At 62.0% G+C, this 51940-nt stretch carries 44 protein-coding genes and 1 pseudogene (1 of these 45 running past the window's edge); 26 read left to right on the top strand and 19 right to left on the bottom strand.

Going from position 1 to position 51940, the window contains the following annotated elements; genetic code table 11:
* Window positions 1–492, top strand: the 3' portion of a protein-coding gene (locus RGM2987_RS20380; protein ID WP_042731607.1) for a GlxA family transcriptional regulator. Its footprint begins 612 nt before the window's first position; the window shows 492 of its 1104 coding nt (coding positions 613–1104); its start codon lies off the left edge, out of view; its stop codon occupies window positions 490–492.
* 145 nt (window positions 493–637) lie between these two features.
* Here RGM2987_RS20380 and RGM2987_RS20385 read toward each other — a convergent pair whose 3' ends face one another.
* From RGM2987_RS20385 to RGM2987_RS20410, 6 genes are all read right to left on the bottom strand, one after another.
* On the bottom strand, window positions 638–901 hold the full coding sequence (locus RGM2987_RS20385) for a hypothetical protein (protein ID WP_245144628.1): 264 nt from the start codon (window positions 899–901) through the stop codon (window positions 638–640).
* Window positions 902–1273: 372 nt separating this feature from the next.
* The gene (locus RGM2987_RS20390) at window positions 1274–2437 is read right to left on the bottom strand and encodes a gamma-butyrobetaine dioxygenase (protein WP_245144629.1); all 1164 of its coding nucleotides are present in this window, start codon (window positions 2435–2437) and stop codon (window positions 1274–1276) included.
* A 17-nt stretch (window positions 2438–2454) separates the two neighbouring features.
* Window positions 2455–2931, bottom strand: coding sequence for a thioesterase family protein (locus tag RGM2987_RS20395; RefSeq protein ID WP_245144630.1), 477 nt, complete (start codon window positions 2929–2931; stop codon window positions 2455–2457).
* Window positions 2932–3108: 177 nt separating this feature from the next.
* Complete coding sequence (locus RGM2987_RS20400; protein WP_245144631.1) at window positions 3109–4074, bottom strand: L-carnitine dehydrogenase; 966 nt, start codon at window positions 4072–4074, stop codon at window positions 3109–3111.
* Window positions 4075–4253: 179 nt separating this feature from the next.
* Complete coding sequence (locus tag RGM2987_RS20405) at window positions 4254–5141, bottom strand: 3-keto-5-aminohexanoate cleavage protein (RefSeq protein ID WP_245144632.1); 888 nt, start codon at window positions 5139–5141, stop codon at window positions 4254–4256.
* A 71-nt stretch (window positions 5142–5212) separates the two neighbouring features.
* Window positions 5213–6157: a choline ABC transporter substrate-binding protein gene (locus tag RGM2987_RS20410; RefSeq protein ID WP_245144633.1), complete on the bottom strand. Its 945-nt coding sequence runs from the start codon at window positions 6155–6157 to the stop codon at window positions 5213–5215.
* A gap of 169 nt (window positions 6158–6326) precedes the next feature.
* Here RGM2987_RS20410 and RGM2987_RS20415 point away from each other — a divergent pair, with 169 nt between their 5' ends.
* The gene (locus RGM2987_RS20415) at window positions 6327–7286 is read left to right on the top strand and encodes a GlxA family transcriptional regulator (protein WP_245144634.1); all 960 of its coding nucleotides are present in this window, start codon (window positions 6327–6329) and stop codon (window positions 7284–7286) included.
* Window positions 7287–7661: 375 nt separating this feature from the next.
* On the opposite strand, the gene RGM2987_RS20420 is transcribed toward RGM2987_RS20415, so the two are convergent.
* Together RGM2987_RS20420 and RGM2987_RS20425 are read right to left on the bottom strand one after the other, a co-directional pair.
* The gene (locus RGM2987_RS20420; RefSeq protein WP_245144635.1) at window positions 7662–8078 is read right to left on the bottom strand and encodes a DUF3010 family protein; all 417 of its coding nucleotides are present in this window, start codon (window positions 8076–8078) and stop codon (window positions 7662–7664) included.
* Between the two features lie 57 nt (window positions 8079–8135).
* The gene (locus RGM2987_RS20425) at window positions 8136–8537 is read right to left on the bottom strand and encodes a lysozyme inhibitor LprI family protein (protein ID WP_245144636.1); all 402 of its coding nucleotides are present in this window, start codon (window positions 8535–8537) and stop codon (window positions 8136–8138) included.
* Between the two features lie 235 nt (window positions 8538–8772).
* On the opposite strand from RGM2987_RS20425, the gene RGM2987_RS20430 reads away from it, so the two are divergent.
* The 10 genes and pseudogenes from RGM2987_RS20430 (at window position 8773) to RGM2987_RS20475 (ending at window position 24405) form a co-directional block, all read left to right on the top strand.
* On the top strand, window positions 8773–9750 hold the full coding sequence (locus tag RGM2987_RS20430; protein ID WP_005792153.1) for a dipeptidase: 978 nt from the start codon (window positions 8773–8775) through the stop codon (window positions 9748–9750).
* A 79-nt stretch (window positions 9751–9829) separates the two neighbouring features.
* On the top strand, window positions 9830–10360 hold the full coding sequence (locus RGM2987_RS20435; RefSeq protein ID WP_024776567.1) for a DUF5943 domain-containing protein: 531 nt from the start codon (window positions 9830–9832) through the stop codon (window positions 10358–10360).
* Between the two features lie 15 nt (window positions 10361–10375).
* Entirely contained in the window at window positions 10376–12436 is a 2061-nt protein-coding gene (gene dgcA, locus RGM2987_RS20440) for a dimethylglycine demethylation protein DgcA (protein ID WP_215006280.1), read from the top strand.
* A gap of 18 nt (window positions 12437–12454) precedes the next feature.
* Window positions 12455–12544, top strand: a pseudogene (locus RGM2987_RS20445) (DUF4381 domain-containing protein); the annotation flags it as partial.
* Between the two features lie 55 nt (window positions 12545–12599).
* Window positions 12600–14549, top strand: a complete 1950-nt coding sequence (gene dgcB / locus RGM2987_RS20450; protein WP_245144637.1) for a dimethylglycine demethylation protein DgcB — start codon at window positions 12600–12602, stop codon at window positions 14547–14549.
* Window positions 14549–15769 carry an electron transfer flavoprotein subunit alpha/FixB family protein gene (locus RGM2987_RS20455; protein ID WP_245144638.1) on the top strand — a complete coding sequence of 407 codons (1221 nt, stop codon included), beginning with the start codon at window positions 14549–14551 and terminating at the stop codon, window positions 15767–15769. The genes dgcB and RGM2987_RS20455 overlap by 1 nt, the downstream gene beginning before the upstream one ends.
* 15 nt (window positions 15770–15784) lie before the next feature.
* Entirely contained in the window at window positions 15785–16555 is a 771-nt protein-coding gene (locus tag RGM2987_RS20460) for an electron transfer flavoprotein subunit beta (RefSeq protein ID WP_245144639.1), read from the top strand.
* Between the two features lie 1101 nt (window positions 16556–17656).
* Window positions 17657–21109 carry a GMC oxidoreductase gene (locus RGM2987_RS20465; RefSeq protein WP_245144640.1) on the top strand — a complete coding sequence of 1151 codons (3453 nt, stop codon included), beginning with the start codon at window positions 17657–17659 and terminating at the stop codon, window positions 21107–21109.
* A 156-nt stretch (window positions 21110–21265) separates the two neighbouring features.
* The gene (locus RGM2987_RS20470) at window positions 21266–23134 is read left to right on the top strand and encodes a hypothetical protein (protein ID WP_245144641.1); all 1869 of its coding nucleotides are present in this window, start codon (window positions 21266–21268) and stop codon (window positions 23132–23134) included.
* Between the two features lie 26 nt (window positions 23135–23160).
* On the top strand, window positions 23161–24405 hold the full coding sequence (locus tag RGM2987_RS20475; protein ID WP_245144642.1) for a metallophosphoesterase: 1245 nt from the start codon (window positions 23161–23163) through the stop codon (window positions 24403–24405).
* Between the two features lie 162 nt (window positions 24406–24567).
* On the opposite strand, the gene gbcA is transcribed toward RGM2987_RS20475, so the two are convergent.
* Window positions 24568–25863, bottom strand: a complete 1296-nt coding sequence (gene gbcA, locus RGM2987_RS20480) for a glycine-betaine demethylase subunit GbcA (protein ID WP_245144643.1) — start codon at window positions 25861–25863, stop codon at window positions 24568–24570.
* A 283-nt stretch (window positions 25864–26146) separates the two neighbouring features.
* On the opposite strand from gbcA, the gene gbcB reads away from it, so the two are divergent.
* Window positions 26147–27247: a glycine-betaine demethylase subunit GbcB gene (gbcB, locus tag RGM2987_RS20485; RefSeq protein ID WP_245144644.1), complete on the top strand. Its 1101-nt coding sequence runs from the start codon at window positions 26147–26149 to the stop codon at window positions 27245–27247.
* Window positions 27248–27466: 219 nt separating this feature from the next.
* Here gbcB and RGM2987_RS20490 read toward each other — a convergent pair whose 3' ends face one another.
* Window positions 27467–28507: a low specificity L-threonine aldolase gene (locus RGM2987_RS20490; protein WP_245144645.1), complete on the bottom strand. Its 1041-nt coding sequence runs from the start codon at window positions 28505–28507 to the stop codon at window positions 27467–27469.
* A gap of 194 nt (window positions 28508–28701) precedes the next feature.
* On the opposite strand from RGM2987_RS20490, the gene RGM2987_RS20495 reads away from it, so the two are divergent.
* From RGM2987_RS20495 to fdhA, 8 genes are all read left to right on the top strand, one after another.
* A complete protein-coding gene (locus tag RGM2987_RS20495) occupies window positions 28702–29406 on the top strand; it encodes a TraX family protein (protein ID WP_245144646.1) in 705 nt (234 codons plus the stop codon).
* A gap of 313 nt (window positions 29407–29719) precedes the next feature.
* Window positions 29720–30973, top strand: coding sequence for a serine hydroxymethyltransferase (locus tag RGM2987_RS20500; protein ID WP_245144647.1), 1254 nt, complete (start codon window positions 29720–29722; stop codon window positions 30971–30973).
* A gap of 22 nt (window positions 30974–30995) precedes the next feature.
* On the top strand, window positions 30996–32246 hold the full coding sequence (locus tag RGM2987_RS20505) for a sarcosine oxidase subunit beta family protein (protein WP_024779446.1): 1251 nt from the start codon (window positions 30996–30998) through the stop codon (window positions 32244–32246).
* Window positions 32247–32401: 155 nt separating this feature from the next.
* Entirely contained in the window at window positions 32402–32731 is a 330-nt protein-coding gene (locus tag RGM2987_RS20510; RefSeq protein WP_245144648.1) for a sarcosine oxidase subunit delta, read from the top strand.
* Complete coding sequence (locus tag RGM2987_RS20515; protein ID WP_245144649.1) at window positions 32728–35745, top strand: sarcosine oxidase subunit alpha; 3018 nt, start codon at window positions 32728–32730, stop codon at window positions 35743–35745. Before RGM2987_RS20510 ends, RGM2987_RS20515 begins: the two co-directional genes overlap by 4 nt.
* A 190-nt stretch (window positions 35746–35935) precedes the next feature.
* Window positions 35936–36568 carry a sarcosine oxidase subunit gamma family protein gene (soxG, locus tag RGM2987_RS20520; RefSeq protein WP_245144650.1) on the top strand — a complete coding sequence of 211 codons (633 nt, stop codon included), beginning with the start codon at window positions 35936–35938 and terminating at the stop codon, window positions 36566–36568.
* Window positions 36569–36762: 194 nt separating this feature from the next.
* Window positions 36763–37620, top strand: a complete 858-nt coding sequence (gene purU / locus RGM2987_RS20525; protein WP_245144651.1) for a formyltetrahydrofolate deformylase — start codon at window positions 36763–36765, stop codon at window positions 37618–37620.
* Between the two features lie 218 nt (window positions 37621–37838).
* Window positions 37839–39038, top strand: coding sequence for a formaldehyde dehydrogenase, glutathione-independent (gene fdhA, locus RGM2987_RS20530; protein ID WP_245144652.1), 1200 nt, complete (start codon window positions 37839–37841; stop codon window positions 39036–39038).
* A gap of 103 nt (window positions 39039–39141) precedes the next feature.
* On the opposite strand, the gene RGM2987_RS20535 is transcribed toward fdhA, so the two are convergent.
* From RGM2987_RS20535 to RGM2987_RS20545, 3 genes are all read right to left on the bottom strand, one after another.
* On the bottom strand, window positions 39142–40116 hold the full coding sequence (locus RGM2987_RS20535; protein WP_245144653.1) for an RHS repeat-associated core domain-containing protein: 975 nt from the start codon (window positions 40114–40116) through the stop codon (window positions 39142–39144).
* A 25-nt stretch (window positions 40117–40141) separates the two neighbouring features.
* The gene (locus tag RGM2987_RS20540) at window positions 40142–40354 is read right to left on the bottom strand and encodes a cold shock domain-containing protein (RefSeq protein WP_245144654.1); all 213 of its coding nucleotides are present in this window, start codon (window positions 40352–40354) and stop codon (window positions 40142–40144) included.
* A 371-nt stretch (window positions 40355–40725) separates the two neighbouring features.
* Entirely contained in the window at window positions 40726–41301 is a 576-nt protein-coding gene (locus RGM2987_RS20545) for a hypothetical protein (RefSeq protein ID WP_245144655.1), read from the bottom strand.
* A gap of 169 nt (window positions 41302–41470) precedes the next feature.
* Between RGM2987_RS20545 and RGM2987_RS20550 the strand changes: the two genes are divergently transcribed.
* Window positions 41471–42049: a DUF2780 domain-containing protein gene (locus RGM2987_RS20550; RefSeq protein ID WP_245144656.1), complete on the top strand. Its 579-nt coding sequence runs from the start codon at window positions 41471–41473 to the stop codon at window positions 42047–42049.
* Window positions 42050–42085: 36 nt separating this feature from the next.
* On the opposite strand, the gene RGM2987_RS20555 is transcribed toward RGM2987_RS20550, so the two are convergent.
* Window positions 42086–42469: a DUF3757 domain-containing protein gene (locus RGM2987_RS20555; protein ID WP_245144657.1), complete on the bottom strand. Its 384-nt coding sequence runs from the start codon at window positions 42467–42469 to the stop codon at window positions 42086–42088.
* A 181-nt stretch (window positions 42470–42650) separates the two neighbouring features.
* Complete coding sequence (locus tag RGM2987_RS20560; RefSeq protein WP_245144658.1) at window positions 42651–43544, bottom strand: acyltransferase; 894 nt, start codon at window positions 43542–43544, stop codon at window positions 42651–42653.
* Window positions 43545–43835: 291 nt separating this feature from the next.
* Here RGM2987_RS20560 and RGM2987_RS20565 point away from each other — a divergent pair, with 291 nt between their 5' ends.
* From RGM2987_RS20565 to creD, 4 genes are all read left to right on the top strand, one after another.
* Window positions 43836–44342 carry an ATP-dependent zinc protease gene (locus RGM2987_RS20565; RefSeq protein WP_245144659.1) on the top strand — a complete coding sequence of 169 codons (507 nt, stop codon included), beginning with the start codon at window positions 43836–43838 and terminating at the stop codon, window positions 44340–44342.
* Window positions 44343–44411: 69 nt separating this feature from the next.
* The gene (gene creB, locus RGM2987_RS20570; RefSeq protein ID WP_245144660.1) at window positions 44412–45092 is read left to right on the top strand and encodes a two-component system response regulator CreB; all 681 of its coding nucleotides are present in this window, start codon (window positions 44412–44414) and stop codon (window positions 45090–45092) included.
* Complete coding sequence (creC, locus tag RGM2987_RS20575) at window positions 45092–46510, top strand: two-component system sensor histidine kinase CreC (RefSeq protein ID WP_245144661.1); 1419 nt, start codon at window positions 45092–45094, stop codon at window positions 46508–46510. Before creB ends, creC begins: the two co-directional genes overlap by 1 nt.
* 233 nt (window positions 46511–46743) lie before the next feature.
* Window positions 46744–48117: a cell envelope integrity protein CreD gene (gene creD / locus RGM2987_RS20580; RefSeq protein WP_245144662.1), complete on the top strand. Its 1374-nt coding sequence runs from the start codon at window positions 46744–46746 to the stop codon at window positions 48115–48117.
* A 181-nt stretch (window positions 48118–48298) separates the two neighbouring features.
* Here the strand turns inward: creD and RGM2987_RS20585 are convergent, their stop codons facing one another.
* The 4 genes from RGM2987_RS20585 to RGM2987_RS20600 all read right to left on the bottom strand — a co-directional run bounded on the left by RGM2987_RS20585 (window position 48299) and on the right by RGM2987_RS20600 (window position 51846).
* The gene (locus tag RGM2987_RS20585; protein ID WP_245144663.1) at window positions 48299–48928 is read right to left on the bottom strand and encodes a glutathione S-transferase; all 630 of its coding nucleotides are present in this window, start codon (window positions 48926–48928) and stop codon (window positions 48299–48301) included.
* A 101-nt stretch (window positions 48929–49029) separates the two neighbouring features.
* A complete protein-coding gene (locus tag RGM2987_RS20590) occupies window positions 49030–50331 on the bottom strand; it encodes an MFS transporter (protein WP_245144664.1) in 1302 nt (433 codons plus the stop codon).
* Between the two features lie 208 nt (window positions 50332–50539).
* Entirely contained in the window at window positions 50540–50719 is a 180-nt protein-coding gene (locus RGM2987_RS20595) for a hypothetical protein (RefSeq protein WP_245144665.1), read from the bottom strand.
* Window positions 50716–51846 carry a PepSY-associated TM helix domain-containing protein gene (locus tag RGM2987_RS20600; protein WP_245144666.1) on the bottom strand — a complete coding sequence of 377 codons (1131 nt, stop codon included), beginning with the start codon at window positions 51844–51846 and terminating at the stop codon, window positions 50716–50718. The genes RGM2987_RS20595 and RGM2987_RS20600 overlap by 4 nt, the downstream gene beginning before the upstream one ends.
* Between the last annotated feature and the right edge of the window lie 94 nt (window positions 51847–51940).

Raw genomic sequence — 51940 nt, forward strand, 5'->3', positions numbered from 1 at the left:
CGCAACGAGCAGGATCACCAGCGCGTGCCGCTCAAGCACATGCTTGGCACCAACCAGCCGAAGTTGCAGGAAATCGTCGCGCTGATGGAAGCCAACCTGGAAGAGCCGATCGACCTCGACGAACTTGCGGTGTACGTCGCCGTGTCCCGGCGTCAGCTGGAGCGGCTGTTCCAGAAATACCTGCACTGCTCGCCGTCGCGCTATTACCTCAAGCTGCGTCTGATTCGTGCGCGGCAGTTGCTCAAGCAGACGCCGATGTCGATCATCGAGGTGGCGTCGGTGTGCGGATTCGTCTCCACGCCGCACTTCTCCAAGTGCTACCGCGAATACTTCGGCATTCCACCGCGTGACGAACGTGTAGGCTCCAACACCACGCAACAAGTGGCGATGATGCCGTTGCCACAGGCGCTGGTGCTGTCGCCGTTGTCCGGCCCGCTGTCGGCGCTGAGCCAGGCGCGTAATGAGTCGACGTTTGCCAGTGTAAGGCTCTGAACCGAGGCTTTTGTGGCGAGGGAGCTTGCTCCCGCTGGGGGCGGAGCCCCCCAAATCCTGATATCGCGGTGTTCCAGCAATATCGCGCCAGCTGGTTTTGCGACCGCTTCGCGGCCGAGCGCGAGCAAGCGCCCTCGCCACAGGGTCAGGCGCTGTGGTTCTGCTGGTAATCCGCCAACGCCGGCAACAGCTGCTTATCGATCGCCTGGCGCACGGCCGGCAGGATGGTGGCGCTGCTGGTGTACATGTCCTTGACCATCCGCCGCAATTCATTGGCGCGGGCCTTGTCCAGGCCACGCACGGCGCACTCGCAGGCCTGCTCGGCGCTGGAGCCGCTGGGGATCTGGAGGCCCAGGGCCTTGAGCTGGCCCAACAGGTCTTCCTGGTCGATCAAATCGGCGTGCATCATGACGCTTTTCCTTGTTCCGGGATTGGGGTCGTGCCTCGATTCTGGTAGCCACCCGAAGCGGCGGCAAGGGCAAACTGTCGCAATGGCACGGATACCTATGAACAGGTCGTTTTCGGTTAACTCGCACAAGCCGGGACTGGGCACACTGGCCTCAAGCTGAATCACGATGGTTTGGTCACCCTCGCGCGACAGCTCCTCCAGTAACGCACCCTGCCCCGGTCCTGTCACGGCTTGACCGGGGATTTTTTTGCCTGCTTGAATCAGGTGTCACTGGTGTTGCCCGGGAGATCGCTTTCGCGGGCAAGCCCGCTCCCACATTGGAACGCGTACCCCTGTGGGAGCGGGCTTGCTCGCGAATCGCCGTAACGCGGTCTAGCGTCGCAACACCAGAATCCGCGACAACAACTCATCCCGATCCACATAACACCCTTGGAAATGCCGCGCCCCGGTGGCCGGGTCGAAGGCGTTGCGGGCGTGCAGCGTGCGGCGGTTGTCGAAGCACCAGAGCTGGCCGGGCTCCAAGCGTTGCATGACGCGAAACCGTGGTTCGCGGGTCAGGGCGATGAAGCGGCGATAGGCCTGATAAAGCCTGGGCATCTGCTCGACCGAGGTGTCGAACGGCCCGCGCAGGAAGTTCGCCATGCGAATTTCCGATACCTGCCCGAGGGTGTCCAGCGCGATGATCGGCGCCAGGCAGCGGTAGTCGCTGTGGCGGTCCTTGTTACGAAACTCCACCGGGATCTCGCACAGCGCAGCGAAAGCGTCGGGATCTTCCTGGCGCAGGGTTTCGGCAATGGCGAAACCATCGACGAAAATGCTCTCGCCGCCATCAGCGTCATTGACCAGACAATGCAGGAACTGCAAGCCCGGCTGCAACTCCCGGGTCGGCAAGTCGCTGTGCAGCGGCAGGTTGAAGGCGGTGTAGGCATTGCTGTCGGCGTCGGCCTTGGATTGCACATTGAACAGCACGCCGAAGTTACTCTCGCGAATGAAAGAGATCCGCTGGGCAATCGATTTCAGCGAACCGGGCTCGGTGGGCACGCCACGTACCTGGGTCAGGCCGATGTCGCGCACTGCCAGCAGCCATTGCAGCAGGGCATCGCTGTCGTTCATCAATGCCGGGTAGTCGAACACGGGTATGGGCAAATCGTGCCGCCAGAGCTGGCGCCGAGGCTTCCCCGCCAGGCGCTCTGCCCGGGACTGATCGTCGTACGCGTGGGCGCGCAACCAGCCTGGATCGAAACGACTCTGGTGACCGTCCTGCCAGTCCACGCACAGGCAGCCTTCGCTGTCGATGCGCGTCACGTCGGGTGCCAGGTCTGCGGGGACGTCGACAATTTCCAGCACCTGCTCACGGGTGACGCTGTAGACGCACTGGGGGCACGGGCAGTTGTCCCGCAGCCACGCGTGATGGAAGGGGCTGACCCGACCGTCGGCCCAGGTGACCTGCACCCGATCCGCCAACGGCGTTACCACGCTAAGGGCAGATATCAGGGGATAGCGGCGGAAATCGGCAAAGGCGGCGGCGGTGTTCATGACGGTCTCCTGGGCTGTTATCGGGCGGGCGGCAGGGCGATGACCCGGCCGATGTACACCGGGGTGGGCAGGTCGGATTGTTCATCCAGCAGGGTTTGGAGCTTGCCCAGGGTCCGCTCGGTGAAGGGCGCTGCGCGCGGGCCGGCCAGGTCGACATGCAGGAGCATCTGCTCGTTGCCCGCCAGCTCTTTGTCGCCGCCGGCCAGGTGCAGGCTGTGGTAGAGATGCAGGCGCTTGGCATCGTGGCCGATGATTTGCGTGTGCACTTGCACCTCGACGTCCACCTTCACTTCGTGCAGGTAGTTGAGGTGCAGTTCGAGGGTGAACAGCGAATGGCCGTTGGCGTCGCGGTTCTGGCTGTCCAAGCAGAGCATGTCCATCAGCGCGTCGGTGGCGTAGCTGAAAATCAGCAGGTAATAGGCATCGCGCAGATGGCCGTTGTAATCGACCCATTCGGGGCGGATGTGGGTTTGGTAGGTGGTGAGGGTGGGCATGCTGGAACTCCGCAGGTGGGCGCAGGTGTACACGTTTGTGGCGAGGGAGCTTGCTCCCGCTGGGGGCGAAGCCCCCCAAAGCCTGATATCGCGGTGTATCAGAAATATCGCGTCAGCTGGTTTTGCGACCGCTTCGCGGTCGAGCGGGAGCAAGCTCCCTCGCCACAGGGATAGCGTTTAGTCAGTGAAGGCCATGCCATGCCTGACCTTGGTGGCCTTCACCGCCTCCAACACCGCCAGCAGGCAATCGTCACGGTAGCGCTCCAATGCCGAGATGCTGTGATTGCCCAGCTGTGCGCGGGTCCCATCCACCACGTCATCGATCAGCTTCTCGGTCAGTTCCGGCGCCGGCAAATAGGTCCACGGCAGTTGCAGCGCCGGGCCGAACTGGGCCATGAAGTGGCGCATGCCGGCGTCGCCACCGGCCAGGGTGTAGGTCAGGAAGGTGCCCATGAACGACCAGCGCAACCCGGCGCCAAAGCGAATGGCATCGTCGATTTCGCCGGTGGTCGCCACGCCGTCGTTGACCAGGTGCAACGCTTCACGCCACAGCGCCTCGAGCAGACGATCGGCGATGAACCCGGGCACTTCCTTGCGCACGTGCAGGGGTCGCATGCCGAGGGATTGGTACACCTGCATCGCCGCTTGCACCGCTTCGGGCGCGGTGTTTTGGCCGCCCACGACTTCGACCAGGGGCAACAGGTAGACCGGGTTGAACGGGTGCCCGACCACGCAGCGCTCCGGGTGGGTGGAACCTTCGTAGAACTCGCTCGGCAGCAGCCCTGAGGTGCTGGAACCGATCAATGCGTCCGGCTTGGCGGCGGCGCTGATCTGGCTGTGCAGCTGGAGTTTCAACTCCAGGCGCTCGGGGGCGCTCTCCTGGATGAAGTCGGCGTCGCGCACGCATTCTTCGATGGTGGCGACGAAGCGCAGCCGATCCTGGGAGGCGCCGGGCGCCAGGCCTTGCTGCTCCAGCGCGCCCCAGGCGTTGGCAACACGCTTGCGCAGCGCCGCTTCAGCGCCCGGCGCCGGATCCCAGGCCACGACGTCCAGCCCATGGGCCAGGGCGCGGCTGACCCAGCCGCTGCCGATTACACCGCTGCCCAGGGCGGCGAAGGTCTTGATGTCGGTGATAAAGCGCATGGTGGTTTCCTGAAGTGTTCGATGAACTGAATGTGGGAGCGGGCTTGCTCGCGAAGAGGCCGGTACATCCAACAGATTTGCTGGGAAAGAAATATCGCCTTCGCGAGCAAGCCCGCTCCCACTTGATCTTGGGTGGTCATAAGACCTGCATTCACAGCAGATCCCATGGCAAGTTCGGTTTAACCGCGCTGGGTCAGGCCCATCTTCTTGCGACCTTCAGCCGGTGTGAGTACCCGCGCCCCGAGGCGGCTGAGGATTTCGCTGGCGCGTTCCACCAGTTGGCCGTTGGTGGCGAGCACGCCTTTGTCCAGCCACAGGTTGTCTTCCAGCCCGACCCGTACGTTGCCGCCCAGCAGCACGGCCTGGGCCGCCATCGGCATTTGCATGCGGCCGATGCCGAACCCGGCCCACACCGCATCGGCTGGCAGGTTGTCGACCATGGCCTTCATTGTGGTGGTGTCGGCCGGCGCGCCCCATGGGATGCCCAGGCAGAGCTGGAACAACGGGTTGTCCAACAGGCCTTCCTTGATCATCTGCTTGGCAAACCACAGGTGCCCGGTGTCGAAGATTTCCAGCTCGGCTTTCACCCCCAGTTCGGTGATGCGCTTGGCGCCGGCCCGCAGTTGCGCCGGGGTCGAGACGTAAATGGTGTCGCCGTCGCCGAAGTTCAGGGTGCCGCAATCCAGGGTGCAGATTTCCGGCAGCAGTTGTTCGACATGGGCCAGGCGGGTCAGCGGGCCGACCAGGTCGGTATTGGGGCCGAACTCCATCGGCCGTTCGCCGGGCCCGATTTCAAGATCGCCGCCCATGCCGGCGGTGAGGTTGACGATGATGTCCACGTCGGCCTCACGAATGCGTTCCATCACTTCGCGGTACAGCGCCACGTCGCGGCTGAACTTGCCGGTCTGCGGGTCGCGGACGTGGCAGTGGACCACGGTGGCTCCGGCCTTGGCGGCTTCGACGGCGGCCTCGGCGATCTGTTTCGGGGTGACCGGGACGTGAGGACTCTTGGCGGTCGTGTCGCCAGCACCGGTGAGTGCGCAGGTGATGATGACGTCGTGGTTCATGGTGCGGCTTCCTTCAGGCGTGTTGAGTCATTGCGCAGTCGCTGGGCGCTGCGCAGATGGAGAGCGTTCGGTCAGTTGCTGGTGAGCTTGAGGTTGTCGGCGGCCGGCTTGCCATCGAAGGTGGTGACGCCTTCGAGCCAGCGTTGCTTGTCTTGTGGATGGTCCTTGAGCCATTGCCGGGCCGACTCGAGGGGGTCCTTGTGATCGAGCAGCGGCTGCATCATCCGGCTCTCGTCCTCGGCGGTGAAGGTCAGGTTGCTCAGGAGTCGACCGATGTTCGGGCACTGGCTGGCATAGTCCGGCGCGGTGACGGTCCACACGGTGGCCATGCCTTCGTTCGGGCCGAGGGCATCTTCACTGCCGGTGAGGTAGGTCATCTGCACGTTGACGTTCATCGGGTGCGGCGCCCAGCCGAAGAACACCACGGCCTCCTTGCGGCGCACGGCACGGTCGACGGCGGCGAGCATGCCAGCCTCGCTGGATTCCACCAGTTGGAATTTGCCCAGGCCGAACTGGTTCTTGGCGATCATTGCCTTGATCTGGGTGTTGGCGCCGGAGCCCGGTTCGATGCCGTAGATCTTGCCGCCCAGTTCTTTCTCGAATTTCGCAATGTCGGCGAAGGTCTTCAGGCCCTTGTCGGCCAGGTAGGTCGGTACTGCCAGGGTGGCGCGGGCGTCCTTGAGGCTTGGCTGTTCCAGCACCTTCACCTGCTTGGCCTCGACGAACGGGGTGATGGTCTGGGTCATCAGCGGGTTCCAGTAGCCCAGGAACAGGTCCAGGCGCTGGTCACGAATGCCGGCGAAGATGATTTGCTGGGAGGCGCTGGTCTGTTTGGTCTTGTAGCCGAGGCCATCGAGCATCACCTGGGTCAGGGCGCTGGTGGCGATGACGTCGGTCCAGTTGACCACGCCCAGGCGCACGTTCTGGCACGCGGCGGGCTCGGCCGCCAGGACGGCGCCATTCAGAACGGTGGTACCGCACAAAGCAAGAACGCAGGAACTGATCAATCGTTTCATGACGGGGTCCTCGGCAGCTTATTGTTATGGGTTCCGGCATCTGCGCGCCGGTGATGCCAAATTACGCAGGCGGGCCTTCGGCAAAGCGCACTGCGGCGACGCGCTCTTGCACTGCAGCGACCAACTGGCGTATCAAGTTCCCACGCTACCCGCCAACCGAGTGCGCTTAATGTCCCAGGATTTCTACTTTTTGTTGATGCCGGGTTTTTCGGCCATCGGTTTCATTTCGGCCATCGAGCCGTTGCGCGTCGCCAATCGCTTTCGCGGCGAGCTGTACCGCTGGCATGTGCTGAGTGCCGATGGCGGGGCGGTGCTGGCGAGCAATGGCATGTCGGTCAACGCTGATGCGGCGTTGGAGCCATTGAAGAAGGGCGCGACCCTCTGGGTGGTGGCGGGGTTCGAGCCGCTGAAGTTCGCCACGCCGGCACTGGAGCGCTGGCTGCATCGGCTGGACGGCGAAGGCGTGACCCTGGGCGGCATCGACACTGGCAGCGTGGTCCTGGCCGAGGCGGGGTTGCTGGACGGGCACCGCGTCACGTTGCACTGGGAAGCGATCGAGGCGTTCAAGGAGTCTTATCCACAGCTCGGCGTAACCCAGGAACTGTTCGAAATCGACCGTCGGCGGATCACCTGCGCAGGCGGTACCGCTTCGATTGACTTGATGCTGGACCTGATTGGCCAGGCCCACGGTGCCGATTTGGCGATCCAGGTCAGCGAGCAATTCGTGCTCGGTCGTATCCGCCCGCGCAAAGACCACCAGCGCATGGAAATCGCCAGTCGCTACGGCATTCGCAACAAGAAGCTGGTGCATGTCATCGGAGAGATGGAAACCCACAGCGAACCGCCGCTGACGACCCTTGAATTGGCCGAGGCCATTGGCGTCACCCGCCGCCAGCTCGAACGGCTGTTCCGCCTGCACCTGAACGACACCCCGAGTAATTTCTACCTGCGCCTGCGCCTGGAGAAGGCCCGGCAACTGCTGCGCCAGACCGACATGAGCGTGCTGGAGGTGAGCATCGCCTGCGGGTTCGAGTCACCGTCGTACTTCACCCGCAGCTATCGGGCGAGGTTCGAGCGCTGCCCGCGGGAGGATCGGCGGCGGCAGGGAGATGGGCGGGAGCTGGTTTGACAGGCTTTTATACTCAATTATGGTCGCGACTATAATTTATACCTGTCCCCATAATTGGGTATAAAAGCCTATCAAGCGCACCTTGCGCCCTTCACCGATTCAACACTGGAGGCCGTAAGCAGGTGCTCAGGAGTACGGGCAGCGAAGTCGTGCCTGAGCCCAGACCGTTCAATCCTGCATCGACGCGCTGCGTGACAAGGAGCTGGTGTGGGAAGTCCAATCTTGGCGGTTACCCCTTGATCTCTGCCGGCAGTACCTGTGGCGAGGGAGCTTGCTTGCGCTGGGGCGCGAAGCGGCCCCGTTTTTTGGCCTGCTGCGCAGTCCAGCGGGAGCAAGCTCCCTCGCCACGAGTGTGTCTTATGAAGGGGTATTGGTTTATTTCTTTACCAACGCCGAACAAGCCGCCTTATACGCCTCGTGCTGATATTTGTTCAGCGTCGCCGGCAGGGCGAAGTCGTGTTTCTTGTTCTGCGCATTGATGGTTTGCGGTGACAACAGCGTCACTTCGCAGCCTTCCAGCAACTGGAAAACCCCTTCGATCTTGAACGTGGTCGGCCCGCCGGCGAACTCGCCTTTCTTGCTGCGCTTCTTGATGGCGATGCGTTCGATCCCGTTATCCGCCACAAACGCCCGCACCTGGGCCGCGAACGCCTTGACGTTGGCGGCTTCGTCATCGTCGTCCATGGCGATTTTCTTGATGTTCAGCGCGATGTGGCTCAGCGCCTGCTGATCCAGCGCGGCAACGGCGATGATCGCTTCGCTGCCTTTGATTTCGATGCCGCAGGTTTTCATGTGATTGCCTTTACTGATAATGCATACAGCTTACCGTGCTGAACGGCTTCTGCTACATCACTCCTGCCCAATCGACTCCAAAAACTCCGACCGATCATCGCTCACCTGGGCCATGCAGTCGTTTTCGGCGATTTTATAGGCTTCGCTGCCGGGTTTGGCCGGGAAGGCGGCGATGGCGCAGTCGGCTTCGCGTTGTTTGAGCCACAGTTGCTGGGCGGCCTTGATCTTGGCGGTGATGTCGGCCAGTTGGGTTTTGTCGCTGGCGTAGCGGGTTTGCAGGCGTTCGTTGAGGCTTTGCAGGTTTTCGCTCAGCAGTTGTTCGGCGGCGGTCTTGCCGTAGGCCGAGCAGGCCAGGGTCTGGACGTCGTTTTCGACGGCGTCGCAAGGGTTTTGTTCGGTGTCTTCGGTCGCGTGTGCGACGGTGCTGATCAGTGCCAAAGCCAGGAAGATTGATTTCATCGCGTCGCCGCTCGAGTCCAGTGAAAGCCAGTGATGCCGCGGATTCTGGCGCAAGCGTCGGCTAAAGAACAGACGGGCAGGGTGGGCCTGCCATGGCCCAATGTCGGTGATTGACGCTTTCGGCAATTCCCCTGTCGTTTTTGCACCCGGTCCCCACGGCCTCGAGGCATATGCTGGCCCCAAAGCGCCGGCAGACGATTCGGCGCATGAAATCCGACAAAAAGGGGACTGCCTGATGAGCCCAGCCGAATTGCACGCCGACAGCATCGTTATCGACGGGCTGATCATTGCCAAATGGAACCGCGACCTGTTCGAAGACATGCGCAAGGGCGGCCTGACCGCAGCCAACTGCACCGTGTCGGTGTGGGAAGGCTTCCAGGCCACCATCAATAACATCGTCGCCAGCCAGACACTGATCCGCGAAAACAGCGACCTGGTGATCCCGGTGAAAACCACCGCCGACATCCGTCGCGCCAAGGAACAGGGCAAGACCGGCATTATCTTCGGCTTCCAGAATGCCCACGCGTTCGAAGACCAGCTCGGCTACGTCGAGATCTTCAAGCAGCTGGGCGTCGGTGTGGTGCAGATGTGCTACAACACCCAGAACCTGGTCGGCACCGGCTGCTACGAGCGTGACGGCGGCCTGTCGGGCTTCGGTCGCGAAATCGTCGCCGAGATGAACCGCGTCGGCATCATGTGCGACCTGTCCCACGTCGGTTCCAAGACCTCCGAGGAAGTCATTCTCGAATCGAAGAAACCGGTCTGCTATTCCCACTGCCTGCCGTCCGGCTTGAAAGAGCACCCGCGCAACAAGTCTGATGAAGAGCTGAAGTTCATTGCAGACCACGGTGGCTTTGTCGGCGTGACCATGTTCGCGCCGTTCCTGGCCAAGGGCATCGATTCGACCATCGACGACTACGCCGAAGCCATCGAATACACCATGAACATCGTCGGCGAAGACGCCATCGGCATCGGCACCGACTTCACCCAGGGCCACGGCCAGGACTTCTTCGAAATGCTGACCCATGACAAGGGCTACGCCCGCCGTCTGACCAGCTTCGGCAAGATCATCAACCCGCTGGGCATCCGCACCGTGGGCGAATTCCCGAACCTTACCGAGACGCTGCTCAAGCGCGGCCACCCTGAGCGAGTGGTGCGCAAGATAATGGGTGAGAACTGGGTCAACGTTCTCAAGGACGTCTGGGGCGAATAACGCCGCCGCACCGCTGAATACCTGACCTGCGGCCCTCTGCGCCGCAGGCTATAACACGTCTTTCCGGAGTTACGTTTTCATGGCCAAAATCGCCCCCCAACTGCCTATCGAAGTCGACAGCGAAACCGGTGTCTGGACCTCCGACGCCCTGCCGATGCTGTACGTGCCGCGTCACTTCTTCGTCAACAACCACATGGGCATCGAGGAAGTGCTGGGCGCCGATGCCTACGCCGAGATTCTCTACAAGGCCGGCTACAAATCCGCCTGGCACTGGTGTGAAAAAGAAGCCGAATGCCATGGCCTGGAAGGCGTCGCGGTGTTCGAGCATTACATGAAGCGCCTGTCGCAGCGCGGCTGGGGCCTGTTCAAGATCCAGGACATCGACCTGGACAAAGGCACCTGCAGCGTCAAGCTCGAACACTCGGCGTTCGTCTACGTGTACGGCAAGGTCGGGCGCAAGGTCGACTACATGTTCACCGGTTGGTTCGCCGGCGCCATGGACCAGATCCTCGCCGCCCGTGGCAGCTCGATCCGTACCGTGGCCGAGCAGGTCTATGGCGGTTCCGAAGAAGGCCACGACGACGGCCTGTTCATCGTCAAGCCGTTGTAAGTCGAGGATCGCGCCATGGCTTTTGAAGCAATGTTCCAGCCGATCCAGATCGGCAAGCTGACCATCCGCAACCGCGTGCTCAGCACCGCCCACGCGGAGGTCTACGCGACCGACGGCGGCATGACCACTGACCGTTACGTGAAGTATTACGAAGAGAAAGCCAAGGGCGGCATCGGCCTGGCGATTTGCGGCGGCTCGTCCGTGGTTGCCATCGACAGCCCGCAGGAATGGTGGAGCTCGGTGAACCTGTCCACCGACCGCATCATCCCGCACTTCCAGAACCTGGCCGACGCCATGCACAAGCATGGCGCCAAGATCATGATCCAGATTACCCACATGGGTCGTCGCTCGCGCTGGGACGGTTTCAACTGGCCGACCCTGATGTCGCCGTCCGGTGTGCGTGAGCCGGTGCACCGTGCTACCTGCAAGACCATCGAGCCGGAAGAGATCTGGCGGGTGATCGGCAACTACGCCCAGGCGGCACGCCGGGCCAAGGCCGGTGGCCTGGACGGCGTCGAGCTATCCGCCGTGCACCAGCACATGATCGACCAGTTCTGGAGCCCGCGAGTCAACAAGCGCACCGATGAATGGGGTGGCAGCTTCGAAGGCCGCATGAAGTTCGGCCTGGAAGTGCTCAAGGCCGTGCGCGCCGAAGTGGGCGACGATTTCTGCGTGGGCATGCGCCTGTGCGGTGACGAGTTTCACCCGGACGGCCTGTCCCACGAGGACATGAAGCAGATCGCCAAGTATTACGACGACACCGGCATGCTGGATTTCATCGGCGTCGTGGGCTCGGGTTGCGACACCCACAACACCCTGGCCAACGTTATCCCGAACATGAGTTATCCACCGGAGCCGTTCCTGCACCTGGCCGCCGGTATCAAGGAAGTGGTCAAGGTCCCGGTGCTGCACGCGCAGAACATCAAGGACCCGAACCAGGCCACGCGGATCCTGGAGGGCGGTTACGTCGACATGGTCGGCATGACCCGCGCCCACATCGCCGACCCGCACCTGATCGCCAAGATCAAGATGGGCCAGATCGACCAAATCAAGCAGTGCGTCGGCGCCAACTACTGCATCGACCGCCAATATCAAGGCCTGGACGTGCTGTGCATCCAGAACGCCGCGACCTCCCGTGAGTACATGGGCGTGCCGCACATCATCGAGAAGTCCACCGGGCCGAAGCGCAAGGTGGTGGTGGTCGGTGCCGGCCCGGCGGGGATGGAAGCGGCGCGCGTCGCTGCCGAACGTGGGCACGACGTGACCCTGTTCGAGAAAAAAGAATTCATCGGCGGGCAGATCACCACCGCTTCGAAAGCCCCGCAACGGGACCAGATCGCCGGTATCACCCGCTGGTTCCAGCTGGAGCTGGCGCGCTTGAAGGTCGATCTGCGCCTGGGCGTGGCGGCGGATGCGGCGACGATCATGGACTTGCGTCCGGACGTGGTGGTGCTGGCCGTCGGCGGGCATCCGTACCTGGAGCAGAACGAACACTGGGGCGCCGCCGAAGGGTTGGTGGTCAGCAGTTGGGACGTGCTCGACGGCAAGGTTGCGCCTGGCAAGAACGTGCTGGTCTACGACACCATCTGCGAGTTCACCGGCATGTCGGTGGCCGACTTCCTGGCCGACAAGGGCAGCCAGGTCGAGATCGTCACCGACGACATCAAGCCGGGCGTTGCGATTGGCGGCACCTCGTTCCCGACCTACTACCGCAGCATGTACCCCAAGGAAGTGATCATGACCGGGGACATGATGCTGGAGAAGGTCTATCGCGAAGGCGACAAGCTGGTGGCGGTGCTGGAGAACGAATACACCGGGGCCAAGGAAGAGCGCGTGGTGGACCAGGTGGTGGTGGAGAACGGCGTGCGGCCGGACGAGGAAATCTACTACGCGCTGAAGGAAGGGTCGCGCAACAAGGGCCAGATCGACGTCGAAGCCCTGTTCGCGATCAAGCCCCAGCCGTGCCTGGAGCAGAGCGGCGATGGCTACCTGCTGTTCCGCATCGGCGACTGCGTGGCGCAGCGTAATACCCACGCAGCCATCTATGACGCCCTGCGGTTGTGCAAGGATTTCTAACGGCTTGCACATAGCCCTGTGGGAGCGGGCTTGCTCGCGAAAGCGGTGGATCAGTCGACATCCATGTTGAATGTGAGTCCGCCTTCGCGAGCAAGCCCGCTCCCACAGGAACCGGGTAAGGCATCTCGACCTGCAAAACCCTGCGTCTTTGGGAGCAACACCTATGTTGAACACCCTTCTTCCCATCCTGCTGTTCGCAGCCCTGGGCCTCGCGGTCCTTGGCGCCTTGCGGCGGGTGAACATGTGGCGCCGGGGACGACCGGCCAAGGTTGACCTGGTCGGCGGCCTTTTCGCCATGCCCAAGCGCTACATGGTGGACTTGCACCATGTGGTGGCGCGGGACAAATACATTGCCAACACCCACGTGGCCACGGCCGGTGGTGCGGTGGCGTCGGTGGTGTTGGCGATCCTGGTGCACGGTTTCGGCCTGCATAACCGCTTCCTCGGCTACGCGCTGCTATTGATGTCCGCGGTGATGTTCGTCGGTGCGATCTTCGTGTACCTGCGTCGGCGTAATCCGCCGTCGCGCCTGTCGAAAGGCCCGTGGATGCGCCTGCCGAAAAGTCTGCTGGCGTTCTCAGCGTCGTTCTTCCTGGTGACCCTGCCGGTGGCCGGTATCCTGCCGGAGAACTTCGGCGGCTGGCTGCTGGCGGCGATCCTGGGGATTGGCGTGCTGTGGGGCGTTTCGGAGTTGTTCTTCGGCATGACCTGGGGCGGGCCGATGAAGCACGCCTTCGCCGGCGCCTTGCACCTGGCCTGGCACCGTCGTGCCGAGCGCTTCGGCGGTGGCCGTTCCACCGGTCTCAAGCCGCTGGACCTGAACGACCCCGCCGCGCCGTTGGGTGTGGAGAAACCCAAGGATTTCACCTGGAACCAACTGCTCGGCTTCGACGCCTGCGTGCAGTGCGGTAAATGCGAAGCCGCGTGCCCGGCCTTTGCCGCCGGCCAGCCGCTGAATCCGAAAAAACTCATTCAGGATATGGTCGTCGGCCTCGCCGGCGGCACCGATGCCAAGTTCGCCGGCAGCCCGTACCCTGGCAAACCGATCGGCGAACACGGCGGCAATCCGCATCAGCCGATCGTCAACGGCCTGGTGGACGCCGAGACGCTGTGGTCCTGCACCACGTGCCGGGCCTGCGTCGAGGAATGCCCGATGATGATCGAGCACGTCGATGCCATCGTCGACATGCGTCGGCACCTGACCCTGGAAAAGGGCGCCACGCCGAACAAAGGCGCCGAAGTCCTGGAGAACCTCATCGCCACCGATAACCCGGGCGGCTTCGCTCCGGGTGGGCGGATGAACTGGGCGGCGGACCTGAACCTGAACCTGCTCAGCGAGAAGAAATCCACCGACGTGCTGTTCTGGGTCGGCGACGGCGCCTTCGACATGCGCAACCAACGCACCCTGCGGGCCTTCGTCAAGGTGCTCAAAGCGGCGAACATCGACTTTGCCGTGCTTGGCCTGGAAGAGCGCGACAGCGGCGACGTGGCCCGACGCCTGGGCGACGAAGCGACGTTCCAGTTGCTGGCCAAGCGCAACATCCAGACCCTGGCCAAATACAGCTTCAACCGCATCGTCACCTGCGACCCTCACAGCTTCCATGTGTTGAAGAACGAATACGGCGCCTTCGATGGCAACTACCTGGTGCAGCACCACAGCACCTACCTGGCGGAAATCATCGATGGCGGTGCCCTGAGTCTCGGGCAGCACAAGGGTGACAGCGTGACTTATCACGATCCGTGCTACCTGGGCCGCTACAACGGCGAATACGAGGCGCCACGCCAAGTGCTTCGCGCACTGGGCATCGAGGTCAAGGAAATGCAGCGTTCCGGTTTCCGCTCCCGTTGCTGTGGTGGCGGTGGCGGTGCGCCGATCACCGACATCCCGGGCAAGCAGCGGATCCCTGACATGCGCATGGAAGACATCCGCGAAACCGGCGCCGAACTGGTGGCCGTGGGTTGTCCACAGTGCACGGCGATGCTCGAAGGCGTGGTCGAACCTCGCCCGATGATCAAAGACATCGCCGAGCTGGTGGCCGACGCATTGCTCGAAGACGCGGCGCCGAGCAAACCGGTGGCCTCGATCAAACGTGAACCTGCGGAGGTGCATTAATGAGTGACATCATCCGCCGCGACCCTCGCGCCGAGTGGATCGCCCGCAACCGCCTGCACCCGCTGCACGCGGCCATGCAACCGGTGCAGCACAGCTGGATGGGGCCTAACGGCGTCCTGCGCAAGAACGTCCATGGCGTCGGTTTCATCGGCCCCAATGGGATCAAGCGTATCGACCGCAGTGGTGCCCAGCAGGGCGGCACGAGCAAACGCAGCGCCACCACCGAAGTGCAACTGCCGTTGCATCAGGTGCCGCAGCCGGCCTTCTATATCAGCGTCGTGCCCGACATGGTCGGTGGCCGCCTCAGCAGCCACGACCGCGATCTGCTGGGCCTGGCCCATCAGTTGGCCGGTTCCGACGGTGCGGTATTGGCAGTGGTCTTCGGTGAGCATAAAGAAAACGCCTTTGCCACGGCCGGTGTCGATCGCTTGCTGGTGCTCGACGGAGACGAATTCAGCGGTTATGCACCGGAACAACGGGTCCAGGGCCTGCGGGCTGTGGATAACCAGTTCAACCCGCGCCACTGGCTGCTGCCCGACAGTCGCAGCGGTGGCGGCGAGCTGGGCCGGCGCTTCGCCGCGGCCCTGGGCGAACGACCGGCCACGCGGGTCTGGCAGGTCAAGGGCGAGGAGTGCATCGGCCGTGCCGGTGCCGGCCTTCAGGACCTGGCCCGGCCGTTGGCGCGGTTGATTCTGGCTGCGGCTGAATGCGCCGAGCCGGTCAGTGAAACCCGTCATGAAGCCTTGCCGGTGGAGTTATCCACAAGCGTGGCGCGCAGCCTGTCGCGCATTGAGGATCTTGGCGCGGTGGCGGTGGATCCGGGCGCGATTCCGATGGCCGAGGCCGAGTTTATTTTCTCCGGCGGCAACGGCGTCAAGGACTGGACACTGTTCCACCAGACTGCCGCCGCCCTGGGCGCGACCGAAGGTGCTTCGCGGGTGGCGGTGGACGATGGCTTCATGGCCCGCGACCGCCAGGTCGGCGCCAGCGGCACCTGGGTCACGGCGCGGGTCTACGTGGCCGTGGGCATTTCCGGGGCGATCCAGCACCTGCAAGGCATCGGTGCCTGCGACAAGGTGGTGGCGATCAACCTCGATCCGGGCTGCGACATGATCAAACGGGCGGACTTGTCGGTGATCGGTGACAGCACGGCGATTTTCAAGGCGCTGATTGCCGCGGTCGAGGCTTACCGCAACGAAGCCAAACGCGATGCGGCTTAAGCTAAGGATTCAACCATGACGACTCAAGTGATCAGCCTGGTGTCCATCGGCGCCCACCCGACCTCCGGTCGCCCGCGGCGCGCCGAGCAGGACGCCCGCGCCGTGGAACTGGGCCTGCAACTGGCTGGCAACGACTTGCAAGTGCTGCATGCCGGCGATGTGGCCGAACCGGCCCTGCGGGCTTACCTGGGCATGGGCCTGGACGAACTCCACGTGCTGGAAAACCCCATCGGCGCCGATGCATTGCCGGCCTTGACCGCTTACCTGCGTGACGCCGGGCCCCAGGTCGTACTGACCGGCAGCCAGGCGGAAACCGGCGAGGGCTCGGGCATGCTGCCGTTCCTGCTGGCGGAAAACCTCGGCTGGCCGCTGGTGGTGGGGCTGGCCCAGGTCGAATCCATCGACAACGGCACGGCACTGGTGCTGCAAGCCTTGCCCCGTGGGCAGCGTCGCCGACTGAAAGTGCGCCTGCCGTTCCTAGCGACTGTGGATAACGCCGCGCCCAAGCCCCGGCAAAGCGCCTACGGCCCGGCGCGCCGTGGCGCCCTGCATGCCGAGGAAGTCGAGGTGATCGACGACACGCTGCTCGCCGTCGCGACGCTGCAACCGGCCAAGCCACGGCCCAAACGCCTCAAGGTCATCAAGGCCAAGAGCGGCGCCGACCGCATGAAAGCCGCCACGGCCAAGGCCAGCGGCGGAGGCGGGCAAGTGCTCAAGGGGGTGACCCCGGAGGCGGGGGCCGAGGCGATTCTCAAGCTGCTGATTGAAGAGGGCGTGGTTCGCTGACTTCGCGACCACCAAAAGCCCCCTGTGGGAGCGGGCTTGCTCTCGAAGGCGTCGTGTCAGTCATGAAGATGTTATCTGACACTGCGCTTTCGCGAGCAAGCCCGCTCCCACATTTGGTCGTGTTTACCCACAATCCCTGTGCGCGCCTCTGTGGATAACCTGTTCGCCTCTCGCCCTGACCCACGTCAATCAAGCCCTGCGGGCCTGCGATCAAAAACTAACCAGCCTAACCTACGGTTTTTGCTGGCTTTTCCTGGTAGATAGCGAGCTGAAGTCACGCACAATTGCCCCCAATCTCTGTTGGCGCTTCTGTGGATAAGATGTTCGCTATCGTCTACAAGCCATACGGTACGTAGCTTCCAGGCATTTGATCATTAAATGATCAAATGCCTGGGGTGCGCCGGGATTTTTCCCAAAAAGCCGCGGGTTACACGGTGTAGAGGCGTTTTTCCACAGAACCGTCAAAATTACCCCCAAACGCTGTTGGCGTTTCTGTGGATAAGGTGTTCGCTCACCTCCGCAGGCCTTGTGTGGCAAGGCTTTTAAAGATTTGGTTAAAAAATAACCTGCGCCTTCTGGAAATCATCGTTACGCATAAGTCACGGTTTTTCTTCACTTTAACCAAAGAAAAAATCCTGTCCCGGACGACTTGTCCCCATTTGCTGTGGGCGGTGCTGTGGATAACTTGTATTCAAACCTCTCCAGGCCACGGCGGGCATAGTCTCAATCGCAATAGATCAAATTTCGTACAGTTCTAAGGAACTCCCTTGACTAGGGCTTGTCGCGTGTCTTCACTCAGCGCACAAGGACTCCGTTTTTATCCACATCAGGTTCAGGGAGAACGCATGATGGATAGCCAGCCCTACCGCACTTACCCGCTTGGCCCTGTCACCTCCACCCCGCCACACCCCACCTCGTTGCCCCTGCGTGCTCATTGGCGTGCCGCCACTCCGCGTGCACGGCTATAGCATTTTTGATCTGAATCTTCCCGCAGCACCGCTGACTGCCGCTCGAACCCGTACGGGAGAGTGGCCAGGCGTTCGCGCGCCTGAATTGCAGGCAACCGCAGAGTTGCCCCATCTGCCTTGAGAGGACTTGAACATGACACGGATCTCAACCCCCATCAGCCAGATCCAGGAACACTACGACGTGATCGTCATTGGTTCCGGCTACGGCGGCGGCATTGCCGCATCGCGCCTGTCCCGGGCCGGGCGCAAGGTGTGCCTGCTGGAGCGTGGTCGGGAGATGCAGCCCGGCGAGTACCCCAACACCATGCTGGCGGCCACCGAGGACTTGCAGGTGCATGACCCGGACGGCCACATCGGTTCGCGCACCGGGTTGTTCGACTTGCACGTCAATGCCCAGCAGAACGTGGTGGTCGGTTGTGGCCTGGGCGGCACTTCGCTGATCAACGCCAACGTTTCGCTGGAACCTGAGCCCGGCGTGTTCGAGGATCCGCGCTGGCCGCAGGCGGTGCGTGAACATCGCGACACGTTGCTCAAGGACGGTTATGCGCGGGCGCGGGAGATGCTCAAGCCCAATCCATATCCGGCCTCGGAGCCGAACCTGCCCAAGCTTGACGCCCACAAGAAGTCGGCTGACTACCTCAAGCAAGGCGCGCATTTCTACACGCCACCGATCAACGTGACCTTCGACAAACTGCCCAACAACCTCAACCACGTCGGCGTCGAGCAACTGCCGTGCAATGGCTGTGGCGATTGCGTCTCGGGCTGTAACAACAAGGCCAAGAACACCACGTTGATGAACTACCTGCCGGATGCCTGGAACCACGGCGCGGAGATTTTCTGCCAGGCCGAGGTGCGCCACCTGGAGCGCGACGGCAACGGCTGGATCGTGCATTTCCAATACCTGGACAGCGGTCGTGAATTGTTCTCGGCGCCGACCCTGTTCGTGCGTGCCGACATCGTGGTGGTGTCCGCCGGCACCCTGGGCTCGACTGAAATCATGCTGCGTTCGCGGGACAAAGGCCTGTCGATGTCCAGTCAACTGGGCGAGAACATGAGCGGTAATGGCGACATCCTCGGATTCGGTCACAACTGCGACCAGACCATCAACGGCATCGGCTTCGGTGCCCATTCGGCCAAGGAACTGGAACCGGTGGGGCCGTGCATCACCTCGATCATCGACATGCGCACCGAGGGCGACTGGCGCAGCCGCATGGTCATCGAGGAAGGGTCGATCCCCGGCGCTCTCGGCCGGCCGATGGTGCCGAGCATGGCGGCGTTCGCCGGAATGATCGGCGTGCCCACCGACACCGGCTTCGGCGCCAGCCTCAAATACAAGGGCCGCGAAGCCGAAAGCTTTGTGCGCGGCCCGTATTACGGCGCCCTGCACAACATGCAGACCTACCTGATCATGAGTCACGACGACGGCAAGGGGCGGATGGTGCTCGACAGCAAGGACCAGCTGCGCATCGATTGGCCTGGCGTCGGCGAGCAGGAAAACGTGACCCTCGGCAATGAGCGTTTACACCAGAGCACCAAGGCCTTGGGCGGGATCTGGGTCGAGAACCCGATCTGGACCAAGCTGCTCAAGCACAGCATCGTTTCGGTCCATCCGCTGGGCGGCTGCGTGATGGGCGAGGACGCGACCCAAGGCGTGGTCAACCACAAGGGCCAGGTGTTCAGCGGCACCAGCGGCACGGATGTCTACCCGGGCCTGTACGTGACCGACGGCGCGGTGATCCCCACGTCGCTGGCGGTCAATCCGCTGCTGACCATCTCGGCGGTGAGCGAGCGCAACATGGGCCTGCTGGCGGCAGACCATGGCTGGATCATCGACTACACGCTGCCTTCGGCCCCGCGTAAGCCGGTGGCGCCTCCAACCCTTGGCGTGCAGTTCACCGAAACCATGAAGGGCTACTTTTCCAGCGCCTTCACCCAACCCCAGGGCACCGATCTGTCGCTTTACGAAGCGGCGGCCAAGCGCGGCAAAAACGAAAACTCGCCCATCGAGTTCACGCTGACCATCACCGCCGACGACCTCAATCGACTGATCAAGGAGCCGGCGCACGCCGCGACCATTGTCGGCACCCTGGATGCGCCATTGCTCTCGCCCCAGCCGCTGGTCGCCAGCAACGGGGTGTTCAACCTGTTCGAGCAATACCAGGAACAGGTCGGTGTGCGGCACATGAACTACGACATGAAACTGACCGCCGAGGACGGCACCGACTATTACTTCAGCGCCTTCAAGACCGTGCCCGAGGACAACGGCGTGCTGAACATCTGGCATGACACCAGCACCCTCTATGTCACGCTCTATCGCGGGCCGGACAAGACCGGCGCGGTGCTTGGCTCGGGGGTGATGCACATCCTGCCGGCCGATTTCGCCAAACAGATGACCACCATGAAAGTGCTCAATGCGCGCAACGAGCGCGAACGACTGGAGGCGCTGGCGCGGTTCGGCAAGTTCTTCGCCGGGATCCTGTGGGAGAGCTATGGCGGGGTGTTTGCCGGCGATATCTATTTCAACCCGGACGCGCCACCGAGGATCAAGCGGCCGCTGGATGCCCCGGCGCCGACCGTGCATTTCTTCCAGACCGAGGACAACGTCGAGCTGCGCCTGACCCGCTATCAAGCGGGCACCAAGGGCCCGGTGATGCTGGTCCATGGACTGGGCGTGGGTTCGAATATTTTCTCCACCGACACCATCCACACCAATCTGCTGGAGTACCTGTGCAAGCACCAATATGACGTCTGGCTGCTGGATTTGCGGGTGAGCATCCTGCTGCCGGTGAGCAAGCAGGAATGGAACGGCGACCAGGTGGCCGAGTACGATTTCAAGGCCGCCATCGAGCAGATCCAGCAGGCGACCCTGGCTCGCGACGTACAGTGCGTGGTGCATTGCTATGGCGCGACGACGTTCTTCATGTCGATGCTGGCCGGGCTGCAAGGGGTGCGCTCGGTGGTCTGCTCGCAGATTGCCGCCGATACGGTGGTTGCCACTGCCACCGGTTTGAAAGCCGGCCTGCACCTGCCGGGGATGCTCGATGCCATCGGCATCAAGTCCCTGACCGCCTACGCCGACACCAAGGAAAACTGGTTCAACAAGCTCTACGACAAAGCGCTGAACGGCTACGCCCGGATCGAGGCCCAAGGCTATTGCACCAACCCGGTCTGCCACCGCATCACCTTCATGTATGCGTCGCTGTACCGTCACGACACCCTCAACGAAACCCTGCACGACAACCTGCATGAATTGTTCGGCGAATCGAACATGCACACCTTCGAGCACCTGGCGCTGATCGTGCGCAAGGGACACCTGGTGGACTTCAAGGGCAACGACGTCTACATGCCGCATTTCGACCGGCTGAAATTGCCGATCTGCTTCATCAGCGGCGCCGACAACCAATGCTACCTGCCGCAAAGCACGCTCAAGACCTACGAGCGGCTATGCGACCTGCACGGCCCGCAACTGTTCAGCCGCCACGAGGTGCCGGGCTACGGCCATATCGACTGCATCTTCGGCAAGGATGCGGTGGTGGATGTGTATCCGATCATCCTTGGACACCTGGAGAAGACTGCGCTGGGTTGAAGCCGCGATGAACCCGTGGCGAGGGAGCTTGCTCCCGCTCGGCTGCGAAGCAGTCGTCGCTTTTTGAGGTATGAGGGCCGCTACGCGGCCCAGCGGGAGCAAGCTCCCTCGCCACAAAGGCGTTGTTCTGAGCCAAGAAAAAGGAAAAGGATGCCCATGAACACTTACATCCGCTGGTTCCAACGCATCATCTGGGTCGGGATTGTCATGAACATGTTCTTCGCGATCCCGGCGCTGTTCGCGCCGGCATTGCTGACGTCCATGCTCGGCCTGCCGCCCGTGCTGTCCGATCCCTGGCTGGAGAACACCGGCATGCTGCTGGTGGGCATCAGCCTGTTCTACATGCCCTCCGGGTTCAACGCGCCGCGCTTCGTCGTGAACTCGTGGCTATGCGTACTTTCGCGGCTGGTGGCGGTGGTGTTCTGGATCTACCTGATCAACACCAATAACCAGGGTCAGTTGTTCGAACCAATGCTGCTGGGCGACTTGAGCATGTTCCTGATCCTGGGCGTGCTGCTGTACCTGGGCAGCCCGGCGCAGAATCGTCCGCTGGCCTTGCTCTGCGCCGGTTGGCGGGAGTGGCGCGCCGGTTGGGCGCGGCACTGGCAAAGCCACAGCTTCCGGATCGGCACCCTGGTGGTCGTGCTGGTGCTGGGTTTCATCGGCTACCAGACCTGGTACCAGATGATTCGAGAGGTGCCGCAGCCGGACTTCGCCTCCGATGAAGACCACTACAAATACGCCGCCATCGGCCTGGGTATCGAGGCGCGGATTCCGTACTACCTGTTCGCCGTGCTGCCACAGATGTGCCCGGAGAAACTGCCCAAGCCCGGCGGCTACGAGGTGTTCGGCTTCCTCTATGAGAACGGCAACGACCTGCCCATCGGCATGGCGAAGCGGCAACTCGGCTATCCCACCGTGGAGCCGAACTGCGCGCTGTGCCACACCGGGTCCTACCGGGCCAACGCCACGGACGTCGCGGTTCCGGTCGCCACCGCCCCGGCCAATACCTTGCAACTGCAAGCCTTCCAATGGTTCGCCTACGATTGCGCGAGCGACCCGAAATTCACCCCCGAGGCGGTGATGACGGCGATCAATGCCAAGTTCGAGCTGGGCTTTATCGAGAAGCTCTACAACCGTTACCTGATCATCCCGATGGCCAAGAGCGCGCTGCTCAAGCAGAAGCAGGCCTACGCCTGGCAGCGATTGCGTCCGGCCCAGGGCCCGGGGCGAACCGACACCTTCAACCCGACCAAAATGGTGGTGTTCGGCTTCCCGGATGACTCGACCATCGGCACCGTGGACCTGCCCCAGGTCTGGAACCAGAAACCCCGGGAGTCGATGTACCTGCACTGGGACGGCAATAACAACAAGATCCACGAGCGCAACTATGCGGCGGCGATGGCCGTGGGCGCGACGCCGGAATCGGTGCTGCCACCGAGTTTCAACCGGGTCACCAATTGGCTGTTGGGCCACAAGGCGCCGGCCTGGCCGTTCGCCCTGGATCAGGCGAAAGTCGCCCAGGGCAAACCGATCTGGGACAAGAACTGCGCCGGTTGCCATGACTTCGGTCGCAGCGACACCGGCCAGGTCACCACCAACATCGACCAGTTGGGCACCGATCCCCATCGGCTGAACTCCTTCACCACAGGGCTGGTGGCGGCCTTCCATGACTTCAAGAAACCGCCGTTCGACTTCGAGGCCTATCGCAAGACCCAGAGCTACAGCAACACACCCACCGACGGTATCTGGCTACGTGCGCCGTACCTGCACAACGGCTCGGTGCCGACCTTGTGGGATCTGCTGCAAGCGCCGGAGAAACGGCCGCAGGTGTTCTACACCGGTTCCGACCTCTACGACCAGGAGAAGGTCGGCTTCGTCACCAGCGGCGCGCAGATGAAAAAGTCGGCGGACTTCAAGTACGACACCCGCCTGGAGGGCAACCACAACGGCGGCCACCTGTATGGCACGCAACTGTCGGACCTCGATAAGCGGGCCCTGATTGAATTCATGAAAACCCTGTAGCCAGGGCATAACGAAGGAGCATTTCCATGTCATTACTGCACCATCTGGAACATGAGTTCGACAAGGTCAAGGTCCGCCTGCACGGGTTGGTCACGCGGCTGGAAATGTCCTGGAAGAAACTCGTCAACGACCTGGAACCCGAGGAGTTCCAGGCCATCGTCAAGCTGCTGGAGCGGGGGCACGACCAGGCCCGGCACGTCATCGAGCATGGCGACCTGCCGGACGACGAGCCGGCGGTGCCGTGGGAGTTGTCTCATGGCCTGTCGATCCTGAAGATCGGTAACGCCACGCCGCTGCCGCAAACCGAGGACGAATTGCCAACCCGGGTGCTCAAGGACGGTACCTTGCTCGGTTGTCGCAAATGGGAGTTGCTGGATCTGTTGTGGAGCGAGGCACTGCTCAAGTGGATCGAGAATCTGCGGCACCATGCGCCGTTCGCGACTAATCCGGCACTGGTCAGGATGGACAGCGATGTAGTGCTGGCGATTGCCGGTGACTGGGGTACCGGGCCGTTCGACAGCCACGCCCCGGCGGTCGCGGTCGCCAACCAGATGCAATTGGCCCAGGCTGACTTCACCATTCACTTGGGGGATGTCTACTACGCCGGGACCCATTCCCAGGAAGACGTCGACATGGTCGGCTGGCCGCAGGGCAAGCACGGTTCGTTCACCCTTAACTCCAACCATGAGATGTACAGCGGCGCCCACGGCTATTTCAAGGAACTGGCCAAGCGCTTCCCAGTGCAGCAGGGCACCAGCTACTTTGCCTTGTACAACGACGACTGGCTGGTGGTGGGCCTGGACAGTGCCTACGCCTCCGATGCCATGAACCTGTACATGGATGGCACCCTCAACGCGCAACAGATCGACTGGATGAGAAACCTGCCCAAGCGCAAGAAACTGATGGTGCTCAGTCATCACCAGGGCTTCGATATCTCCGGGCACAACAAGACGGCGTTGTATCAGCCGGTGTGTGATGCCTTGGGGCGTGAGCCGGATTACTGGTACTGGGGGCATTTGCACAACGGCATCTGCTATGCGCCTCAAGGCGGATTGCATGCGCGCTGCGCCGGGCATGGGGCGATTCCCTACGGCACCACCAGCGAACTGAATGGCCATGCCCGAGTGCTGTGGTCGGAAACGGAACTGGCGGGGGACGAGGTGTATCCGGAGCGGGTGTTGAACGGGTATGTGAAGGTGCGGCTGGTGGGGGAGGATATTGAAGAGACGTTCTATGGGGAGGATGGGTCGGTGCGGTGGTCTTCGAAGTGATCGGTGCTACTTAAGCCGCCTTCGCGAGCAAGCCCGCTCCCACACCGAATTTCCATTGCACCGGAGATCCCCGTGGGAGCGAGCAAGCTCGGCTCCCTCACTGGATCTTCATTACACCAGGGATGCCCTGTGGGAGCGGGCTTGCTCGCGAAGCTTTTGCTCTTAGCCCTGGACCGGCACGCCCTTGAGGTACGGCGCAGGCTCGGCCCCCAGGTTATTGAGCATGCGCTCGCTGTACCAATCCACGAAGTTCACCACGCCGAACTCATAGGTCTTGGAGTACGGGCCCGGCTGGTAGGCGGTGGAGTTGATGCCGCGCTGGTTTTCTTCGGCCAGGCGACGGTCCTGGTCGTTGGTGGCGTCCCAGACCTGGCGCATGCGCGCTACGTCGTAGTCCACGCCTTCGACGGCGTCCTTGTGCACCAGCCACTTGGTGGTGACCATGGTTTCCTGGGCGCTGATCGGCCACACGGTGAACACGATGATGTGGTCGCCCATGCAGTGGTTCCACGAATGCGGCAGGTGCAGGATACGCATCGAGCCCAGGTCAGGGTTCTTGATGCGGCCCATCAGTTTGGCGCAGCCCTGCTTGCCGTCCATGGTCATCGACACGGTGCCCTTGAGCAGTGGCATGCGCACGATGCGGTTACGCAGGCCGAAGCTCTTATGAGCGTAAGGGATTTTCTCGGCTTCCCAGGCAGCGGCGGAGTCGGCCACGTGGTCCTTGAAGGCCTGGTCGGCGCGCGGGTCGGTGACGTCGTCCCATTCCAGCAGGGTCTTGAGCAATTCCGGGTGCGAGCCGCCGCAGTGGTAGCACTCACGGTTGTTTTCCAGCACCAGCTTCCAGTTGGCTTTTTCCATCAAGGTGGTTTGCACCGCCACCTTGGTGTTTTCCATGTCGTACGGTTCCATGTAGTGGTTCAGTGTGGACAGGAAATCGTCGATGGCCGGTGGGTTTTCCGCCAGGCTGATGAAGATGTAGCCACCGGAGGTCTTCACGTTCACAGGCTTGAGGCCGTACTGCTTCATGTCGAAATCGGCGCCCATTTCGGTGCCGGCGAACAGCAGGCGGCCGTCCAGCTCGTAAGTCCACTGGTGGTAATGGCAGACCAGTTTGGCGACCTTGCCCTTTTCGCTGGTGCACAAGCGCGAACCGCGATGGCGGCAGACGTTGTGGAAGGCATGCACAACGCCATCGGCGCCGCGGATCACGATGATCGGGTTCTTGCCCACTTGCAGGGTCAGGTAGTTGCCCTTGGCCGGGATCTCGCAGGTCATGCCGGCGATCAACCATTCCTTCTGGAAGATCTCCTGCATGTCGATGTCGAACAGGCGCTCGTCGCTGTAGAACGGCTGCGGCAGCGAGAACGTGCGCTCGCGTTCCTGTAGCATCTGCGCGGTGGCCTTGCGTGCGGGTTCCAGCGGATCGCCCAGGCTCAGGGTGGTGGTCACGTCCATCGTTTTATCCTCAAGGCCATCTGTGTGGCCGGCGAAAAATGACTAATCGGTTGTGCTACGCAAGGCAGAAAACGTTGTTTGTCTGTTGGAGCGAGTGTGGGGCCGCGCAGGGCCGGAACCTTATCCATGGGCGACATGGCCCAATCTGTTCCCGACGCGCAAGCCCCGGTGGTTGGGGGCTGGTCGCGATAAGTATGTGAATGTCGCGAATAGGTAAACGACACGTCCGACGCCTGCGCACAATCGCCATCATGAAGGCCGACAGTCGGCCGTGGAGAACAGCATGTCCAATAATTTCCTGAACCCGGTCACCACCCAGACCTGGGCCAATGGCCGACATATCGTGCGTTGCGTCAAAGTCATCCAGGAAACCTGGGATGTGCGCACCTTCTGTTTCATGGCCGACCAGCCGATCATGTTCTTCTTCAAGCCGGGGCAGTTCGTGACCCTGGAGCTGGAGATCGAAGGCCAGCAGGTCATGCGTTCCTACACCATCTCCAGCTCGCCGTCGGTGCCCTACAGCTTTTCGGTGACCATCAAGCGCGTGCCGGGGGGCCGGGTTTCCAACTGGCTGCACGACACCCTGCATGAAGGCCAGGAGCTGGCGGTGCATGGCCCGGTGGGGCTGTTCAATGCCATCGACTTCTCCGCCCCGAAAGTCCTCTACCTCAGCGGTGGCGTCGGCATCACGCCAGTCATGTCCATGGCGCGCTGGTACTACGACACCAACGGCAACGTCGACATGGTGTTCATCCACAGTGCCCGTTCGCCCAAGGACATCATCTATCACCGCGAGCTGGAACACATGGCGTCGCGGATCGACAACTTCAGCCTGCACCTGATCTGCGAAAAACACGGCCTGGGCGAACCCTGGGCCGGCTATCGCGGCTACCTGAACCACAAGATGCTGGAGCTGATGGCGCCGGACTTCCTCGAGCGCGAAGTGTTCTGCTGCGGCCCGACGCCGTACATGAACGCGGTCAAGCGCCTGCTGGAAAACGCCGGTTTCGACATGAAGCGCTACCACGAGGAATCGTTCGGGGCTACGCCACCGGAAGCCCGTGCCGACGCAGTGGAACAGGCCGAACAGGCTGCGGACGCCCCGGAAGTCGATGCAGCAGATTTGCACCTGGTGGAGTTCACCTCCTCGGGCAAGAGCATTCGCGTGGCACCGGGCGAAACCGTCCACGCCGCGGCTGCCAAGCTCGGCATGATGATCCCCAAGGCCTGCGGCATGGGCATCTGCGGGACCTGCAAGGTGTTGAAGCTGGGCGGGGAAGTGGAGATGGACCACAACGGCGGGATCACCGAGGACGACGAGGCTGAAGGCTACATCCTGTCGTGCTGCAGTGTGCCGAAAGGGGATGTGCGGATCGAGTTCTGAACCGTTCTCTCTGGCGGGTGATGAGCTCTTGTGGCGAGGGGATTTATCCCCGTTGGGCTGCGAAGCAGCCCTAAAACCCACAACCGAGTTGTATCAGGCTGACCGAGTTGGCTGTTTGGGGGCCGCTTCGCAGCCCAGCGGGGATAAATCCCCTCGCCACAGGTTAATCATGTCCCCGGGCCAGACAGTGGTCCGGCCCGGCCTTGAGTGAATCTTGACTTAGCCCGCCATCACTTCCCGAATATCCCCCGCCAATTCCCGCACCCGCGCTTCTTCGGTGTCCCACGAACACATGAAGCGTGCGCCGCCCTTGCCGATGAAGGTGTAGAAGCGCCAGCCGCGGGCGGTGAGGGCGGCGATGGCCGGTTCCGAGAGTTGCAGGAACACGCCGTTGGCCTGGACCGGGAACATCAGTTCCACGCCGGGAATGTCGCTGACCAGCTGCGCCAGCAATTGTGCGCAGTGATTGGCGTGGCGGGCGTGCTTGAGCCAGGCGTCGTTTTGCAACAGGCCGACCCAGGGCGCGGACAGGAAACGCATTTTCGAGGCCAGTTGCCCGGCCTGTTTGCAGCGGTAATCGAAGTCTTCGGCCAGGTCGTGGTTGAAGAACAGAATCGCCTCGCCCACCGCCATGCCGTTCTTGGTGCCGCCAAAGCACAACACGTCGACGCCGGCCTTCCAGGTCAGGTCCGCCGGGGTGCAGCCGAGGAAGGCACAGGCGTTGGAAAACCGTGCGCCGTCCATGTGCAGGTTCAGCCCCAGTTCCTTGCAAGTGATGCTGATGGCGCGGATTTCATCCGGCGTGTAGACGCTGCCGACTTCGGTGGCCTGGGTCAGGGTCACGACCCGTGGCTTGGGGTAGTGGATGTCCTGGCGCTTGAGGGCGACTTCACGGATCGACTCGGGCGTCAGCTTGCCGTTTTCGGTGCGCGCCACCAGCAGCTTGGAGCCGTTGGAAAAGAACTCCGGTGCGCCGCATTCGTCGGTTTCGACGTGGGCGGTTTCCGAGCAGATCACGCTGTGGTAACTCTGGCAGAGCGAGGACAGCGCCAGGGAGTTGGCGGCCGTGCCGTTGAACGCGAAGAACACTTCGCAGTCGGTTTCGAACAAGGCACGGAAATCATCCGCCGCACGGTGGGTCCACTCATCATCACCGTAGGCGCGCTGGTGGCCCTGGTTGGCTTCTTCCATGGCGGCCCAGGCTTCGGGGCAAATACCGGAATAGTTGTCGCTGGCAAACTGTTGACTCTTGTCGGTCATGGCCTTGCTCCTAAGGTAGAGAGTCCTGGGTAAAGAGATCCCTGGCGAGCTCCCGGATGGGGAGACCCGTGGTTCGGCGTGCTTGAGTCCACAGCGCCGTGTTCGATGCTGGTGCGCACTTTACCCAAGATTAGCGGGGGAACACACCGGATGTTTCTGTCAGGAAATCACAAAGTCCTCGGGCCATTTCATACATGAGCCAGCGTGACGGGGCACTGGACCTGCTCAAGTGGCTGGCTCTGCTGGCAATGGTGCTCGATCATCTGCGATATGTCGGTTTCTCCGCCGATTGGCTGTACGTGCCTGGACGCCTGGCGTTTCCCTGGTTCTGCCTGGCGATGGCGGTCAACCTGTCGCGCAGCGGGATGAACGCCGGTCAGGGGCGTTACCTGGGCCGGTTGCTGCTGTTCAGCGCGATCAGCGAGATTCCCTACCGGCTGTTCTTTCCCGACCCCGCGACCTTCAATGTGATGCCGACGCTGGTCCTGGGCTGGCTGGTCGCTCGCGGTTGGCAGTTGCCGACGCTGCAGGCGCGTTGCCTGGCGGTCGGGGCGTTGATGTTGGCGGCGCTGTTTTCGTCGCGGCTGATGTTCGGATTCTTCGGCGTGCTGCTGCCGCTGGCGATGCTGCTGGTATTGCGTCGGCCTTGGTACCTGGTCTTGTTGCCGGGGATTGTCTGCGTGGCGGCCAATCAGTGGCGCGTTCTATATGGCGCGGCGTGGCTGGGGGATGCGGTGGCGTTGTGGGGCTTGCTGGCCTGTCTGTTGGCGCCAGGGCTTGGGTTGTGGCTGTTGCGACAGGCCGGTCGTATTCATCCGCCGGCAATGCGGCGTTGGGCCTATGCACTTTATCCGGCGCATTTTCTGATTCTGCTCGCGGTTCGCCAAGCCGCCGCGTAACCCCTTGTGGCGAGGGAGCTTGCTCCCGCTGGGCTACGAAGTAGCCCCAAGGCCTGCGAATGCTATTTGTCAGGCGCACCGCGTTTGCCGGTTTCACGACTGCTACGCAGTCGAGCGGGAGCAAGCTCCCTCGCCACAGGGAGCCCGGGCGCGTCTGTGCTTTTGAATGCATGTCGTAAACGCGCCTTTGCGTGGCGTCCATAGGCATTTGACTTGCCTGCGCCAGCCATACCATCGCATCCAAAGGGCACTGTCGAACCGGCGGTGCCTCACCAAGACAAAAAGGCGCAACGCCGCCGCTGGGAGAGACGCGATGTTCAGCAAGCAAGACCAGATCCAGGGTTACGATGATGCACTGCTGGCGGCGATGAATGCCGAAGAGCAACGCCAGGAAGATCACATCGAACTGATCGCGTCAGAGAACTACACCAGCAAGCGCGTGATGCAGGCCCAGGGCAGCGGCCTGACCAACAAATACGCCGAAGGCTATCCGGGCAAGCGCTACTACGGTGGTTGCGAGCATGTCGACAAAGTCGAAGCCCTGGCGATCGAGCGCGCCAAGCAACTGTTCGGCGCCGATTACGCCAACGTCCAGCCGCACTCCGGTTCTTCGGCCAACAGCGCCGTGTACCTGGCCCTGTTGCAAGCCGGCGACACCATCCTGGGCATGAGCCTGGCCCATGGCGGTCACTTGACCCACGGCGCCAAGGTGTCGTCCTCGGGCAAACTCTACAACGCGGTGCAGTACGGCATCGACACCGTCACCGGCCTGATCAACTATGACGAAGTCGAGCGCCTGGCGGTCGAGCACAAGCCGAAAATGATCGTCGCCGGGTTCTCGGCCTACTCCAAGACCCTCGACTTCCCACGCTTCCGCCAGATTGCCGACAAGGTCGGTGCCCTGCTGTTCGTCGACATGGCCCACGTTGCCGGCCTGGTCGCCGCCGGCCTGTACCCGAACCCGCTGCCTTACGCTGACGTGGTCACCACCACCACCCACAAGACCCTGCGCGGTCCGCGTGGCGGCCTGATCCTGGCCAAGTCCAACGAAGAGATCGAGAAAAAGCTCAACGCCGCGGTATTCCCGGGCGCCCAGGGCGGTCCTCTGATGCATGTGATCGCCGGCAAGGCGGTGTGCTTCAAGGAAGCGTTGGAGCCTGGCTTCAAGGCCTACCAGCAGCAAGTGATCGAAAACGCCCAGGCCATGGCTGGCGTGTTCATCAAGCGCGGCTACGATGTAGTGTCCGGCGGCACCGATAACCACCTGTTCCTGGTCAGCCTGATCCGTCAGGGCCTGACCGGCAAGGACGCCGACGCTGCCCTGGGCCGCGCCCACATCACCGTGAACAAGAACGCCGTGCCGAACGACCCGCAGTCGCCGTTCGTGACCTCGGGCCTGCGCATTGGCACCCCTGCGGTGACCACCCGCGGCTTCAAGGTCAGCCAGTGCGTGACGCTGGCCGGCTGGATCTGCGACATCCTCGACAACCTCGGCGACGCCGATGTCGAGGCCAATGTCGCCCAGCAAGTGGCGGCCCTGTGCGCGGACTTCCCGGTTTATCGCTGAGTCGGTTTTGGAGTAAATGACTATGCAACGCTATTCGGGCTTCGGCCTCTTCAAACACTCTCTCAGCCATCACGAAAACTGGCAGCGGATGTGGCGCACGCCCACCCCGAAAAAAGTCTACGACGTGGTCATCGTCGGCGGTGGCGGGCATGGCCTGGCGACCGCCTACTACCTGGCCAAGGAGCACGGCATCACCAACGTGGCCGTGGTCGAGAAGGGCTGGTTGGGCGGCGGTAACACCGCGCGCAACACCACCATCGTGCGCTCCAACTACCTGTGGGACGAATCGGCTCACCTGTACGAACACGCGATGAAACTCTGGGAAGGCCTGTCCCAGGACCTGAACTACAACGTGATGTTCTCCCAGCGTGGCGTCTACAACCTGTGCCACACCCTGCAGGACATCCGCGATTCCGAGCGTCGGGTCAATGCCAACCGCCTCAACGGCGTGGACGGCGAACTGCTCAACGCCAAGCAAGTGGCCGATGAGATTCCGTACCTGGATTGCTCGAAGAACACCCGCTACCCGGTGCTGGGCGCCACTGTCCAGCGTCGCGGCGGCGTGGCCCGTCACGATGCCGTGGCCTGGGGTTTTGCCCGGGCAGCCGACGCCTTGGGCGTGGATCTGATCCAGCAGACCGAAGTGATCGGTTTCCGCAAGGAAAACGGCGTGTGCATCGGCGTGGAAACCAACAAGGGCTTCATCGGCGCCAAGCGTGTCGGCGTGGTCACCGCCGGTAACTCCGGACACATGGCCAAGCTCGCCGGTTTCCGCCTGCCGGTCGAGTCCCACCCGCTGCAAGCGCTGGTGTCGGAACCGATCAAGCCAATTATTGACAGCGTGATCATGTCCAACGCAGTGCACGGCTACATCAGCCAGTCCGACAAGGGCGACCTGGTGATCGGTGCCGGTATCGACGGCTGGGTCGGCTACGGCCAGCGCGGTTCGTACCCGGTGATCGAGCACACCATCCAGGCCATCGTCGAGATGTTCCCGGTGCTCTCGCGGGTACGCATGAACCGTCAGTGGGGCGGCATCGTCGACACCACGCCGGACGCTTGCCCGATCATCTCCAAGACGCCGGTGCCGAACATGTTCTTCAACTGCGGTTGGGGCACCGGTGGCTTCAAGGCCACCCCGGGCTCGGGCAACGTGTTTGCCGCCAGCCTGGCCAAGGGTGAAATGCACCCGCTGGCTGCGCCGTTTTCCATCGACCGTTTCCACAACGGTGCACTCATCGACGAACATGGCGCTGCTGCCGTCGCCCACTAACAGGAAGCACCGTGAAAACTACTGCGCTCGGCAATACTGCGTTAAAAACAGGCTGGAAATGCTCACTTAGAACACTAAGCTCCGCTTTCCAGCCTGTTTTTGCCTTGTCTTGCCTTCGCTCGCTACGTTTTCACGGCGCTTGAGGAGAAATCCCTATGTTGCACATCTTCTGTCCTCACTGCGGCGAACTGCGCTCCGAAGAGGAATTCCATTCGTCCGGCCAAGCGCACATCCCGCGCCCGCTGGATCCGAGCGCCTGCACCGACGAGCAGTGGGGCGACTACATGTTTTTCCGCGATAACCCTCGCGGCCTGCACCACGAGCTGTGGATTCACGCCGCCGGTTGCCGCCAGTACTTCAACGCGACCCGCGACACCGTGACCTACGAAATCCTGGAAACCTACAAGATCGGCCAAAAGCCGCAATTCACCGACAAGGCTGACAGTCCGAAAGCGGCCGCACAGGCTCTGGGAGAGAAGGTATGAGCCAGATCAATCGCCTGTCCAACGGCGGACGGATCGACCGCAACAAAGCGCTGAGCTTCACCTTCAACGGCCAGACCTACAAAGGCTTCGAAGGCGACACTTTGGCCGCTGCATTGCTGGCCAATGGCGTCGACATCATCGGTCGCAGCTTCAAGTATTCGCGTCCGCGCGGCATCTTCGCCGCCGGTGCCGAAGAGCCGAACGCGGTGCTGCAGATCGGCGCCACCGAAGCCACACAGATTCCTAACGTGCGGGCCACGCAACAGGCGCTGTACCAGGGTCTGGTCGCCACCAGCACCAATGGCTGGCCGAACGTGAACAACGACATGATGGGGATTCTCGGCAAGGTCGGCGGCAAGCTGATGCCGCCGGGCTTCTACTACAAAACCTTTATGTACCCGCAATCGTTCTGGATGACGTACGAGAAGTACATCCGCAAGGCCGCAGGCCTGGGTCGCTCGCCGACCGAGAACGATCCGGACACCTACGACTACATGAACCGTCATTGCGACGTGCTGGTGGTCGGCGCCGGCCCTGCCGGCCTGGCCGCTGCACTGGCTGCGGCCCGCAGCGGTGCACGGGTGATCCTGGCGGACGAGCAGGAAGAGTTCGGCGGTAGCCTGCTCGATTCCCGCGAGAGCCTGGACGGCAAGCCTGCGACCGAATGGGTGACGGCGGCAATCGCTGAGCTGCGCTCGATGCCGGAAGTAGTGCTGCTGCCTCGCGCTACCGTGAACGGCTACCACGACCACAACTTCCTGACCATTCACGAGCGCCTGACCGATCATCTCGGTGACCGTGCGCCAATCGGTCAGGTCCGTCAGCGCATCAACCGTGTCCGCGCCAAGCGCGTGGTGCTGGCGACCGGTGCCTGTGAACGTCCGTTGGTCTACGGCAACAACGACGTGCCGGGCAACATGCTGGCGGGCGCAGTCTCTACCTACGTGCGCCGTTACGGCGTGGCGCCGGGCAAGAAACTGGTGCTGTCCACCAACAACGACCACGCCTATCGCGTGGCCCTGGACTGGTTCGACGCCGGCCTGCAAGTGGTCGCCGTCGCCGATGCCCGCAGCAACCCGCGTGGTGCGCTGGTGGAAGAAGCACGGGCCAAAGGCATTCGCATCCTCACTGGCAGCGCCGTGATCGAAGCCCGTGGCAGCAAGCGTGTCACCGGCGCGCGGATCGCCGCCATCGACGTCAAGGCGCACAAAGTCACCAGCCCAGGCGAGTGGCTCGATTGCGACCTGGTTGCCAGCTCCGGCGGCTACAGCCCGGTGGTCCACCTGGCGTCGCACCTGGGTGGCAAGCCGATCTGGCGTGAAGACATCCTCGGTTTCGTACCGGGCGAAGCACCGCAGAAGCGTGTGTGTGTCGGCGGCATCAATGGCGTCTACAGCCTTGGTGATTCCCTGGCCGATGGCTTTGAGGGCGGCGTGCGCGCAGCCAGCGAAGCCGGCTTCAAAGCGGTGGAGGGCGTGTTGCCCAAAGCCCTGAGCCGTCATGAAGAGCCGACCCTGGCGTTGTTCCAGGTGCCGCACGAAAAAGCCACCGCACGGGCGCCGAAGCAATTCGTCGACCTGCAGAATGACGTCACCGCCGCCGCCATCGAACTCGCCACCCGCGAAGGCTTCGAGTCGGTGGAACACGTCAAGCGCTACACCGCACTGGGCTTCGGCACCGACCAGGGCAAACTGGGCAACGTCAACGGCCTGGCCATCGCGGCCCGCTCGCTGAACGTGAGCATCCCGCAGATGGGCACCACCATGTTCCGTCCGAACTACACGCCGGTGACCTTCGGCGCGGTAGCGGGCCGGCACTGCGGGCACATCTTCGAACCGGTACGCTTCACCGCGCTGCATGCCTGGCACGTGAAGAACGGCGCCGAATTCGAAGACGTCGGCCAGTGGAAACGCCCTTGGTACTTCCCGAAAAATGGCGAAGACCTGCATGCCGCGGTCAAGCGCGAATGCAAGGCAGTACGTGACAGCGTCGGCCTGCTGGACGCTTCGACCCTGGGCAAGATCGACATCCAGGGCCCGGACGCCCGCGAGTTCCTCAACCGCATCTATACCAACGCCTGGACCAAGCTCGACGTGGGCAAGGCCCGCTACGGCCTGATGTGCAAGGAAGACGGCATGGTGTTCGACGACGGCGTGACCGCCTGCGTCGGCGACAACCACTTCATCATGACCACCACCACTGGCGGTGCGGCCCGCGTGCTGCAATGGCTGGAAATCTACCAGCAGACCGAATGGCCGGACCTGAAGGTGTACTTCACCTCGGTCACCGACCACTGGGCGACCATGACCCTGTCGGGCCCCAACAGCCGCAAGCTGTTGAGCGAAGTCACCGACATCGACCTGGACAAGGACGGCTTCCCGTTCATGACCTGGAAGGAAGGGCTGGTGGGCGGCGTGCCGGCGCGGGTGTTCCGGATCTCGTTCACCGGTGAGCTGTCGTACGAAATCAACGTGCAGGCCGACTACGCCATGGGCGTGCTCGAACAGATCGTCGAGGCCGGCAAGAAGTACAACCTGACCCCGTACGGCACCGAGACCATGCACGTGCTGCGGGCCGAGAAAGGTTTCATCATCGTCGGCCAGGACACCGACGGCTCGATGACCCCGGACGACTTGAACATGGGCTGGTGCGTGGGCCGTACCAAGCCGTTCTCGTGGATCGGCTGGCGTGGCATGAACCGTGAAGATTGCGTACGCGAAGACCGCAAGCAACTGGTGGGCCTCAAGCCGATCGACCCGAACGTCTGGTTGCCGGAAGGCGCGCAACTGGTCTTCAACCCCAAGCAGGCGATCCCGATGACCATGGTCGGTCACGTGACCTCCAGCTACGCGCACAACTCCCTGGGCTATTCGTTTGCCATGGGTGTGGTCAAGGGCGGTCTGAAGCGTATCGGTGAGCGGGTGTTCTCCCCCCAGGCCGACGGCAGCGTGATCGAGGCCGAGATTGTGTCGTCGGTGTTCTTCGATCCGAAGGGTGATCGGCAGAATATTTGATGACCTTCAGATTCTGTGGAGGCAGGGCTGCCGCCTTCGCGAGCAAGCCCGCTCCCACAGGGTCGAAGTTGCTGAAGAAATTTAAGCCGGGCATCAATCCAATGTGGGAGCGGGCTTGCTCGCGAAGACGGCAGCACAGTCACCACAAGAGTTGAGACCACCGCACTACTGAATTCATGACAGGTGCTATATGACAGCAGCCAATGTTTACCAACAACGCCCAACCACCGGGGCCAAAGCTGAGTCGTCGCTGCACCATGCCGACCTCGCCAGCCTGGTGGGCAAGGGCCGCAAGAACGCCGGTGTGACCGTGCGCGAGAAAAAACTCCTCGGCCACCTGACGATTCGTGGCGATGGTCACGACGCCGCATTCGCCGCCGGGGTGCACAAGGCCCTGGGCATCGAATTGCCGGGTGCGTTGAGCGTCATCGTCAAAGGCGAGACCAGTTTGCAATGGATGGGGCCGGATGAATGGCTGCTGATCGTGCCGACCGGTGAAGAGTTCGCCGCCGAGCAGAAGCTGCGCGAAGCGCTGGGCGAGCTGCACATCCAGATCGTCAACGTCAGCGGCGGCCAGCAGATCCTCGAACTGTCCGGCCCGAACGTGCGCGACGTGCTGATGAAATCCACCAGCTACGACGTTCACCCAAGCAGCTTCCCGGTGGGCAAGGCCGTGGGTGCTGTGTTCGCCAAGTCGCAACTGGTGATCCGCCACACCGCCGAAGACACCTGGGAACTGCTGATCCGCCGCAGCTTCTCCGATTATTGGTGGCTGTGGTTGCAGGATGCTTCGGCTGAGTACGGGTTGAGCGTGCAGGCTTAACGCAGTGTTCGAATGCTCTTGTGGCGAGGGAGCTTGCTCCCGCCCGGCTGCGCAGCAGTCGTAAAGCCTGAGCCCGCGTCCCTGATGAAGGCGCGCGGTTGCTTATTTGGGGTTGCTGCGCAACCCAGCGGGAGCAAGCTCCCTCGCCACAGGGTTTCTCTGTCGCACCGCTATTTTGAACAGGAGTCACCGCAATGAGCCGCGCCCCAGACACATGGATCTTGACTGCCGACTGCCCCAGCGTGCTCGGCACGGTGGACGCGGTGACCCGCTTTCTGTTCGAGCAGGGCTGCTACGTCACCGAGCACCACTCTTTCGACGATCGCCTCTCGGGGCGTTTCTTCATTCGTGTGGAATTCCGCCAGCCCGACGGCTTTGCCGAAGAGGATTTCCGCGCCGGCCTGGCCGAGCGTGCCGAAGCCTTTGGCATGGTCTTCGAACTGACCCCACCCAACTACCGGCCGAAAGTGGTGATCATGGTCTCCAAGGCCGATCACTGCCTCAATGACTTGCTCTACCGCCAGCGCATCGGCCAATTGTCCATGGACGTGGTAGCGGTGGTTTCCAACCACCCGGACCTCAAGCCGTTGGCCGACTGGCACCAGATTCCCTACTACCATTTCCCCCTGGACCCGAACGACAAGCCGGCCCAGGAGCGCCAGGTGTGGCAGGTGATCGAAGACACCGGCGCCGAACTGGTCATCCTCGCCCGCTACATGCAGGTGCTGTCGCCGGAGCTGTGTCGCAAGCTCGACGGCAAGGCCATCAACATCCACCACTCCCTGCTGCCGGGTTTCAAAGGCGCCAAGCCGTATCACCAGGCCTACAACAAAGGCGTGAAGCTGGTCGGTGCCACGGCGCACTACATCAACAACGACCTGGACGAAGGCCCGATCATCGCCCAGGGCGTGGAAGTGGTGGACCACAGCCATTACCCCGAAGACCTGATCGCCAAGGGGCGGGATATCGAAGGGCTCACATTGGCCCGGGCGGTGGGGTATCACATCGAGAGACGGGTGTTTCTCAATGCCAACAGAACTGTCGTTCTTTAGCTTTTTTGGGGCTGCTTCGCAGCCATTCGCGAGCAAGCCCGCTCCCACAGGATTTACGTTGTTATACAAGTCTTCGATACGCCACAAATCCATTGTGGGAGCGGGCTTGCTCGCGAAGAGGCCCTTACAGACAACAAGACACAAGCACTAACCCGAGCAATCAACGCGCTGCCTGCCTGGGCAGCGCAGTTTCATAAAAACAACAGCGAGGTGAAAGCATGTCCGGTAATCGTGGAGTCGTGTATCTCGGCCAGGGCAAGGTTGAAGTACAGAAAATCGACTATCCAAAAATGCAGGACCCGCGCGGCAGGAAGATCGAGCACGGTGTCATCCTGCGCGTGGTATCCACCAACATCTGCGGCTCCGACCAGCACATGGTGCGCGGCCGTACCACCGCCCAAACCGGCCTGGTCCTGGGCCATGAAATCACCGGTGAAGTGATCGAGAAGGGCAGCGATGTCGAGAACCTGAAAATCGGTGACCTGGTGTCAGTGCCGTTCAACGTTGCATGCGGGCGCTGCCGTTCCTGCAAGGAGCAACACACCGGTGTCTGCCTGACCGTCAACCCGGCGCGTGCCGGCGGTGCCTACGGCTACGTCGACATGGGCGACTGGACCGGCGGCCAAGCCGAATACGTGCTGGTGCCGTACGCCGATTTCAACCTGCTGAAACTGCCGGACCGCGACAAGGCCATGGAAAAAATCCGTGACCTGACCTGCCTCTCGGACATCCTGCCAACCGGCTACCACGGTGCTGTCACCGCTGGTGTCGGCCCAGGCAGCACCGTGTACATCGCTGGCGCCGGCCCGGTTGGCCTGGCGGCCGCCGCCTCCGCGCGCCTGCTGGGTGCTGCCGTGGTGATCATCGGTGACGTCAACTCCATCCGCCTGGCCCACGCCAAGGCGCAAGGCTTTGAAATCGTCGACCTGTCCACCGACACCCCGCTGCACGAGCAAATTGCCGCCCTGTTGGGCGAGCCAGAAGTCGATTGCGCCGTTGACTGCGTCGGCTTCGAAGCCCGCGGCCACGGCCATGACGGCGTCAAGCACGAAGCCCCGGCCACCGTGCTCAACTCACTGATGGGCGTGGTCCGCGTGGCCGGCAAAATCGGCATCCCCGGCCTCTACGTCACCGAAGACCCGGGCGCCGTCGACGCCGCCGCGAAGATGGGCAGCCTGAGCATCCGCTTCGGCCTGGGCTGGGCCAAATCCCACAGCTTCCACACCGGCCAGACCCCGGTCATGAAGTACAACCGCGCGCTGATGCAAGCGATCATGTGGGACCGCATCAACATTGCCGAAATCGTCGGTGTGCAGGTGATCAGCCTGGATGACGCGCCGAAGGGCTATGGCGAGTTCGATGCGGGCGTGCCGAAGAAGTTTGTGATTGATCCGCATAAGATGTTTAGTGCGGCTTGAGGTTGGTTTGAAAATAGGAAGGGCGACTTTGTGTCGCCCTTTTTTGTGCTGTTGATTGTTGTTCAATTGTACGTTTCTTCCTGCTTCTGTATTTTTTGTAGCTTTAGGTTTGTCCTCTTATGTCGCGCTGGCTTCTTGTTAAGTCGGTCGAGTGACGACGCGAAATTGTTTCTTGATCGGGAAATAAATCATAGTAACTGGGAGGGTCGTCAGGGGTAATTCCAATAGTTTCGTCAAATTGAGACGACTCAGATGATGGGCGCCTAAATCGCTGGTTATTCGATCTATTGCCTCCCTCCAAGTAATAAGAGTTAGAGCCGCGACGGGAGGGCACGTTGTCTACCTGCAGCGAAGACGCATTACCGGCCGTCCAGGCAGCAGATTTGGTATTTTGTAAAGTCGCAGGGCTGTCAGTGGAGCGTATTACCTGTCGTGGTGGATATATCTCTACCACTCGGGCTCTTGGCGTATTGTGTGAGAACATTAAAAAATCGGAAGGAATTGAATTACTCATGAGTCCAGTGCTCCGTAATATGGTTTTTACCCATCCCCATGTGTTTCCCGTCGGATCAGTCCGATTCACCGGGTCACCCATACAATAAGCATAAGTATTCAATCCGCCCTTCCCAAACGGACCCAAATTGTCCGGACCATTAAACCGCATCAACGTCGGATTGAATGCTCGATAACCATTGCCCAACAAATAATGCCCCGTCAGCGGGTCCGATGGTTCCCCATTAAAGCCGAGCAGACTGAGTAAACCGTTTTCCTGAGCGCGGTGACCGTATGGCGTGTAAGCAAGGGGATGCAGCTGCGTGTTGAGCGCATGCAATACCGATCGCTGTTGGTCAGTCGCGAGCAGCGTGGTTTTGACGGCATTGTCCCTGTGTTGTTGTGCCAGGAGCTGATCGCCTTGCTGGAAAATCGAGCACCGCGCCGAGCCTTGCGTTTCAGTGGTCAGGCGGTCCTTCAGGTAGAACCGCCGGGCGCTGGCTTGGTCGGCTGGGGTGCAGGCGACCAGCCGATCCAAAGGGTCGTAGCTGTATTGGCAGAGCAGCTTTTTGTGCTCGAAAGGCATGGCAGCATTTCCTGAAAGCGTATCTCTATTCCGGCGTGACTCTCGTCGCCTGCATGCCTTTCTCACCCTGCTCAACTTCAAAAGAGACAGTTTGGCGTTCTTTCAAGGTTTTATAACCCTCGCCGGAAATCGCGGAGTAATGAACAAACAGTTCTTCGCCGCCTTTGCCGCAGGTAATGAAACCATAGCCTTTTGCATCGTTAAACCACTTAACGGTGCCTTTGATTCGGTCGTTCATTATTATTGTCCTAAGCCCGAATGAATAAAGCGCAAGAGCAAAGATGCTCGTCCGCCTTGTTTCTGTTGACACAGTTGGAGCTTAGAGTCGGCCTGAACAGCTGCCTACTGTCAGAGCTGACAGTAGGCAATGCCGAAAGGGAATAACCGCTTGCGGGTGATATTCAGATGACTGTCACAAAGCGGTCATGCCGTGGGGCCGCGTCCGAGAATCGACGATCGAAGAGGCCGGCACGTCGCAGCCGCAACCACTGACCGAACGCCATTGTGGCGAGGGAGCTTGCTCCCGCTGGGTTGCGAAGCAGCCCTCGCTGTTCCGAAACCATGGGCAAGCGCTGCGCACTCGAGCGCGAGCAAGCTCGCTCGCCACGGTTAGTCGCGTGCTTTTGCCTTCCCAATTCGCTCACAGAATTCAGGGTAGAAACCTTGTGTACTCGGATTACGACATTCGTCCTGAGCCTGGGCCAGCGCGGCGCGGCTGAATGTCAGGCTGCGGGGCAGGCTGGCGAAGGTGATGTAGCCATCGCGTTGGGTCTTGATGGCGTCGAAACCTTGCATGTCATAAACCAGCTCCACGTCATCATCGACCAGCAGCCGCGCCTTGACTGTCACTTGCGTGTACTGCTTGCCGCCCGGCGCATTATTGAGCGCCGCCAGGCCATGACCGACAACGCGCAGCAGCTGTGGAACCCAGGCTTCGCACTCATCCGTGCATTTTTCAGGACGGTAGCGCACGGTCAGCGTCTGTTGGTCGCGGTACACGTCGGTCAGCGCCGGGTCGGAGCGCTTGATGCGGTGCTCGATGGTCAACCAGGCCTTTTGCTCGTCGCTGGTACCGTCGGCAACTTCAGGGTTGAGCGGACCACGCTGGCATTCGTTGACACCCAGGGCAATGAGCATGCCCGTGAGGATGACCGCGAGGGTTGCTCCACCGATTTTTACGTTCATAGGCAAGCTCTGCTGGAAGATGCCGTACTGTACGGGAAATGCGTTTGCAGGGCAGGTCTCCAATTCAGCTGTGAATCGTAAGGAGGAACAATCCCTGACCGCCCCAGTCCAACGTCCGATTTTGCGCCGCACCTTTGTGGGCGGTTTTTCCGAGATAAGAGGTGTTCTGATGAAGGTTTCACGCGGTTTCGCCCTGTCTTGCCTGCTGTCGTTGGCGGCTAGCCCGGCCTTCGCGCAGTTCAGCCTCGATGACGCAGCCAACGTGCTGTCGGCGATGCAGGGTAATCAGGGCGAACAAGGAGAGGGCGCGGTGGCCGCAGCGCCGAAAGCCGCCGGGTTGCTCAATACCCTCGGCTCGGAGCTCAAGATCACCCCGGAACAGGCCATCGGCGGCGCCGGGGCAATGCTTGGGCTGGCGAAGAACCGGCTCAGCGAGCCGCAGTTTTCCGAATTGAGCAAAAGCGTGCCGGGCCTTGATCAGATTGCCGGCGACAATGCCATTGGTGGGCTCAATGGCCTCGGCGGACTGCTTGGCGGTGGGTCGGACAAGAATGCCCTGCTCGACGGTTTGCTCGGTAACGTCAAAGACACTCAGGACTTGAACAACGCTTTCAGTGCGCTGGGCATGGACAGCGGGATGATTGGGCAGTTTGCTCCGGTGATTCTTGAGTATCTTGGGCAACAGGGGGTTGCCGGTTCGTTGCTGCAGAACCTGGGGGGAATTTGGGGTACGGGGGCGGGTGTTTGACGAAAGTGGCGACATCGAAAATCCGCCAAGAAGCCATCAGAATCTCAAACTGACGTAGTCGGTGTTCACCCGTTCGCAAGTGTAGGTGTCCTCGCTCGCGCTACGGTTGGCCGCCCAGGACAGAGACGTCGGCTGATAATCCAGCGTGAGCGTGTTCCCACCGTAATTACAGATGAAGGTCACCCTCCTGGGTACCTGTTCATCTTCGTCGGGTTCATGGACCGCGAACTCGGTCTCGTTGAATTGCTGCACCGCCGGGTTGGCCTCCTGTTCCGGGGCCTGACTCTGCCATTCTCGGTCATCCTGGGTTTCTACTGTTTCACCGGTGCCATGGATCTGTATCGCGGCCGGACAAATGACTTCCCCGGCATGGACATGGCCGATGATCAGCAAGCAAATGCCAGCGCCGCCGTGCGTCATGAAGTTTCGCATTAGGCTTGCCCCCCTAGTGTGTCCCGGCGACATGTTTGCGGCTGTGCCTGGTGAGGGCTACTGTCAGGGCTGACAGTTTTTTATATCGATTTGGAATTGATAAGAGACAGGCGCCCGAAAAGAGACCTCTACGTCGGAGGTCTTTCAGTCGCTGGCTGCTATCAGACTGTCAGGTGCCTTGTGCTTCGCTGCGCAAGGCCGCAATCCGCCGGTCCTTCTCGGTCCAGAGCTGATTCACCCACGCCTGCACCTGCTGGCGAAACACCGGGTCGTTTTCGTAATCGCCCTGCCATAGCGCCGGCTCCAGTTCGCGGGTCTGGATGTCGATGATGACCCGGGGCACGGCGCCGCTGATCAGGTCCCAGAACCCGGGAATCCGGTCCTGTGGGTAGACCACCGTGACGTCGAGGATGGCGTCAAGTTGCTCACCCATCGCCGCCAGTACGAACGCCACGCCGCCGGCCTTGGGCTTGAGCAGGTGGGTGAAGGGGGATTGTTGTTGCTGGCTTTTGGTGGCGGTGAAGCGGGTGCCTTCGAGGTAGTTGACCACGGTGACCGGTTGGCGCTTGAACAGCTCGCAAGCAGCCTTGGTGATTTCCAGATCCTTGCCGGCAAGTGTCGGGTTCTTCGCCAGGAACGCCTTGGTGTAACGCTTCATGAACGGGTAGTCCAGCGCCCACCAGGCCAGCCCGAGGAACGGCACCCAGATCAGTTCTTTCTTGAGGAAGAACTTGAAGAACGGTGTGCGGCGGTTGAGGGTATGGACCAGGGCGGGGATATCTACCCAGGATTGGTGATTGCTGATTACCAGGTACGACGTATCGCGGCGCAGGTCGGCACCGCCGCGGATGTCCCAACGGGTGGGAATGCACAGGGCGAAGATCAGTTTGTCGATCTCGGCCCAGGTCTCGGCGATCCACATCACCGCCCACGAGGCGTAGTCACGAAAGCGCCCGGGCAGGATCAGTTTGAGCAGGGCGAACACCATCAGCGGGCCGAATAGCACCAGGGTGTTGAGCAACAGCAGCAGGGTGACGAAACAGCCGGTGAGCAGGCGGCGCATAAATGACTCTTGCGAACAGGTGGGCGGGTCATGATAAGCAGCTTCGGGCGGCAGGCCAAATAGGCGTGGACGAATGTTTCACCTTTTGGCCGGTATGCTGGGTTCGCTTTTTGTGGCGAGGGAGCTTGCTCCCGCTCGGCTGCGCAGCAGTCGCAAACAGGCTCCGGCATTGCCGCCAGGTGGGGCCGCTTCGCAGCCCAGCGGGAGCAAGCTCCCTCGCCACAGGTGCGCGACCGAACGAATCCATCGGCCACTGTCTAAAACCCCACCCCACACAGGAAGCCTCATTGCATGAAATCCCTTCTCGCCCTGCTCTCCCTGGTGGCCCTTCCAGTGCTGGCCGCCGAGCCGACCCTGTACGGGCGCTACGAATACATCGCGCTGCCGGAAATCGGCGGTGAGGTGCTCAAGGCCAAGATGGACACCGGTGCCCTGACCGCCTCGCTGTCGGCCAAGGACATCGAGACCTTCACCCGCGATGGCGACGACTGGGTTCGCTTCCGTCTGGCGACCAAGGATGCGAGCAACAAGGTCTACGAGCACAAGATCGCACGCATCAGCAAGATCAAGACCCGCTCCGAAGAAGATGAAGACGACGATGAGAAGATCGCGCCGAGCAAGCGCCCGGTGGTCGACCTGGAAATGTGCCTGGGTAACGTCAAGCGCACCGTGGAGGTCAACCTCACCGACCGCAGCAGCTTCAACTACCCGTTGCTGATCGGCGCCAAGGCGTTGCGCGAGTTCGGCGCGGCGGTGAACCCGGCGCGGCGCTATACGGCTGACAAGCCCGACTGCTGATTTCCCCGATTGACGTGCCCCGAGGGTTGGGGCACCGTTCCGGCAACTTTACTGTCGGGCTCGCTACATATGCCGCATATTCTGATTGTCGAAGACGAAGCCGCCATCGCCGATACGCTGGTGTTTGCGCTGCAAGGAGAGGGTTTCGACACCACGTGGTTGAGCCTCGGCGCGGCCGCTCTCGAACACCAGAAAAGCACTCCGGCGGACCTGATCATCCTCGATGTGGGCCTGCCGGATATCAGTGGATTTGAAACCTGCAAGAATCTCAGACGTTTCAGCGACGTTCCGGTCATCTTTCTTACAGCCCGGGATGGCGAGATCGACCGGGTCGTGGGTTTGGAGATCGGCGCCGACGATTATGTGGTCAAGCCGTTCAGCCCTCGTGAGGTCGCGGCCAGGGTCCGCGCCATTCTCAAGCGCGTGGCGCCGCGCCCGGCGCCGGAGCTGAGCGCGATGTTGTTCCAGGTGGACAGCGAGCGGGTGCAGATCAGCTATCGCGGCAAGCCATTGAACCTCACCCGCCATGAATTCCGTTTGTTGAACTGCCTGCTGGAGCAGCCGGAGCGAGTCTTCAGCCGCGAACAGTTGCTCGATGCCCTGGGCGTGGCCAGCGATGCCGGCTACGAGCGCAGCATCGACAGCCACATCAAGAGCGTACGCGCCAAGTTGCGCCTGGTCCGAACCGATGCCGAGCCGATCCAGACCCATCGCGGCCTCGGCTATAGCTATAGCCCGGGACACAGCTGATGTCGCTGGGGATCCGGATTTTCCTCGTCTATGTTCTTTTCATCGCTCTGACCGGATATTTTGTGTTCGGCACGGTGATCGAACAGATCCGCCCGGGCGTGCGCCAGTCCACCGAGGAAACCCTGGTGGACACGGCCAACCTGATGGCCGAGATCCTGCGCGACGACTTCAAGGCCGGTACCCTCAACCAGAATCACTGGCCGCAGTTGCTCAAGGCCTATGGCGAGCGCCGGCCGGCGGCGACCATCTGGGGCTTGCCGAAAAACCAGGTCAGCCACCGCATCTACGTCACGGATGCCAAAGGCATCGTGGTGCTTGACTCCAGTGGCGTGGCGGTGGGCCGGGATTACTCGCGCTGGAACGACGTCTACCTGACCTTGCGCGGCCAGTACGGCGCCCGTTCGTCCCGCGCCAATCCGGATGATCCGGCGTCGTCGGTGATGCATGTCGGCGCGCCGATCCGCGACAAAGGCCGGATCATCGGCGTGGTCACCGTCGCCAAGCCCAACAGCTCGCTGCAACCTTATATCGACCGTACGGAGCGGCGCCTACTGCTTTATGGCGTCGGGCTGATCGGCCTGGGCCTGCTGCTCGGGGCCTTGCTGTCATGGTGGCTCAGCTCGGCGCTGCGCCGCTTGACCCACTACGCCCAGGCGGTCAGCCAGGGACAACGGGTCGAAGTGCCGCATTATCGCGGTGGCGAGTTCGAGCAGCTGGCCGGCGCGGTGGAACACATGCGCACGCAACTGGAAGGCAAGGCCTACGTCGAGCGCTACGTGCATACCCTGACCCACGAACTCAAGAGCCCACTGGCAGCGATTCGCGGTGCCGCCGAACTGCTGCAAAGCGATATGCCCGCCGCCCAGCACCAGCGCTTCGTCAGCAACATCGACAGCGAAAGCGTACGCATGCAGCAGTTGATCGAGCGTTTGCTCAACCTGGCCCAGGTCGAGCAGCGCCAGGGCCTGGAAGAGGTTGTCGCGGTGCCGCTGGCCGGGTTGTTCGATGAACTGCTGGAAGCGCGTAGCGGTTGGATCGAGAGCCGGCAGTTACGCGTGGAACGGCAAATTGCAGCGGACCTGACCCCGATGGGCGAACCGTTCCTATTGCGCCAGGCGTTGGGCAATCTGCTGGAAAATGCGTTGGACTTCACGCCGGTCAATGGACGGCTGCGCATCAGCGCCGAGCGTATCGGCGACCGGGTCGAGGTTCGCCTGTTCAATCAGGCCGAACCGATTCCCGACTACGCCTTGCCGCGCCTGAGCGAGCGCTTCTACTCCTTGCCGCGCCCGGACAGCGGCCGCAAGAGCACCGGGCTGGGGCTCAACTTCGTCGAGGAAGTGGTGCAGTTGCATGGCGGGGAGTTCGGGATTGGTAATGTCGAGGGTGGGGTCGAGGTGGTGTTGCGGTTGCCTTGAAGAATGAGTTTCCCTTGAAGGAGCGCCGTTGTGGCGAGGGAGCTTGCTCCCGCTCGGCTGCGTAGCAGTCGCTTTCTGAGGAGCGCTTCGCACTCCAGCGGGAGCAAGCTCCCTCGCCACGGGGTTTCGGCCTGTAAGAGTGCTTGAGTCTCCACACAATCTCCACATTCCCCTCATAAACACCTCACACAACCCCTCCAGACTCTCCCCCATTCGAACAGGGAGAGCCCCACATGAACCGTAGCCTCGCCATAAAACTGGGCATGATCGCCCTATTGATTCTTCTGCTGATGATCCCGTTGTTGATGATCAATGGCCTTATCGACGAGCGCCAGGAGCTGCGCGACGGGGTGTTGCAGGACATCGCTCGCAGTTCCAGCAACAGCCAGCAGCTGATCGGGCCGATGATCGTGGTGCCGTTCCGCAAGGACGTGAAGGTCTGGAACACCAACGAGAAGACCGGCGTGCGGTTCCTGGAAACCGTTGAGCACAAGGGCGAGTTGTATTTCCTGCCGGAGCAATTCGAACTCGACGGCCAGGTTCGTACCGAAACCCGCGCGCGGGGTATCTACGAGGCGCGGCTGTTCCACGCTGAGAACCGCATTGATGGGCGTTTCCAGGTGCCTGAGCACTTTGGCCTGTCGGCCAAGGAAGCGGCGGATTACCGTTTCGACGAGCCGTACCTGAGCGTGGGCATCAGCGACATCCGCGGCATCGAGAATGCGCTGACCATGAAACTCAACCAGCAGACCGTCGATTTCATGCCCGGCTCGCGGGTCGGCTGGCTGGGGCAGGGCGTGCACGTGCCGCTGCCGATGGTCACTGCCCAGTCCAGCGCCGACCTGACCTTCGGTTTCGACCTGAGCCTGCAAGGCACCGGCGAGTTGCAGGTGTTGCCGGTGGGCAAGTCCAGCAAAGTTCACCTGAGCGCCGACTGGCCGCACCCCAGCTTCATCGGCAATTACCTGCCGACCAACCGCGAGATCAACGAGCACGGTTTCAGCGCTGACTGGCAGACCTCATTCTTTTCCACCAACCTCGAAGAAGCGCTGCAAAGCTGTGTCGCCAGCGACGGTTGTGAAACCTTTCGCAGCCGCGCCTTTGGCGTGAGCTTCATCGACCCGGTGGACCAGTACCTCAAGAGCGACCGGGCGATCAAATATGCCTTGCTGTTCATCGCGCTGACCTTCGCCGGCTTCTTCCTTTTCGAAGTGCTCAAGAGCCTGGCGGTGCACCCGGTCCAGTACGCCTTGGTCGGTGTGGCGCTGGCATTCTTCTACCTGCTGTTGTTGTCGCTGTCGGAGCACATCGGCTTCGCCCTCGCGTACTTGGTGTCGGCCAGTGCCTGTGTGTTGCTGATCGGGTTCTATGTCTGTCATGTGTTGCGCAGCGTGAACCATGGCCTGGGGTTCTCGGCGGGACTGGCGGCGCTGTATGCCTTGCTCTACGGCTTGCTGAGCGCGGAAGACTACGCGCTGCTGATGGGCTCGCTGCTGCTGTTCGGCCTGTTGGGTGTGTTCATGGTGCTAACCCGCAAACTGGACTGGTATGGGGTCGGGGCCAAGCCTGCTGCGGCCGTGAGCTTTGATCTGGGAGAGGTGAAATGAGCCGGTCGTTGGGGTTGCGTGAGGACCAGCGAGTGGGGGAGGTGTTGGTGGCACTGGTTGTCGGGTTGTTTCCTTTGGATCCGTGTCGGCCCGTTCGCGAGCAAGCCCGCTCCCACAGGGCCGGCGCAGATCCTGTGGGAGCGGGCTTGCTCGCGAAGAGGCCGGTACAGTCAATGCGAATCTAAACTCGAGGCACCGTTTCCACCATCGAAGGCCGCTCACTCACCTCGGCAAACCACGCCGCCAACTGTGGATTGTTCTTGCGCCATTCCAGGTCCGGGTGGCGCAAGTCCAGGTAGCCCAAGGCGCAGGCCACGCTGATGGACGCCACGTCGAAATGACTGGCCAGCTCGGCAATGGCCTCGGCTTCGAGCACGCCCAGGGCGCGGCGGATCTTGTCCCGTTGCGCATCGAGCCACTCGTCCCAGTGTTTCTCAGGTGGACGCAGGGCGGTTTCGTAGCGGATCATCACCGCTGCATCCATGACCCCGTCGGCCAGGGACGCCAGGGTCAGGCGCCGCCAGCGGGCTGCACCGTCCCGAGGAATCAGCGGGTTGCCGACGTGCTGGTGATCGAGGTAGTCGAGGATGACCCGGCTGTCATGCAGCACATTGCCGTTGGCCAGGCGCAGGGCCGGGATCTTGCTCAGCGGGTTGTCATCGATCAGCACCTGGTCCGGCTTGACCGGCGTGAGTTGGCTGAGCTGCAACGCCACGCGGTCCTGTTGACCGGTTTCGTGCAGCAGCACCAGGACCTTGCGAACGAAGGGGGAGGCGGGGTTGTAGAACAGCGTCATGCTGGGGGTGGACATGGCAACGTCTCGGTCAGTGGGACTCGCTGCGCAGCATAGCGCGTTCCCTCGGGCTCAAGGCAGTGGCGAGCGGGACCCATGAGGCCCGCTCGCCCTTTGCATCACGCGGCCGGTTGCAGGCCTTGCGGTTCTGACGGCGCCGGGGCCGCTGGTTGTTGCTTGAGTTCGCGGGCCACGGTCCAGACGATAAACGCTGCGACCACGTCGAAGATCGCCAGCAGCACGAACAGCGGGCTGTAGCCGATCCTGGTGACCATCACGCCAAACAGCAGGGTGAAGGCGGCGGCGCCCAGGTAACCGAACATCCCGCCCATGCCGGTGGCGGTGGCGACTTCATTCTTGCCGAACGAGTCTGAGGTGATGGCATACAGCGCGCCGGACAGGGTCTGGTGGGCAAAACCGCCGACGCACAGCAGGGCGATGGCCGTGTACGGGCTTTCGACCAGGCCGATGCAGGCCGGGCCGATCATGCAGGAGGCGCCGAACAGCAGGACCATCTTGCGCGAGGTGAACAGCGACACCTTGCAATACTTATGGAAGAACGGGCTCAGGTAACCGCCCAGTACGCAACCCAGGTCGGCGGCCAGGAACGGCAGCCAGGCGAACATCGCAATCTCCTTGATGTTCATGTGCCGCTCGGTCATCAGGTACAGCGGAATCCAGGCATTGAACGTCTGCCAGGCCGGCTCGGAGAGGATCCGTGCGCTGGCGATGGCGTAGAAATTGCGGCTGGTGATGATGCGTTTCCAGCTGCCTTTCTTCGGGCCTTGCTCTTTGAAGTGAGCTTCCTGGCCGCTGAGGATGTAGTCGCGCTCGGTGTCGCCCAGGTGCTTCTGGTCACGCGGGTGCTTGTAGAAGATCAGCCAGAGGAATGTCCAGGCGACGCCCAGGCCACCGACGATCAGGAAGGCCAGCTCCCAGCCACTGTTCAGGATCGCCCAGACCACCAGCGGCGGGGCGAGCACGGCGCCGATCGATGAACCGATGTTGAACCAGCCAATGGCGACCGAGCGTTCCTTGGCCGGAAACCATTCGGTGGACGTCTTGACTGCTGCCGGCAATCCGGCGGCTTCCGTCAGGCCCAGCAAGCCCCGGAAAAACGCCAGGCCCTGCCAGCCCGAGGCCATCGCTGCCGCAGCACAGGCCAGGGACCAGGCGAAGGCGAAAATGGCGAAGCCCATTTTGGTACCGATGGCATCGATGATGTAACCGGCCACCGGTTGCATCAGCGCATAGCAGATCTGCCAGGCCACGACGATGTGGGAATACTGCTCGGTGGAGATGCTCATTTCGCTCATCAGCGTCGGAGCGGCGACAGAGAGGGTATTGCGTGCCAGGTAGTTGACCATCAGGCCGGCCGTGACCAGGCCGACCATCCACCAGCGGATGCCTTTGATTTTCATCACTTCACCACGATTATTTTTAGAGTGGGTGTCGCATGGAATGTGTTGCGGCGTTGTAGGTTGTCGTACAACGTAAGTGTTTATAGGAGCGCAAGGGCTAATTTGTCAATAAATATGTCAAAATGTGTGAGGATGTTGCTGAGTGGGACGTGCCGTCATCGTATGACTGTAGGAGGCGCGTCCGCAGCTGGCGGCGGACGCGGCGAACTCAGCGGCGCGGGACCAACCCCCACACCGCCAATACACAGGGGATGCCCAGCCCCAGCCAGCTCATGGCGTCCCACAGGCCGTCGCCGAGCAAGGCGCTGAACAGGCCGGCCGCGCACAGCGTGCCGATGGCCAGGGGAACGCCGAACACTTTCCAGAAACTCGACTGCCGCGGCCTCATGGAGCGACCGCCGTGCCTTCGCTCGCGCGCCTGGCCGCTCTGCGCCGCACCAGCCACAGATAGACGCCGCTGCCCAGAACGATGATGGTCAGCACATCGAGGATCGCCCAGAAGACCTGCATCGGCCGGCCACCGTAGTCGCCAAAATGCAGGGGCAGCGAAAGGCTCATGACGTCCATGTACCACGGGCGCTCGGCGACGGCGGTGACTTCCAGGGTGCTGGCGTCGATCAGTACCGGCGTCAGCAAATGGGAGGTCAGGTGGCTGTCGCCTTTCATGAATACGCCATAGTGGTGCTGGCTGGAAAACAGCGTGCCGGGGAAGGCGATGAAGCCGGGCGCCGTGCCCGGCGTGGCGTCCTTGGCGATGTCCAGCAAGCGGCTGGCCGGCGCCAGTCGGGTCAGCGGCGGGGCGTTGCGGTAGGGCTCGACCATGCTGCTGAGGCTGTCGTTGCGCCACGCGGCGATGATCAACTCGGCGCACGCGGCGATCACCCCGGTAACGCCTACCGTCAACGCCCAGACCAGGGTCACCACGCCGATCAGGTTATGCAGGTCGAGCCAGCGCAGGCGCGTGGACTTGTCCCGGCGCACCGTGGCGAACTTCAAGCGGCGCATGAACGGCAGATACAGCACCACGCCCGAGACGATGGCAATCACGAACAGCAAACCCATGAATGCCAGCAACAGCTTGCCGGGCAAGCCGGCGAACATGTCCACGTGCAGGCGCAGCATGAGCATCATGAAACCGCCGTTGGCCGAGGGCATTTCCACGGCCTCGCCGGTGCGGGCGTCGAGCATGAACGTGTGGGATGAATTGGGTTCGGTGCCGGGCGTCGGCGCCATGATGGTGATAACGCCGTTGGGCTCGTCATCTTCCCAGGCAAAATACTGCACCACTTCGCCCGGGCGATGGGCCTTGGCGTTTTCCACCAGTTGTTGCAGGTCCAGGCGCGGCGTATCGGCGGGCATCTGCCGAAGCTCGGGGGCATCGCCCAGCAGGTGTTCGATCTCGTGATGGAAGATCAACGGCAGCCCGGTGAGCGCCAGCATCAGCAGGAACACCGTGCAGATCAGGCTGGTCCAGGTGTGGATAAAGGACCAGCGGCGAATGGTTTTGCTTTTCATGGTTGATCCGATTGCGAGAAGGCTGTGTCATCTGAGATCGGTCAGGCGAGCCGCAGAACCTGTGGGAGCGGGCTTGCTCGCGAAAGCGGTGTGG

It is taken from the genome of Pseudomonas sp. RGM2987 (genome assembly GCF_022952855.1).
Lineage (GTDB): Bacteria > Pseudomonadota > Gammaproteobacteria > Pseudomonadales > Pseudomonadaceae > Aquipseudomonas.

What these genes read in the sequence shown, in the direction of transcription:
- RGM2987_RS20500 (WP_245144647.1), top strand. Translation starts at nt 29,720, where the DNA reads ATGTTCAGCAAGCAAGACCAGATCCAGGGTTACGATGATGCACTGCTG.
- dgcB (WP_245144637.1), top strand. Translation starts at nt 12,600, where the DNA reads ATGTTGAACACCCTTCTTCCCATCCTGCTGTTCGCAGCCCTGGGCCTC.
- RGM2987_RS20435 (WP_024776567.1), top strand. Translation starts at nt 9,830, where the DNA reads ATGGCCAAAATCGCCCCCCAACTGCCTATCGAAGTCGACAGCGAAACC.
- RGM2987_RS20510 (WP_245144648.1), top strand. Translation starts at nt 32,402, where the DNA reads ATGTTGCACATCTTCTGTCCTCACTGCGGCGAACTGCGCTCCGAAGAG.
- gbcB (WP_245144644.1), top strand. Translation starts at nt 26,147, where the DNA reads ATGTCCAATAATTTCCTGAACCCGGTCACCACCCAGACCTGGGCCAAT.
- RGM2987_RS20390 (WP_245144629.1), bottom strand. Translation starts at nt 2,437, where the DNA reads ATGAACACCGCCGCCGCCTTTGCCGATTTCCGCCGCTATCCCCTGATA.
- RGM2987_RS20540 (WP_245144654.1), bottom strand. Translation starts at nt 40,354, where the DNA reads ATGAACGACCGAATCAAAGGCACCGTTAAGTGGTTTAACGATGCAAAA.
- fdhA (WP_245144652.1), top strand. Translation starts at nt 37,839, where the DNA reads ATGTCCGGTAATCGTGGAGTCGTGTATCTCGGCCAGGGCAAGGTTGAA.
- RGM2987_RS20470 (WP_245144641.1), top strand. Translation starts at nt 21,266, where the DNA reads ATGAACACTTACATCCGCTGGTTCCAACGCATCATCTGGGTCGGGATT.
- gbcA (WP_245144643.1), bottom strand. Translation starts at nt 25,863, where the DNA reads ATGGACGTGACCACCACCCTGAGCCTGGGCGATCCGCTGGAACCCGCA.
- RGM2987_RS20460 (WP_245144639.1), top strand. Translation starts at nt 15,785, where the DNA reads ATGACGACTCAAGTGATCAGCCTGGTGTCCATCGGCGCCCACCCGACC.
- RGM2987_RS20550 (WP_245144656.1), top strand. Translation starts at nt 41,471, where the DNA reads ATGAAGGTTTCACGCGGTTTCGCCCTGTCTTGCCTGCTGTCGTTGGCG.
- RGM2987_RS20420 (WP_245144635.1), bottom strand. Translation starts at nt 8,078, where the DNA reads ATGAAAACCTGCGGCATCGAAATCAAAGGCAGCGAAGCGATCATCGCC.
- RGM2987_RS20590 (WP_245144664.1), bottom strand. Translation starts at nt 50,331, where the DNA reads ATGAAAATCAAAGGCATCCGCTGGTGGATGGTCGGCCTGGTCACGGCC.
- RGM2987_RS20600 (WP_245144666.1), bottom strand. Translation starts at nt 51,846, where the DNA reads ATGAAAAGCAAAACCATTCGCCGCTGGTCCTTTATCCACACCTGGACC.
- RGM2987_RS20505 (WP_024779446.1), top strand. Translation starts at nt 30,996, where the DNA reads ATGCAACGCTATTCGGGCTTCGGCCTCTTCAAACACTCTCTCAGCCAT.
- RGM2987_RS20415 (WP_245144634.1), top strand. Translation starts at nt 6,327, where the DNA reads ATGTCCCAGGATTTCTACTTTTTGTTGATGCCGGGTTTTTCGGCCATC.
- RGM2987_RS20515 (WP_245144649.1), top strand. Translation starts at nt 32,728, where the DNA reads ATGAGCCAGATCAATCGCCTGTCCAACGGCGGACGGATCGACCGCAAC.
- RGM2987_RS20585 (WP_245144663.1), bottom strand. Translation starts at nt 48,928, where the DNA reads ATGTCCACCCCCAGCATGACGCTGTTCTACAACCCCGCCTCCCCCTTC.
- creC (WP_245144661.1), top strand. Translation starts at nt 45,092, where the DNA reads ATGTCGCTGGGGATCCGGATTTTCCTCGTCTATGTTCTTTTCATCGCT.
- RGM2987_RS20430 (WP_005792153.1), top strand. Translation starts at nt 8,773, where the DNA reads ATGAGCCCAGCCGAATTGCACGCCGACAGCATCGTTATCGACGGGCTG.
- RGM2987_RS20495 (WP_245144646.1), top strand. Translation starts at nt 28,702, where the DNA reads ATGAGCCAGCGTGACGGGGCACTGGACCTGCTCAAGTGGCTGGCTCTG.
- dgcA (WP_215006280.1), top strand. Translation starts at nt 10,376, where the DNA reads ATGGCTTTTGAAGCAATGTTCCAGCCGATCCAGATCGGCAAGCTGACC.
- RGM2987_RS20475 (WP_245144642.1), top strand. Translation starts at nt 23,161, where the DNA reads ATGTCATTACTGCACCATCTGGAACATGAGTTCGACAAGGTCAAGGTC.
- RGM2987_RS20465 (WP_245144640.1), top strand. Translation starts at nt 17,657, where the DNA reads ATGACACGGATCTCAACCCCCATCAGCCAGATCCAGGAACACTACGAC.
- RGM2987_RS20400 (WP_245144631.1), bottom strand. Translation starts at nt 4,074, where the DNA reads ATGCGCTTTATCACCGACATCAAGACCTTCGCCGCCCTGGGCAGCGGT.
- RGM2987_RS20535 (WP_245144653.1), bottom strand. Translation starts at nt 40,116, where the DNA reads ATGCCTTTCGAGCACAAAAAGCTGCTCTGCCAATACAGCTACGACCCT.
- RGM2987_RS20385 (WP_245144628.1), bottom strand. Translation starts at nt 901, where the DNA reads ATGATGCACGCCGATTTGATCGACCAGGAAGACCTGTTGGGCCAGCTC.
- RGM2987_RS20545 (WP_245144655.1), bottom strand. Translation starts at nt 41,301, where the DNA reads ATGAACGTAAAAATCGGTGGAGCAACCCTCGCGGTCATCCTCACGGGC.
- RGM2987_RS20410 (WP_245144633.1), bottom strand. Translation starts at nt 6,157, where the DNA reads ATGAAACGATTGATCAGTTCCTGCGTTCTTGCTTTGTGCGGTACCACC.
- RGM2987_RS20425 (WP_245144636.1), bottom strand. Translation starts at nt 8,537, where the DNA reads ATGAAATCAATCTTCCTGGCTTTGGCACTGATCAGCACCGTCGCACAC.
- purU (WP_245144651.1), top strand. Translation starts at nt 36,763, where the DNA reads ATGAGCCGCGCCCCAGACACATGGATCTTGACTGCCGACTGCCCCAGC.
- RGM2987_RS20565 (WP_245144659.1), top strand. Translation starts at nt 43,836, where the DNA reads ATGAAATCCCTTCTCGCCCTGCTCTCCCTGGTGGCCCTTCCAGTGCTG.
- RGM2987_RS20455 (WP_245144638.1), top strand. Translation starts at nt 14,549, where the DNA reads ATGAGTGACATCATCCGCCGCGACCCTCGCGCCGAGTGGATCGCCCGC.
- creD (WP_245144662.1), top strand. Translation starts at nt 46,744, where the DNA reads ATGAACCGTAGCCTCGCCATAAAACTGGGCATGATCGCCCTATTGATT.
- RGM2987_RS20395 (WP_245144630.1), bottom strand. Translation starts at nt 2,931, where the DNA reads ATGCCCACCCTCACCACCTACCAAACCCACATCCGCCCCGAATGGGTC.
- RGM2987_RS20560 (WP_245144658.1), bottom strand. Translation starts at nt 43,544, where the DNA reads ATGCGCCGCCTGCTCACCGGCTGTTTCGTCACCCTGCTGCTGTTGCTC.
- RGM2987_RS20490 (WP_245144645.1), bottom strand. Translation starts at nt 28,507, where the DNA reads ATGACCGACAAGAGTCAACAGTTTGCCAGCGACAACTATTCCGGTATT.
- RGM2987_RS20405 (WP_245144632.1), bottom strand. Translation starts at nt 5,141, where the DNA reads ATGAACCACGACGTCATCATCACCTGCGCACTCACCGGTGCTGGCGAC.
- RGM2987_RS20595 (WP_245144665.1), bottom strand. Translation starts at nt 50,719, where the DNA reads ATGAGGCCGCGGCAGTCGAGTTTCTGGAAAGTGTTCGGCGTTCCCCTG.
- soxG (WP_245144650.1), top strand. Translation starts at nt 35,936, where the DNA reads ATGACAGCAGCCAATGTTTACCAACAACGCCCAACCACCGGGGCCAAA.
- RGM2987_RS20555 (WP_245144657.1), bottom strand. Translation starts at nt 42,469, where the DNA reads ATGACGCACGGCGGCGCTGGCATTTGCTTGCTGATCATCGGCCATGTC.
- creB (WP_245144660.1), top strand. Translation starts at nt 44,412, where the DNA reads ATGCCGCATATTCTGATTGTCGAAGACGAAGCCGCCATCGCCGATACG.